46 protein-coding genes and 1 pseudogene (1 of these 47 running past the window's edge) are annotated in these 55,636 nt (G+C 39.4%); 29 read left to right on the forward strand and 18 right to left on the reverse strand.

The features are described from left to right. Both H514_RS0119035 and H514_RS0119040 read right to left on the reverse strand, forming a co-directional pair. Window positions 1-896: the 5' portion of a Gfo/Idh/MocA family protein gene (locus H514_RS0119035; protein ID WP_036841863.1), read on the reverse strand. The gene continues 61 nt to the left of window position 1, outside the view; only the first 896 of its 957 coding nucleotides appear in the window; the start codon lies at window positions 894-896; the stop codon falls past the left edge of the window. A gap of 125 nt (window positions 897-1,021) precedes the next feature. Next, window positions 1,022-2,755 carry a nitrilase-related carbon-nitrogen hydrolase gene (locus H514_RS0119040; protein WP_027448402.1) on the reverse strand — a complete coding sequence of 578 codons (1,734 nt, stop codon included), beginning with the start codon at window positions 2,753-2,755 and terminating at the stop codon, window positions 1,022-1,024. Between the two features lie 165 nt (window positions 2,756-2,920). Here H514_RS0119040 and H514_RS25455 point away from each other — a divergent pair. From H514_RS25455 to H514_RS24775, 5 genes and pseudogenes are all read left to right on the forward strand, one after another. Further along, window positions 2,921-3,978, forward strand: a pseudogene (locus tag H514_RS25455) (MFS transporter). A 108-nt stretch (window positions 3,979-4,086) separates the two neighbouring features. Then, window positions 4,087-5,835 (forward strand): sensor histidine kinase, encoded by a 1,749-nt coding sequence (locus H514_RS0119050; protein WP_027448403.1) that lies wholly within the window; start codon window positions 4,087-4,089, stop codon window positions 5,833-5,835. Next, complete coding sequence (locus H514_RS0119055) at window positions 5,828-6,559, forward strand: LytR/AlgR family response regulator transcription factor (protein WP_027448404.1); 732 nt, start codon at window positions 5,828-5,830, stop codon at window positions 6,557-6,559. The genes H514_RS0119050 and H514_RS0119055 overlap by 8 nt, the downstream gene beginning before the upstream one ends. Window positions 6,560-6,744: 185 nt before the next feature. Next, window positions 6,745-8,187, forward strand: coding sequence for a carbon starvation CstA family protein (locus H514_RS0119060; RefSeq protein ID WP_027448405.1), 1,443 nt, complete (start codon window positions 6,745-6,747; stop codon window positions 8,185-8,187). After that, window positions 8,169-8,327 (forward strand): hypothetical protein, encoded by a 159-nt coding sequence (locus tag H514_RS24775; RefSeq protein WP_154657417.1) that lies wholly within the window; start codon window positions 8,169-8,171, stop codon window positions 8,325-8,327. Before H514_RS0119060 ends, H514_RS24775 begins: the two co-directional genes overlap by 19 nt. Before the next feature lie 170 nt (window positions 8,328-8,497). Here the strand turns inward: H514_RS24775 and thiD are convergent, their stop codons facing one another. Further along, window positions 8,498-9,298, reverse strand: a complete 801-nt coding sequence (gene thiD, locus H514_RS0119075) for a bifunctional hydroxymethylpyrimidine kinase/phosphomethylpyrimidine kinase (RefSeq protein WP_027448406.1) — start codon at window positions 9,296-9,298, stop codon at window positions 8,498-8,500. A gap of 145 nt (window positions 9,299-9,443) precedes the next feature. On the opposite strand from thiD, the gene H514_RS0119080 reads away from it, so the two are divergent. Then, window positions 9,444-10,187 carry a Cof-type HAD-IIB family hydrolase gene (locus H514_RS0119080; RefSeq protein WP_027448407.1) on the forward strand — a complete coding sequence of 248 codons (744 nt, stop codon included), beginning with the start codon at window positions 9,444-9,446 and terminating at the stop codon, window positions 10,185-10,187. Between the two features lie 181 nt (window positions 10,188-10,368). On the opposite strand, the gene H514_RS0119085 is transcribed toward H514_RS0119080, so the two are convergent. Next, window positions 10,369-11,718: a dipeptidase gene (locus H514_RS0119085; RefSeq protein ID WP_027448408.1), complete on the reverse strand. Its 1,350-nt coding sequence runs from the start codon at window positions 11,716-11,718 to the stop codon at window positions 10,369-10,371. Between the two features lie 174 nt (window positions 11,719-11,892). Between H514_RS0119085 and H514_RS24095 the strand changes: the two genes are divergently transcribed. The 6 genes from H514_RS24095 to H514_RS0119115 all read left to right on the forward strand — a co-directional run bounded on the left by H514_RS24095 (window position 11,893) and on the right by H514_RS0119115 (window position 17,907). Continuing rightward, window positions 11,893-12,018: a DUF4023 family protein gene (locus H514_RS24095; protein WP_027448409.1), complete on the forward strand. Its 126-nt coding sequence runs from the start codon at window positions 11,893-11,895 to the stop codon at window positions 12,016-12,018. A gap of 250 nt (window positions 12,019-12,268) precedes the next feature. Further along, complete coding sequence (locus tag H514_RS23510) at window positions 12,269-13,144, forward strand: hypothetical protein (RefSeq protein WP_051255229.1); 876 nt, start codon at window positions 12,269-12,271, stop codon at window positions 13,142-13,144. 423 nt (window positions 13,145-13,567) lie between these two features. Further along, entirely contained in the window at window positions 13,568-14,494 is a 927-nt protein-coding gene (locus tag H514_RS0119100; RefSeq protein WP_027448410.1) for a polyprenyl synthetase family protein, read from the forward strand. Window positions 14,495-14,559: 65 nt separating this feature from the next. Beyond that, window positions 14,560-14,733: a competence pheromone ComX gene (comX, locus tag H514_RS24465; RefSeq protein WP_154657418.1), complete on the forward strand. Its 174-nt coding sequence runs from the start codon at window positions 14,560-14,562 to the stop codon at window positions 14,731-14,733. 152 nt (window positions 14,734-14,885) lie between these two features. Continuing rightward, window positions 14,886-17,222, forward strand: a complete 2,337-nt coding sequence (locus tag H514_RS0119110; RefSeq protein ID WP_027448411.1) for an ATP-binding protein — start codon at window positions 14,886-14,888, stop codon at window positions 17,220-17,222. A 16-nt stretch (window positions 17,223-17,238) separates the two neighbouring features. Further along, window positions 17,239-17,907, forward strand: coding sequence for a response regulator transcription factor (locus tag H514_RS0119115; RefSeq protein WP_027448412.1), 669 nt, complete (start codon window positions 17,239-17,241; stop codon window positions 17,905-17,907). Window positions 17,908-18,036: 129 nt separating this feature from the next. On the opposite strand, the gene H514_RS0119120 is transcribed toward H514_RS0119115, so the two are convergent. Beyond that, window positions 18,037-19,767 (reverse strand): glycoside hydrolase family 18 protein, encoded by a 1,731-nt coding sequence (locus tag H514_RS0119120; protein WP_027448413.1) that lies wholly within the window; start codon window positions 19,765-19,767, stop codon window positions 18,037-18,039. Window positions 19,768-20,197: 430 nt separating this feature from the next. Here H514_RS0119120 and H514_RS0119125 point away from each other — a divergent pair, with 430 nt between their 5' ends. The 10 genes from H514_RS0119125 to H514_RS0119170 all read left to right on the forward strand — a co-directional run bounded on the left by H514_RS0119125 (window position 20,198) and on the right by H514_RS0119170 (window position 33,114). After that, window positions 20,198-22,327 (forward strand): hypothetical protein, encoded by a 2,130-nt coding sequence (locus H514_RS0119125; protein WP_231566553.1) that lies wholly within the window; start codon window positions 20,198-20,200, stop codon window positions 22,325-22,327. A 10-nt stretch (window positions 22,328-22,337) separates the two neighbouring features. Continuing rightward, window positions 22,338-23,498, forward strand: coding sequence for a HEAT repeat domain-containing protein (locus H514_RS0119130; protein WP_027448415.1), 1,161 nt, complete (start codon window positions 22,338-22,340; stop codon window positions 23,496-23,498). A gap of 553 nt (window positions 23,499-24,051) precedes the next feature. Then, window positions 24,052-25,470, forward strand: coding sequence for a glycosyltransferase family 2 protein (locus tag H514_RS0119135; RefSeq protein ID WP_027448416.1), 1,419 nt, complete (start codon window positions 24,052-24,054; stop codon window positions 25,468-25,470). A gap of 48 nt (window positions 25,471-25,518) precedes the next feature. Next, window positions 25,519-25,983, forward strand: a complete 465-nt coding sequence (locus H514_RS0119140; protein ID WP_027448417.1) for a hypothetical protein — start codon at window positions 25,519-25,521, stop codon at window positions 25,981-25,983. A gap of 75 nt (window positions 25,984-26,058) precedes the next feature. Next, on the forward strand, window positions 26,059-27,411 hold the full coding sequence (locus tag H514_RS0119145; RefSeq protein WP_027448418.1) for a nucleotide sugar dehydrogenase: 1,353 nt from the start codon (window positions 26,059-26,061) through the stop codon (window positions 27,409-27,411). A 125-nt stretch (window positions 27,412-27,536) separates the two neighbouring features. Beyond that, on the forward strand, window positions 27,537-29,369 hold the full coding sequence (gene glmS, locus H514_RS0119150) for a glutamine--fructose-6-phosphate transaminase (isomerizing) (RefSeq protein ID WP_027448419.1): 1,833 nt from the start codon (window positions 27,537-27,539) through the stop codon (window positions 29,367-29,369). 99 nt (window positions 29,370-29,468) lie between these two features. Next, complete coding sequence (locus H514_RS24780; RefSeq protein ID WP_154657419.1) at window positions 29,469-29,621, forward strand: hypothetical protein; 153 nt, start codon at window positions 29,469-29,471, stop codon at window positions 29,619-29,621. Window positions 29,622-29,636: 15 nt separating this feature from the next. After that, window positions 29,637-30,617, forward strand: coding sequence for a bifunctional UDP-N-acetylglucosamine diphosphorylase/glucosamine-1-phosphate N-acetyltransferase GlmU (gene glmU / locus H514_RS23515; protein ID WP_051255232.1), 981 nt, complete (start codon window positions 29,637-29,639; stop codon window positions 30,615-30,617). A gap of 62 nt (window positions 30,618-30,679) precedes the next feature. Then, window positions 30,680-31,597: a hypothetical protein gene (locus tag H514_RS0119165; RefSeq protein WP_036841860.1), complete on the forward strand. Its 918-nt coding sequence runs from the start codon at window positions 30,680-30,682 to the stop codon at window positions 31,595-31,597. Window positions 31,598-31,908: 311 nt separating this feature from the next. Next, window positions 31,909-33,114 carry a S8 family peptidase gene (locus H514_RS0119170; RefSeq protein WP_027448421.1) on the forward strand — a complete coding sequence of 402 codons (1,206 nt, stop codon included), beginning with the start codon at window positions 31,909-31,911 and terminating at the stop codon, window positions 33,112-33,114. A 90-nt stretch (window positions 33,115-33,204) separates the two neighbouring features. On the opposite strand, the gene H514_RS23520 is transcribed toward H514_RS0119170, so the two are convergent. From H514_RS23520 to H514_RS0119185, 3 genes are all read right to left on the reverse strand, one after another. Then, window positions 33,205-34,599: an alkaline phosphatase gene (locus H514_RS23520; protein WP_036841857.1), complete on the reverse strand. Its 1,395-nt coding sequence runs from the start codon at window positions 34,597-34,599 to the stop codon at window positions 33,205-33,207. A 145-nt stretch (window positions 34,600-34,744) separates the two neighbouring features. Further along, the gene (locus H514_RS23525; RefSeq protein ID WP_051255233.1) at window positions 34,745-35,911 is read right to left on the reverse strand and encodes an iron-containing alcohol dehydrogenase; all 1,167 of its coding nucleotides are present in this window, start codon (window positions 35,909-35,911) and stop codon (window positions 34,745-34,747) included. Window positions 35,912-35,947: 36 nt separating this feature from the next. Next, a complete protein-coding gene (locus tag H514_RS0119185) occupies window positions 35,948-37,081 on the reverse strand; it encodes a mandelate racemase/muconate lactonizing enzyme family protein (RefSeq protein ID WP_027448422.1) in 1,134 nt (377 codons plus the stop codon). 159 nt (window positions 37,082-37,240) lie between these two features. Here H514_RS0119185 and H514_RS0119190 point away from each other — a divergent pair, with 159 nt between their 5' ends. Then, window positions 37,241-38,011 (forward strand): helix-turn-helix domain-containing protein, encoded by a 771-nt coding sequence (locus tag H514_RS0119190; RefSeq protein ID WP_027448423.1) that lies wholly within the window; start codon window positions 37,241-37,243, stop codon window positions 38,009-38,011. Window positions 38,012-38,240: 229 nt separating this feature from the next. On the opposite strand, the gene aldA is transcribed toward H514_RS0119190, so the two are convergent. After that, complete coding sequence (gene aldA / locus H514_RS0119200; protein WP_027448424.1) at window positions 38,241-39,680, reverse strand: aldehyde dehydrogenase; 1,440 nt, start codon at window positions 39,678-39,680, stop codon at window positions 38,241-38,243. A 334-nt stretch (window positions 39,681-40,014) separates the two neighbouring features. Between aldA and H514_RS23530 the strand changes: the two genes are divergently transcribed. Together H514_RS23530 and H514_RS0119210 are read left to right on the forward strand one after the other, a co-directional pair. Further along, window positions 40,015-40,332: a hypothetical protein gene (locus H514_RS23530; RefSeq protein ID WP_051255234.1), complete on the forward strand. Its 318-nt coding sequence runs from the start codon at window positions 40,015-40,017 to the stop codon at window positions 40,330-40,332. 182 nt (window positions 40,333-40,514) lie between these two features. Continuing rightward, window positions 40,515-41,501, forward strand: coding sequence for a Gfo/Idh/MocA family protein (locus tag H514_RS0119210; protein ID WP_027448425.1), 987 nt, complete (start codon window positions 40,515-40,517; stop codon window positions 41,499-41,501). Window positions 41,502-41,594: 93 nt separating this feature from the next. On the opposite strand, the gene H514_RS0119215 is transcribed toward H514_RS0119210, so the two are convergent. The 8 genes from H514_RS0119215 to H514_RS0119250 form a co-directional block, all read right to left on the reverse strand. After that, entirely contained in the window at window positions 41,595-42,878 is a 1,284-nt protein-coding gene (locus tag H514_RS0119215) for a GntP family permease (protein WP_027448426.1), read from the reverse strand. Window positions 42,879-42,924: 46 nt separating this feature from the next. Then, complete coding sequence (locus H514_RS0119220; protein ID WP_027448427.1) at window positions 42,925-44,103, reverse strand: thiolase family protein; 1,179 nt, start codon at window positions 44,101-44,103, stop codon at window positions 42,925-42,927. Window positions 44,104-44,121: 18 nt separating this feature from the next. Beyond that, the gene (locus tag H514_RS0119225) at window positions 44,122-44,898 is read right to left on the reverse strand and encodes a 3-hydroxybutyrate dehydrogenase (protein WP_027448428.1); all 777 of its coding nucleotides are present in this window, start codon (window positions 44,896-44,898) and stop codon (window positions 44,122-44,124) included. Window positions 44,899-44,917: 19 nt separating this feature from the next. Continuing rightward, entirely contained in the window at window positions 44,918-45,592 is a 675-nt protein-coding gene (locus tag H514_RS0119230; protein WP_027448429.1) for a 3-oxoacid CoA-transferase subunit B, read from the reverse strand. A gap of 15 nt (window positions 45,593-45,607) precedes the next feature. Then, window positions 45,608-46,303, reverse strand: a complete 696-nt coding sequence (locus tag H514_RS0119235) for a CoA transferase subunit A (RefSeq protein ID WP_027448430.1) — start codon at window positions 46,301-46,303, stop codon at window positions 45,608-45,610. Window positions 46,304-46,521: 218 nt separating this feature from the next. Beyond that, complete coding sequence (locus H514_RS0119240) at window positions 46,522-47,886, reverse strand: sigma-54 interaction domain-containing protein (protein WP_027448431.1); 1,365 nt, start codon at window positions 47,884-47,886, stop codon at window positions 46,522-46,524. Window positions 47,887-48,029: 143 nt separating this feature from the next. Beyond that, window positions 48,030-49,058, reverse strand: coding sequence for a PspC domain-containing protein (locus tag H514_RS0119245; protein ID WP_027448432.1), 1,029 nt, complete (start codon window positions 49,056-49,058; stop codon window positions 48,030-48,032). 124 nt (window positions 49,059-49,182) lie between these two features. Then, on the reverse strand, window positions 49,183-49,617 hold the full coding sequence (locus tag H514_RS0119250) for a universal stress protein (RefSeq protein ID WP_027448433.1): 435 nt from the start codon (window positions 49,615-49,617) through the stop codon (window positions 49,183-49,185). Between the two features lie 249 nt (window positions 49,618-49,866). Here H514_RS0119250 and H514_RS0119255 point away from each other — a divergent pair, with 249 nt between their 5' ends. The 3 genes from H514_RS0119255 to iadA all read left to right on the forward strand — a co-directional run bounded on the left by H514_RS0119255 (window position 49,867) and on the right by iadA (window position 53,276). Then, complete coding sequence (locus H514_RS0119255) at window positions 49,867-51,096, forward strand: molybdopterin-dependent oxidoreductase (RefSeq protein ID WP_036841854.1); 1,230 nt, start codon at window positions 49,867-49,869, stop codon at window positions 51,094-51,096. 84 nt (window positions 51,097-51,180) lie between these two features. Then, complete coding sequence (locus H514_RS0119260; RefSeq protein ID WP_027448435.1) at window positions 51,181-51,978, forward strand: LysM peptidoglycan-binding domain-containing protein; 798 nt, start codon at window positions 51,181-51,183, stop codon at window positions 51,976-51,978. Window positions 51,979-52,106: 128 nt separating this feature from the next. Continuing rightward, window positions 52,107-53,276: a beta-aspartyl-peptidase gene (iadA, locus tag H514_RS0119265; RefSeq protein WP_027448436.1), complete on the forward strand. Its 1,170-nt coding sequence runs from the start codon at window positions 52,107-52,109 to the stop codon at window positions 53,274-53,276. 47 nt (window positions 53,277-53,323) lie between these two features. On the opposite strand, the gene H514_RS0119270 is transcribed toward iadA, so the two are convergent. After that, on the reverse strand, window positions 53,324-54,403 hold the full coding sequence (locus H514_RS0119270; protein WP_027448437.1) for a lipocalin family protein: 1,080 nt from the start codon (window positions 54,401-54,403) through the stop codon (window positions 53,324-53,326). A gap of 241 nt (window positions 54,404-54,644) precedes the next feature. On the opposite strand from H514_RS0119270, the gene H514_RS24860 reads away from it, so the two are divergent. Then, a partial coding sequence (locus H514_RS24860) for a CsxC family protein (protein ID WP_051255235.1) occupies window positions 54,645-55,636 on the forward strand: 992 nt, incomplete at its 3' end.

The raw sequence follows: 55,636 nt of genomic DNA on the forward strand, positions 1-55,636 counted from the left end.
TTCAAGGATTCATTCTGCTTAATAGCTTTTGTAAAGGTCTCCACTTGGAGTTTGTACTGATCCCCTATGATTGTCTCTTCATAGCTACCATCTTGATTGCTCACTTTTATAACACCTTTATGGTCATTAGCGTCTGGACGATAAGCAAATGGAATCTGAATTGACCCTTTCGTTCCAAGCACCTCATATTGATGACGAAGTGGTGCATTAAAGCTACAATCTACTTGAGCCATTGTTCCGTTCTCCATTCTTAACGTAACAAGTGATGTAACGTCTACACCATACTCATCATCCAAAGAGGATTTTACGGTATGTTCAATGGGATCACTATCTAATAAATTAATGGCTGTATGAGTACCATAGCACCCTACATCCCACAGAGCTCCACCACCTTTTTCTTTATCAAGGCGAATATTGTATTTCGATCGATCAAAACTAAAGGAGAAGCTAGCACGCAAGTATTCCACTTCCCCTATTTCACCTTCAGCGATTAACTCTTTCACCCGATGATGTTGAGGGTGGAATTGATACATAAACGCTTCAAGAAACTGCACATGATTCTCATTACACACCTCAATCATCTCTATCACATCTTGATGTGTTAAGGATGCTGGTTTTTCGCATAAAATATGCTTGCCTGCTTTGGCTGCCTCAAATACCCATTTTTTATGTAGATGGTTTGGGAGAGGAATATACACCGCTTCAATTTCAGAATCTTGTAAGAGCTCTTCATATGATCCATATGCTTTTTCAATACCAAATTGTTGTTGGACTTCTTTCTCTTTTCCACTTGAACTTGCAATGGCTATAATCTCAGAGTCTTCTGTACGCTGAATTGCTGGGATGAGTGCTTTTCTGGCAATGTTTGCAGCCCCCAGGATTCCCCACTTGATCATATTAACACTCCTTTTTCTTCCATCATAGCAACGTAGCTTTCGGCTGTCGAACAATTAACAAGATAGGTTTGATATCTCATGTAATTAGAAAATAAAAAACTGCCGTTAGGCAGTTTTTAAGCGAGCTACAAAAACGGTGGTTCTCTTGTTACTAATGGTTTATAGTACGCTGTACGTCGTGTCAAAATCAGGTTCTCCTGATCCAGCCACCAGTCTGTTTTCATTGTTTGAAAGGCGTTAACAAGTACTTCTTCTTGATCACTTGAAGCAATTACTGTCTGATCATTTGTATAGTTTTGATCCAGATTGTATATAGCACTTCTTCCCTTGAACCCATACTTTGATCCAACAAAGTTAGATACGATGGTATAGGATTGTGCCCCTTTAGCTACTGCATCCCATGTAGAGACCGTACCTTTAGGATATGGCTTCGGGAATACATCCTGGTTCATCGACAGCTCAACCCCATAATCCCCCGTCCAGCTTGCAGGGATACAAATCATATCTGCGCGCTTAACAGCTAAGACTCCTGCCACTTCTGGAAATGTGGCGTCATAACCAATCATCATTCCAACACGGCCAAAGCCATTTACAGGGGTGACCATAATCCGCTTTCCCGGTGTAGCCCATCGTTCATCCCAATGATCCAAGTGAATTTTACGATGTTTCCCAATAACCTCACCTTCAGGGCTTATAAACAACGCACTATTATAGAAGTGAGGCAATTCCTTTTCAGCAAATCCAAATACGATATAAGCCCCTACCTCTCGTGCTAACTTTTTCATCTCCTGAACGGTAGGTCCATCATCTGTCTCAGCGTAGGGCTCTATATCTTGCTTTTTTTGTAACTCCATTGGACCAATCACAGATAGTTCAGGAAGAACAATAAGATTCACATCTTCCTCTACTTTTTCTCTTACAAGCTGCTTCACCTTTGCCAGATTCACTTCTTTAGAACCAATCTCAGGTTCATATTGAATCGAAGCTGCTTTTATATTTCGTGCGTGCGTGTTTTTTGTATAATCCCATGGACCTAAAAAGAGCATTAATTCTTTGTAAGACTCCATACGACGCTCTAACATTCGAGATTTTGCAGGGTTTTCAAACTGAGCTGGATCAATACTCCCTTCTAAAATATACGGGGCAGGATCTTTTTCATCAATTGTCATTGGCGCTTCGGCAAGCTTCTTCCCATAAGGTGACCATACAGAACTAAGACCCACCATATTAAAGTCTTCTTCTTTGTCAGAACGGTTCGCACTGACGATATAAAGACCATTCATTTCTGCCCAGTGCTGCAACATCGAGATGGAGGCACTAGATGAATTCGTTGGGAAACACAAAATATCAGCACCATTTACAGCTGCTAGTCGTGCGGATTCAAAGTAGGTAGAATCCTGACAAATAATCATTGCGATGTTCCCAATATCCGTTTCGTAAACTGGACAGCCGATGTCTCCCCAACAAGACCAGTAATTCTCAACGACCCACTGATGAATTTTGCGGTACTTTCCAATATATCCATTTGGACCTACAAGAGCTGATGAGTTATAATACAACCCTGTTTCAAGATCAACCTCTGCCATACCAATAACAATATATGTGTTGTATTCCTTTGCAATCTCGGCAAACTGGGCAGTTGTTAAACCCGGAATCGTATCTACATAGGAAGAAATGGCAGAACGGTCTAAGTAATGATAGCCTGTGGTGGCCATTTCAGGAGTAACGATGAGTTTAGCACCCTTTTCAGCAGCTTCACGAACATACTTTTTCAATTCACGTATATTCGCATTTCGTCGGTTTAGCTTCGGATTATATTGAATCGCTGCAACTGAAAAGGGGGTAGAGATATTGGACATCTAAGAGCCTCCTTTAACATAATTAAGTTCCTTTTAGCGTAACATACCACATTTCAAGGCTAGAAATATAACACGTTTTTACAAAAAATACATGTATATCATGAGTATGTCTCCTCCACCTTTTACTCAAAATAACAAAAAAGATCCATTATTGGAGGAACCGTTATGAAGGGTAAAAAATGGGATTTGTTTGCATTAGCAGCTATCCCTTTATTAATGACGTTAGGGAATTCCATGTTAATTCCTGTATTACCCATTATTGAACGCAAAATAGAAATTACCTCTTTTCAATCGAGTTTAATTATTACCATCTACTCTATTATCGCAATCCCTCTTATTCCTATTTCCGGATACCTCTCTGATAAGCTAGGTCGAAAAAAAGTCATCATTCCTAGTCTTATCATTGTTGGAATTGGAGGAGCCATTTCAGCTTATGCAGCTTGGCAAATGAAGAATCCTTTTACTGTTATCCTAATCGGACGATTTATCCAAGGTATAGGTGCATCAGGTGCATTTCCGGTTGTGATTCCAACCGTAGGAGATATGTTTAAGGATGAGGAAGAGGTAAGCAAAGGGTTGGGGATTATCGAAACTTCTAATACATTCGGGAAAGTTTTAAGTCCAATATTGGGTGCTCTATTAGCAGCAGCCCTCTGGTTTTTACCATTTATTTCTATACCTATTTTATCTGGGTTAGCCATTATCCTCGTTATGATCTTTGTAAAAGTACCAAAAGAAAACAAGCAAGAGCCATAGAGGATGACTTTACAATCTTAGGTTACAAAAAAGGCCTATTTTTAGCGGTTCCTTTACTTTTTTTATGTGCGGCATCTTATATTGCTGGTAACAAAATAGGTGAAAATAAATTTTTAATGAAATGGATAATTTTAATTGGAAGTGGGATTGCTGTCGTTTCGTTCTTTTTTGTACAAGATCAAGAGAGTCTGCTTAGTTATTTAATTTTTCTATCTGTTGCAGGTACTGGTATAGGCGTAGCTCTTCCGTGTCTAGATGCTTTTATTACAGAAGGAATCCCTAAAGAAGAACGTGGGACTATGACTGCAGTATATAGTTCTATGCGTTTTATAGGTGTAGCAGCTGGCCCACCTGTAGCTGCTCTTATGATGAAATCCTTTCCTTCCAGCCTGTACTATACCTTCGCTGGATTAGTGCTCATTAGCTTAGTTATAAGCTTTATAGGGATAAAGCCTTCCAAATCTTAAGAAAGATCATTATGCACCAAGCTGCTAAGCTTGGTGCTTTTTCACAGATATCCATAGGTCTATGTTGATGCTACAATAAAATCAAACTGCATGAGAGGAAGACAGACGATGCTTGAATTATTCCTTCCTATGCTTGAACGATTAGGAATTATTGTGACCGTAGCCTTTATTATTACAAGGTTTCGCTTTTTCCGTGAATTAATTGATCAGAAAACCCTTCACCCTCAACAACAATATATGGCCATTTTGTTCTTTGGGCTCTTTGGAGTGATTGGTACATACACAGGAATCACTTATGATACCTCTTCCTCCCTATTCGGTAATGTTGTCTATGATCTTGGAGAGTCGGAAGCCATAGCGAATTCCCGCGTAATTGGCATTGTAGCTGCCGGGTTATTTGGTGGTTATCGCATTGGGGTTGGGAGTGGTCTAATTGCAGGCTTACACCGCTTCTCACTTGGAGGCTTTACTGGATTTGCATGTGGTATTTCTGCCGTTGTAGCTGGTCTCATTTCTGGATTCTTTCATAAAAAGAATAAACAACTTAAGCTTAAAACTGCATTACTTGTTGGTGCATTAGCTGAAACCGTTCAAATGTTAATCATACTAGGTGTGGCTAAACCTTTTACGATGGCGTGGGAGCTTGTTCAAGAAATTGGCCTTCCGATGATTATCGCAAATGGAGTTGGATCAGCTCTATTTTTACTTATTATCCGAAATGTTTTAGCTGAAGAAGAAAAGGCCGGTGCCATCCAAGCTCAGAAGGCACTAAAACTGGCTGAATCGACAATCTCATATCTACGTACTGGACTGAACCCTACTTCTGCTCAAAACGTTTGCAAGATGATTTATGAAGAAGTCAATGTCAGTGCTATTGCCATGACAGATCGACAAACTATCTTAGCCCATGTTGGAAAGGCAAACGACCATCACCAATCAGGAGAACCTATCCAAACTGATGCCACTAAAGAGGTGCTCGATTCAGGTGAAATGCTAATTGCAAACCATGCTTCCATACAATGTAAAGTCCCTGATTGCCCATTAGGAGCTGCAGTTATTGCACCTTTGAAGCGTAAAAATGAAGTTGTAGGTACATTGAAGTTCTACGTTCGAACAGAAAAAGAAATCTCAAATGTTCTTATAGAATTAATTCAAGGTCTAAATGCTTTATTAGGACAACAGCTTGAGATCGCAGAAGCAGAAAAGTCTAAAGAACTAGCACGTGAAGCAGAAGTGAAGGCACTTCAAGCACAGATTAATCCTCATTTTTTGTTTAATTCGTTAAACGTGATCGTGTCTTTAACCCGTACAAAACCAGATCGCGCTCGCTCGCTACTTATTGCACTATCTAAGTTTTTTCGGAAAAACCTAAGCGCCACAACTAAGACTTGGACCTCTTTAGCTGAAGAGTTGAAGCATGTAAAATCTTATTTACTTATTGAAGAAACACGATTTGAGGATAAATTACAAGTTGAATATGAAGTAGACGAAAGTGTCATGAATGCGAAAATAGCGCCTTTAACACTCCAACCTCTTGTTGAGAATTGCATAAAACACGGGATTAAAAACAAGGATGGACTCGGAAAAATCTTAGTTCGGATTATGGATAAAGGAAACGATATCCTAGTGTCTGTTCAAGATAACGGAATCGGAATGAGTAAGAATGATCGTTCTAGACTAGGGGAGAAGAGGGTAGACTCTAGTCAAGGTACCGGGCTTGGAATCTATAACGTAAATAAACGCTTGGAGTATATGTATGGTCATGCTTCAACTCTTCAAATTTATAGTGAACCTGATAAAGGCACTACGATTTCATTTGTTATTCCAAAGGACTATCAGGAGGATCGATATGAATAAACCAATCACAGCCCTCGTTGTAGATGATGAACGATTTAGTAGAGAGGAACTCATTTACTTATTAGAACAACATGATTCCATTAAAGTCATTGGGGAGGCCGATTCAGGAGATACTGCCCTAATGAAAGCCATTCAAACTCAACCTGATGTCATGTTCCTAGATATAGACATGCCTAAAATGGATGGAATGGAAGTAGCAAAATCTGTCCAAGAGCTCAAGAAGGCCCCTCAAGTTGTCTTCGCTACTGCGTACCCTGAATATGCTGTAGAAGCTTTTCGTCACGAGGCTCTGGACTATTTATTAAAACCTTTTGATGATGAGCAGTTAGGTGAAACTGTTAAGCGTATCAAATCAAGATTCACCAACAAACGTACGCCCATAAAGACAACATCCCCTTTAAAACTCCCTATCGAGAGCGAGGATGGGATTGTGTACATATCTCCTAATGACATTTTATATGTAGGAAGAGAAGAAAGAGATACGCAAATTGTCACCCAAAACCGTGTGTACGAAACGAAGTTACCTTTAAAAGAGGTTGAAGAGCGCCTTCAAGATTTTACTTTTTTCCGAATCCATAAAAGCTACTTAGTAAATTTAAATCATATCAAACGACTAACGCCCTGGTTTAATGGAGCCTATCAACTAGAACTTCAAGGGGTAAATGAAAAGTTGTCCGTTAGCCGAAATTATATTAAAGAACTGCGTAAACAACTGGAGTTATAGGTAGGTAAACACTCAAATAAAAATCTCAAGATCCTAAGAAATTTTTCATAAAGATCCAATGCATCTTAATCACTCCTGCATGTATCTTAACCTCCTCTCATAACATCTTAAACAGAAACAGCACCGTTGTAAGCGGAATCATGATACCTTATGTGTAAGCGATTACAAAGAAGGAGGACGATGACATGGTAACTTTTCTAGTGAGTATTGCACTATTAATCATTGGTTATTTCACGTACGGTAAATATGTAGAAAAGACGTTTGGAGTAAACACTGGACGACCTACCCCAGCCTATTCCAACCAAGATAATGTGGATTATCTACCCATGGGACAAAAGAAAAACGCACTTATTCAGTTATTAAATATTGCAGGTGTTGGTCCGATTTTTGGTCCAATATTAGGTGCACTATATGGACCAGTTGCTTTTCTATGGATCGTATTAGGGGCAATCTTTGCAGGAGCTGTTCATGACTATCTAACAGGTATGATCTCGATTCGTAATAGAGGCGCGCACTTACCCGAGTTAGCTGGGAAGTTTCTTGGGAAGGTTATGAAACACGTCGTTAATGCTTTTTCTATTCTACTATTAGTATTAGTTGGTACGGTGTTCGTAACTGCACCAGCTGATTTGCTTCATAGTATGACAAGCAGTTGGTTAACGCTACCGGTTATTTTAGCTGCGATCTTTGTCTATTATTTAGTTGCTACGTTACTTCCTATTGATAAAATTATTGGACGTTTCTATCCAGCTTTCGGCGCATTACTATTAATCAGTGCCCTTGGTGTAGGTGCTGGACTGGTGTTTACAGGAGCACCAATCCCAGAGTTGTCATTTACAAATATGCACCCTGATAATGCACCAATCTTTCCACTACTCTTCTTAACGATTTCTTGTGGAGCACTATCTGGATTCCATGCAACACAAACACCAATCATTTCACGTACAACCCAACAAGAAAAACAAGGGCGTCGTATTTTTTACGGCATGATGATTGCTGAAGGTGTTATTGCAATGATTTGGGCTGCAGCAGCTATGAGTCTATTTAACGGATCAGCTGGTCTAAATGAAGTATTAGCAAGCGGAGGGCCTGCTGCAGTTGTAAGTGAAGTATCGAAATCCATGCTTGGAGCAGTAGGTGGAACGTTAGCTGTTCTTGGCGTTATTGTCCTGCCAATCACATCTGGTGATACTGCATTCCGAAGTGCACGTATGATTATTGCGGACTATATTAACGTAACACAGAAAAAAGTAGCGAACCGTCTATGGATTGCAGTACCGATGTTTGTTATTTCATTCATGCTTACAAAAATTGATTTCACTCTATTATGGCGCTACTTCTCTTGGGCAAACCAGTCAACGGCTGTCATAGCCCTTTGGGTTGGAGCAACGTACTTGTTCCTTTCTCGCAAAAATTACTGGATTGCTGCAGTTCCAGCTACGTTCATGACAATGGCAACATTCTCTTATATATTAAATGCTGATATTGGGTTCAATCTCCCAATGAATGTTTCTTATATCATTGCTGCATTGATTACTGTTGGAATAGTAGCTGCATTCTTCAATCACGCTCGCCGTTCTTTACAACGAAATATCCCACTTGAGGAAGAATGGAGAGACATTGCGTAATGGGATGTTGTTCACCAAATTATACAGAACACGTTAAAGAACAAGAGACATCAGTTAATAATGCAGGGCGTGAAGCCATGCCATTCTGGTTCAAAGTACTAAGCGCTTTATCCATTATTAGTGTCTTTTATATCATGTAAAGAAAACTTGCCGAGTGGCAAGCCTTTTAAGGCGCAGACAGAGGCTTAGCCTTGGCTTATACTTCATACTTTCAAAATTTTCACTACGTCGAATTTCTCCATTGCTAAAATTTTATCTTTCTTAACGTGTAAAAAGGAAAACCACCAGTTCAGTTTTGAAGCTGGTGGTTTCATTTATTATATTTTCTCATTGCTCCATGATGCGTAGATCCGATACCTCTATTAAATGAAAGTGAATGCTGAATCGCATACGTTATAAATTGTTTTGCTATTTGAACCGCTTCTTCTACTGTTTTCCCTTTGGCAAGCTCTGAGGCAATTGCTGCTGAGTATGTACAACCTGCCCCGCTAGTATGAATCGTTTCTATTTTGTGGGACTCGATTTCATAAAACTTCTCCCCATCGTATAAAATATCTGTAGCATTCTCCGTTAATGGTCCACCCTTTACTAACACATAGGCTGGTCCAATATCTTTTATCTGTATAGCAGCTTCCTTCATATCTTGGATGGTATCGATACTTTCCACACTAGTTAAGCGAGCTGCTTCCATTCTGTTCGGTGTAATTACCTTAGCAAGAGGAAGCATATGTTCTTTAAAAGATTCGATGGCATCATCTTTTAACAATTGAGAACCCATCTTCCCGATCATTACAGGATCAACCACTATGTTAGGAATGGATAACTCCTTTATAAGTTCAGAGACCCGAACAATAATGTCTTCTGTAAAAAGCATGCCTGTTTTCGCAGCATCAAGACCTACATGCTCATGAGCAGCATACACTTGTGCTTCGATTGTATCGATTGGATGAGTAAAAATCCCCTGTTCTGTTTTGGCATTGTTGGCCACTATAGCAGTAATCGCACTCATTCCGTAAACATCTCTTTCTTGGAATGTTTTTAAATCAGCCTGTATCCCAGCACTCCCTTGAGCTGCAGACCCTGCTATCGTTAATACACGTGGTAACGTCATGTTTCTACTCCTTTTTTCATATTCATTATTCCTATTGTACGGCAGTTTCCTTATGTAATGCGAATAGACTGATTGCATAATCTCTGTTAGCCTCCACCATTTTGTATTAAAATAAGGGGGGTTGATAAAGGAGGACATACGTAACATGGATAAAGACATTAAACTCATAGCTTTAGATATGGATGGAACATTATTAAATAACGAGCACGAGATCTCCCCAGAAAACCAAGCTGCAATCAAAAAAGCAAAGGCTCAAGGCTTTCATGTGGTGATTAGCACTGGGCGCTCTCTTTCTACGTGCAAAGAGATTATTGAACCTTTAGGTGAATCCGCTTATCTCGTTACAATTAATGGCGGCGAAATTTATGATCAAAACTTTGAGCTTATAGAACGAAATTCTTTTGATCCAAAAGATGTTCGTAAGCTATGGGACCTTACCCAAAAGCATCAAGCCTTTTTCTGGTCCTCAACCGTTCAAGGTCGCTTTAACTCTGATGATCCTTTCGAAAAGGAAGTTGAAGATTATGAATGGATTAAATATGGCTTTAACTTTGAGGATGAAGAATTACGTGACACCGTTTTAGAAGAGCTAAAAAATCACGATACTTTTGAGGTTACGAACTCAAGCCCGCTTAATCTTGAAATTAATCCAGTTGGTATCAATAAAGCTACAGCCTTACGAAAAGTAAGCAAGTGGCTGAACCTTACAATGGATAACGTTATGGCTGTTGGGGATAGTTTAAATGACATCGCTATGATCCACGAAGCAGGCCTTGGCGTTGCTATGGGAAATGCGCAGGATGTTGTGAAAAAGGAATCTAATTGGGTAACTGGCACAAACCAGGAACATGGCGTAGCTCAGGCTATTGAGCGTGTTTTGGAAAAATAACATCAGTAGAATTTTTTAGTAGTTCAGTTTTGGAGGATAACTTCTTAATTGGACTACTTTTTTATGATGGAATGATTTAAGTTGTTCAGGATAATGGCAGGATTATTGAATAAAAAAGAACCAGTTGTATATACAACCGGCCCTTCTTCACTTTATTCTTTTGTTAGATTTTAAAACTCTTCTATAAGGAATACAGATATTCACAAACCGTCTCAATTCCTTTAGTAAAGTTATCGAGATGGAAATGTTCGTTCGGTGCATGTAGGTTTTCAGATGGTAAACCGAAGCCCATCAATACTACAGGTGCATTCAATACACGAGCGAAAACTTCTACAATGGGGATAGATCCACCTTCTTTCGGAAAGAGTGGACGAATCCCGTACACATCCTCATATGCATCTGCAGCTTTTTGAATCATTGGGTCTTGGGAATCCAAGGATACTGGATCAGCTTTTATAAGTTGTTTAATATCTACTTGAGCTCCAACCGGCTTATGTTTCTCAACGTGTTTTTGAATATACTCATACACTTTCACCGGTGATTGTTCTCCTACTAAACGGCAGCTAATTTTAGCTACAGCTTCTTTCGGCACTATGGTTTTCATTCCCTCTTCTGCAAAACCTCCAGCAACACCGTTAATTTCTAGAGTTGGTCGAATTCCCGTTCTTTCTTGGAATGTAAAGCCTTCTTCTCCAAACAATTCGCTCATATCGAGTTCTTTCTTTGTTTTTTCTGGATCAAAAGGAATTTGAGCTACCTCTTCTCTTAGCTCAGCTGTTGGAGTCGGTACACCCTCGTAAAAACCATCAATAGCTACCTTGCCGTTTTCATGGTGCATAGAGTCGAGTAACTGAACAATGCTATGAACAGCGTTTGGAACTCCTCCGCCGTATTGACCTGAATGTAAGTCGGTATTGGCTGTCTTTACATTCATTTCTAACGCTAAAGCACCTCGAAGTGATGTACATATCGCAGGTTGGTTTTCATCAATAAACGATGTATCTGAAACCAACACTGCATCTGCAGCGAGCTTTTCTTGGTTTTGATCAATGAATGGAGGAAGATTTCGACTTGCAATTTCCTCTTCTCCTTCAATACAGAATTTCACATTAACCGGAAGCTTTCCATCCTTCTCCATAATGGCTTCTAATGCCTTAATATGAATAAACACTTGTCCTTTATCATCAGTGGCACCACGTGCATAGATTTTGTTTGCTCGAACAACGGGTTCAAAAGGTGGGGTTTCCCATAGATCTAGTGGTTCTGCTGGCTGGACGTCATAATGGCCATAAATAAGGACTGTAGGCTTCCCTTCTGCATGTAACCAGTCTGCATAAACAATGGGATGTCCTTCTGTTTGAATGATTTCGATATTTTCCATACCGATTTTCTTCAAAGCACCTTCAAGCCATTTAGCTCCCTTTTGTACCTCTTCTTTATAGTCGTTTACTGAAGAAATACTAGGGATACGTAAAAAGTCTTTTAATTCTTCGATGTATTGATCTTTATGTAATTGAATGGTTTCCTTCATATAAAACCCTCCTCGACAAGTTATAGTCCATATTATATCAATTCGTAAGTACTCATGTCGCCTATATCAATTGGTTGGTTTTATGATTTGCTAAATTACGGTTCCTTATCAAAAAACACCCCAACATTATTTCTCCTAAAACGGGTCAAAGTAAGAAAATAAGGAGGGGTAAGTATGGATAACACGCAAGATTTCGTACAACAGTTAAATGAAAAGAAAAGAAAAGATGAACATAATAAAGAGCGTGAAGGCAAACACCGTAAACCGTCCAAGCGTTTACCGAGTAAAAACCACAAGTAAAGTTGAAAAAGTGTAGCTCGATTAAGGGCTACACTTTTCTAATGGCGGAATTAGTACGAAATAACCACCACGGCGATTATGGTATTTATTTCAAATATAACGGGTTCATTTTCTCATTTTTAAATTTAACTGAAATAATCATTAAAAATTTTTAATAAAACACGATAAAAGAATTAAGTCTTTTGATACAACACGATCAAACAAAAAGATCACAATATCATAAATAACAAGACCAGAAAGGAAATGCGGTTTGAAATTATTAGGATTATTTACTTTTCTTCTGTTTGGACATTTTTCAACTAGCGATGCCGTTATGGCAGATGAAACAAAGTGGGATCAAGCAACATGGTTATGGCATACCTCTAACATTGTGGAGGCTCCAGATGAAGTCCTGCAGTTTCTTAATCAAAAAGATGTAGACAGTGTTTATTTACAAATCAACCGTGACATTGAGCCTACTTCATACATGTCTTTCATAAAAGAGGCAACGAATGATGGGATTTCTGTATATGCTTTAGACGGATCAAAAAATTGGATTTCGAATCGTGAAGGCTTTGATCTTTTCTTAAATTGGGTGGAGAAGTATCAAAACTTTGCTGCGGATGGAGAGAAGTTTTCTGGAATCCATTTAGATGTAGAGCCCTACTTACACGAGATGTGGGATAATGACTATCAGAATGCAATCCTTCAGTATCAAAACATAATATCAGAAGCTGCTCAAAAAGCTGAACAATGGGACATGCTTTTTGCAGCAGACATCCCTTTCTGGTATGACACGAAGTATTTTGATAATGAAACATATGGGAAAGGACTTTTGCATAAATGGGTTATTGATACATCAGATGAAGTTGGAATTATGGCTTACCGTAATTTCGCTGAGGGGAGTAACGGGATCATTGAAATCTCTAAAAATGAAATCCAATATGCGAAAGAAGTTGGAAAAAAAGTAACGGTAGGCGTAGAAACAAAAGAAATTACAAGCTATGATTACATTTCTTTTTATGGCTTGGGAGAAGAAAAAATGAATGAAGAAGTAACGAAGGTTTATGATCAGTTTGGAAGCATTACAAGTTTTAATGGATTTGCCATTCATAGCTATAAATATTGGAAAGCGTTAGGGAAATAAAAAAATAATTAGATCGACCTACAAATTCAACATATAGGCATTTAAACGTATGGGGCTTCATCAGAAGTCCGATGCGTTTTTTATTATTTCGTTAGTCTAATTGCATTATTTGATTTCTCCCCTCGAATTCATAAGAAAATCCTCTCCCCCCATACACTCAGCGCTTTCCCTTATACTTGTGCACCCCCTAACCTTAAGACCAACGACCCCCACCAAAAGTACTCATTTAAAACAACTGTAAAACCACCTTGTATACGCATACATATTTTGGTGTGCCTAACATAAGCAACTTTTTCATCCATGCTTTTTAGGCCCTTCCATGTAACTTTGTTCTCGCTACTTTCCTACCTATTCAGTTTCCGAACGATTATGGTAGGCTTATGTTTAATTGAAAGACAATTTAGAAATTAAGAATGGTGAGATATGTCTAACCAAGATGAACAAATCGCTCAGTTCATGCTTTCAGCTGTTGAAAGACAATTTAGTTTACATGACCTGAAGCAGCATACATTTAGTTTTATTCAGTACAAGAAAAAGGAAGGCTTCTCGTTCGCCAATCTTACGAAGATTCATTATGAGATGTTTGGTGGTGAAGAACACTCAGACATTTATCAAGCTTGTGCTGCTGTAGAAATCATGATTTTAGCTCTTGATATTTTTGATGACTTACAAGATCAAGATGCACTAGACAAACCATGGTGTGACACTCAGCAAGCTATCTCGATGAATATTGCTACGGGTCTTCTAATGTTAAGCATGGAGATGCTTTCAAACACGACCTTTGAAGAAAGTCGAAAACGAGATGCTATCCAATATATGAACCAGCAAGTTTTAAAAGCTGTACAAGGACAACATCAAGATTTACAGCAACAAATAAAGACTGAAGATGATTATCTACAAATGGTTCAAAACAAGTCAGGTTCATTAATGGCTTGCGCGTGCCTTGTGGGTGTCTCTTTAGTAACACCTGATAACCATGAGCAAGTTATAGAATATGCCACAAACTTTGGTATCGCGGCTCAGATACAGAATGACCTTCAAGATGTCTTGCGAGGAGATACAAAAAACGATCTACTCTATAAGAAATTAACACTTCCTGTGCTGAAGCTTTTGGAAGAGAATAACGATCACGCTCAATGGATTCGAGATTACTACAATGACCTTGTAGAAAAGCAATTTATTTATGAAAACAAGGTAGAATTACTTGATTGGATTAGGAACTCATCATCAATCATGTATGTTCAAGTTTTAAAGCGGGTGTACCAGCGAAAAACGATCCAACAGATAAAGGAAATAGATACCAATTCAAAAATGCGACATAAACTTATGCAATTAATCGAACAAATATAGTTCACCTAATCAATTGCATGATAGACAAGGGGGCAATTGGTACATTTCAAAGGAGGAAATTCGTTATGTTACAAACCGTTGTTGAAAAACTAGTTGAAAGTCCAGATCTTTTGAAACAAGTCCGCGAAGGAAATGCTAGCTTAGCTGGCATATCAGAAACTGAAAAGGCTGCCATCCTTGATGTATTTGATGAAAATAGCCAAGAGAATACTGTACTTGGAATCTGCTATTGGAAATAGAAATGAAAAAGGTAGGCATCTGGTTAGAAGCCTCAAAAGACACGCCTCATAAGAAAATCATAGAGCAAGTGAACATAGCCAGATACTACTCTGGCTATTTTTGTTCTACATTTACTCCACCCTTAAAGCTGTAAAAGAAAGGTATTGAAATCATGAAGCTGTTCCACAGAAAATTCTATACAGCCGGACTAACCGGGTTGATTCTACTAATGGCTTTGTATTTAGTTTACGTTACGATGACCCAAACATATATAGGCATTAATTTAAACCAAAACCAAGAAGGACAATGGGAAGTTAGTGCTGTTGACCCTATTGGCTGGGCAGGCCACCATGACATTCAAACAGGTGAAGTATTAGTAGAAGTCAATCACATGCAACCTGATGAGCACCGTTCAATACGACGGTATGGTGTCATTGGAGATATCGAACAACTAAAAACAAGAAAACAAGGTGTAGAATCTGAATTTACTACCTTCCCGTCTACGAATTCGGATACGCTCTTATATCACACGATCATTCCATCGATTGTTTTTATGATTCTATTTGCTCTATCAAGCTTTATCTATACTCGCAAAAAAGAAGATCGAACAGCGCTTATACTTAGTCTGTTTTTCCTTAATGTCGGGTTAGGATACCTTAGTGCAGGGGCTTCGGCGCGAGCGGATATTATTGCACGTTTTATTGCTGGACTCTCATTTATGATGACACCTACACTTTTCTTACACTTTCTTGTGACGTACTTTTTACGCTATCGCATTTATTTTATACGTTTCCGTACGCTCATTATTCTGTATGGGGTTAATTTATTGATTGTCTTAATTGATACGTTTTCCTTCTTTTTCAATATTGGTGGATTATATTCCATCATTCGAAATACTCATTTGATCCTATTTTCATTTGAAATCTTTTGGTGTTTAGCCGTTCTTGTATCTTATTACGTTAAGTACAGAAAAACGATCCATAAGCCCGTTTTCCAAAACATGATTTTCGGTATAGTTGTATCCTTTTTCCCGTTTATCTTCTTAACGGCATTACCTAGCTCTTTCTTTGGAGTGGATATCATCCCTCCACCTGTATCTGCCGTATTCATTATATTTTTACCTATTTTCTTCCTGTACTTGGTGTTAACGAACCGCTTATTTGATATTGATTTTATTAATAGCAGATTACGCTATTACTCTTTTATATCCGTTATACTAACCGTCTTAATTATAGGACCACTGACTATGGTCGTTACGAATATTACAATTATTGGTTGGATTCGTTTAACGCTTTCAATCTATGCAGCTTGTATTCTATTTTTCTATTTAGAAGAACGTTTCGATTTTAAACCGCGTTTTATGTCCAAGAAACATAATTTCCAGGATCGTTTAGACCAGTTCACAAAGGATATTTCGAACATTTTAAAACGTGAGGACTTAGATTCTCGGTTGATAAGAGAGGTAAAAGAAGTACTGCCTGTCGCCTCTGTTTCTTTAGTCCAATTTCACAAAGCAGATGCATCTTTCAAGTTGATTGAGGGAGATAAAGGCTTCCCTGAGCATGGTTTTCGTTATCAATATAAAGAAAATAATGATGTAAATGAAGCAGGGGATCTCGTCCGCCTAGCAAAAGGAAAATGTTTTATTATCAGTGAAAGACATGAGTCATTACATATTCTTTGGGTGGATAACAAATTGAATCATACACCATTTAATCAAGACGAAATTAGCTGGCTTAAGACAATGGCGCACTACACTGGAATTGTGTATCAAAACTTCCAATTAATCGAAGGGGTTACAGAAGAGCTGAAGCAATCGATGTACCAAAACAACGAAGCCCCTTCCTGGTTGTTACGTTTGTTATTCAATCTTTCTGAAAAAGAACGTGCAAGGCTAGCTTATGACCTTCATGATTCTGCGCTTCAAGAACAATTGGTATGGTACCGAAAGGTCGAGGAGCTGTTAGAAGAAGAGAAGCTCTCCCCTCCAACAGAACGCACGCTAAGCCAAGTAAAAGATGGGCTATTAGATGTCGTTCAACAGATTCGGGATACATGCACGTTTTTACGTCCGCCGTTCTTAAAAGAAACAGGAATCGTACAAGCATTGCAGCACTTAATGGATTATTACCGCTTGCACGCAAACTTTTTTATAACATTCGAAGGTAGCCAGTTCACAAAGCAGCTAGATCATGAGCATTCCTTAGCGATATACCGAATTGTTCAGGAGCTTTTAAATAATGCACTGAAACACTCCAAAGCTCAACTTGTTCAATTTGACCTAAAAAGCGAAGGAGATATGGTGGTTTTAAACTACAAAGATGATGGTGTCGGTCTACCTCTACAGGAATTGAATAATGATTCACAAAGTATGGGCTTAGCAGGAATTCGCCAAAGAGTTCGTAGTTTACAAGGGGATGTAGAATTCTTTTCTTCAAGTGAAGGTGGGTTCGAGCTTGCTATGTTTCTACAGATCAAAAACCAAAACCCATATAAAACCTTAAAATAGGATGGTGACTGAAATCATGATACGCATTATATTAGTCGATGATCACCCTTCCGTCGGAGAAGGAACTAAATTAATGATCGAACGTGAAGAGGACATGGTGGTTACCATTGTGGAATCAGCGGGAGAAGCACTCGAAATCATAGAAAAGCAAGATTTTGATCTTATGCTTTTTGACTTACGTATGCCTGGAATGAATGGTATTGAATTAATAAAAGAAGTAAGAACGATGGGGAAAAACGCACCCATCGTCATCTATTCCGGACATGATATTGGACCTTACTTTAATACGCTTGTTGAAGCTGGTGTATCAGGGTTTGTTAGTAAAACTGAACCTCGTCATCAGCTACTGACATGCATTCGTTGTGCATTAGAAGGAAAAGTGATTTTACCACAATCCCTTTTCAATCAATTACGCCGTGTTGAAGTGCAAGCTCCTGAAGCCGAGGCCCAAGAACAAGAGGAAATGAAGGATGTTTCCATTAATTCAAAAGAACAAAAAATCTTGAAAGAGGTCGCCAAAGGCAAAAGTAATAAAGAAATTGCTCAAGACTTTTACCAAAGTCAACGTACGATTGAGTACAACCTGACGGAGATCTTCAAAAAGCTGAACGTGAAATCGAGAGCCGAAGCTGTACTGAAGTCTAAGCAGTGGGGAATTATAGCCGATGATGTAGAAGAAGAATAAAGAAGGCTATCGTAACGATATCTGTATAATTAGTCTTTTGTATGTACCAACTTTGATTGCATTTATTATTATCTTTTTGTACCACAAAAAGAAGGTGCTGCTTCCAATCTAGGAGCAGCACCTTCTTTTCTATTCTTTTGCTTCTTTCCAATATTCATAGGAGTGGATCATGTATCCTTTATAAGAAGCATCATCTTGCAGGCTGTTTTCCAAGACATCAATCTGCTCTCTCATCTTCGCCTTCCCTTCTTCTGCAAATGTGATCTTATTGATAAGGCTTGGTCGCATTTCTAGCGAAAGTAAAACGGGTTTACCAAGATTATTGGCGTGGTTAACTTCCTCTTCTGTCATATATAAAATTCCGCCCGGCCCTTCTGCATAATCACGGAATGCCATAACTGAAGTGTGATCCATTTGCTTCATCACCCATTTATTAAATGGAAGATCTGGATTGCCTGGTGTCTTTCGGTCATCCCACCACATGGCAAGGTCCATACTCACTTCTAAATTTGTATCTTCTTTTGACTCTTTTACAAAGAGCTTAATGTTATCCATCCACTCTTTTAGCTTTTCATCATTGTGACGATTCCATCCATTTACCGTATAAGGCTCAACATCAATATGGATTCCATCAAATTTCTGTGCGCTAGTTGCTTCACCATTATATTTTTTCACGTAGTTTACAAGTTTCATAATGCGTGGTTGAAGTTGTTCAAGTGCCCATTTCGGATGTCCACCCATAGCATGAACTTCAATTCCTTCCTCATGAGCTTTTTCCACAAAGTCTTGGTATTTTGAGAATGGCTGCCTTAAATCCAAGCGTGTATATAACATGTTGAGATCCTTCTCTTTAGCGAATTGAATAATTTGATCAGGCTCTGAAATTAAGTTGCTTGCGTGCCATATATAAGTTCCTCTCTTTTGTTCGGCTTGAGGAGATTCTGTTGACTCTTCTTCATCTTCTTTAGGCGAAGTTTCACTCTTCTCCTCAGGTAGTGGGCTTAATTGTAGCCAACTCTGAAAATCATCAATAACCGTTCCAATATAAGAAGATTGCGTAACATGTTTATCTAAAACATCCAGGTGCATATATAGATCATCTACACCCTCTTCATGGAAGGAAACCACGTCACTGCCTGAGTTTTCTAAGCTAACTCCGATCATAATGTCTTTATTGTATTCACTAGCAGCTTTTAACTCATTCTCAGTAAGTTCAACAACCCCATTCGGTCCTTCCATCGTATCTCGATAAGCTAAGATGGCAGTTTCATCAAATTGGCGAATCAGCCATGTACTGAATGACATATCTGCTTGTCCGGGTGTATCGATATTATCAAGCCAAAATGGTATTGCTACACTTACTTTCAATGAACTATTTAACTTGGCTTCTTCATAAGCTGCCTGCATAATGTTTTTCCATTGCTTCAATATTGCGGTCTGATCTTCGGACCATTGCGGGAGTTTATATGGTAAAACTTTAAACATAACTCCTGTCATTTTCGCGTTCTCAGCTACTGAATTGTTATAGTCCTTTACCCAGTAGGCAAAACTTAAACTTTCGTAATTATTTTTCTCCAATCCCCATGAAGGCTTACCTCCATAGGCATACACATCAATTCCTGCTTCATTCGCTTTTCGTAAAAACGTTTCATAATATCCATATGTTTTTTGTCTATTAATCTTTAAGTATATCTGATTAAGGTCTTGTTTTTTACTAAGTTTCAATATGTCCTCAGTTTCGGTGTTTAAATCAGCTTGCTTCACCCATAACGCATGTTGTTTATTGCCTGGATGAGAAAATCCCATTAAAAGCATTAGAATACTGCATACAATCCCAAAGGTTAGTGTTTTTTTATACATACGTTCCTCCATCTTTTCCATTTTTAGAGTAAGCTAACCAAGCTAGACTCATCCATCAAACCCACCACCGAAACAAGCCACATTCCGTATAAACAGTAGACTTGTAGGCGAAAGATTCCAACTATCCCCTAATCATCCGAAGGGGATACCGAAAAAGGAATTCGCTGTTCCGAAGTATGGTTTTCGATGTAAAGCCATCAGTACCGTGTTAACTTTATAAACGTACTCAACACATAACCCATCTTCAAATTAACCGTTTCTTTTATGAAATTCAAGGAGAAATTTTCAAAAAAGTTAGAAATTTGAAGAAGAGTACATTCGTCATTGAAACCGACATTCTATATGTCTGAGAAAGGAGGCACCAATTATTAAATACAAGGGACTGTTCCTTTTTACCTTGTTTTTAATCGCCTTGGGGATCTTTAGTTATATGCGTGATGCAGCTTCCCCTGATATTGAAACGTTAAAGCTAAAAGATGGAACACAGATGAAATTTCGAACAAAAGATGAAAAAATCCAAGTCTATCAAAACCAATCCTGGTCCCCCTTCTTTTCACAAGGCGTAAATGTAGGTGCCTCTCTTCCTGGACATTATCCTGGAGAGCTACCTATTAAGAAAGAAGATTACATGAGGTGGTTCAAACAGATTCACGAAATGGGGGCTAATACCATTCGGATCTACACCATTCACGATCCTGCCTTTTACGAAGCACTTGTCGAATTCAACCGAGATCATGGAGAAGATCCACTTTATTTCATGCAGGGGGTTTGGTCTCCAGTAAACAAACTTGAAGAAACGCAGGATGCACATTCGCCAAAAGTAACTAAAGCTTTTAAGAAGGAGATAAAGGATGCAGTGGGTGCTATATACGGAGACATCACGCTCCCTGAATCCCATGGAGAAGCAAGTGGGGAATATACCGCAAATGCTGCTCCTTACTTACTTGCATGGCATATAGGAACAGAATGGGATCCAAAAATGGTGAAAAAAACAAACGAAAAAAATAATGGCACTCCCTTTAAAGGAGACCATTTTCAATCTAAATCAAAAGCTTCTTCTTTTGAAAATTGGTTAGCAGAACTCATGAATTATACAGCATCTTTAGAGAAGAAGCGTGGTTGGGAACACCCAATGACCTTTACAAACTGGGTAACTACCGATCCTCTGAAACATCCGAAAGAACCATTTCCAATGGAAGATTCAGTGGAAGTGGATGCAACTAAGATAACGACGAACCAATGGGATGCAGGTTATTTCGCTTCCTATCATGTTTATCCGTATTACCCTGATTTTCTACGTTATTCGGATCAGTATAAGCAAGCGAAAGGTCCAATCGGAAAATCGAACAACTATCGAGGCTACCTCCGAGATTTGCAGGAATACCATAATAACCTCCCTGTTATGGTAACTGAATTCGGAGTTCCTTCCTCTCTTGGTTCCGCACATATTGGAGAAAATGAGTGGAACCAAGGAGGACATACAGAACAACAGCAAGGTGAAATCAATAGGGAGTTATTCAAAAATATCTATCAGGAAGATTATGCAGGAGCGATTTTATTTTCCTGGCAAGATGAATGGTTCAAACGCACTTGGAACACAATGAACTACGATAATCCCGATCGAAGAGCATATTGGTACAACGCTTTATCAAGTGAACAATCATTTGGAGTTTTAGGGATGTACCCAAGTAAAACGGACGACATCCAAATTGATGGAAACACAGATGATTGGAAACAACTTGAGGATAAAGAAAAGCTTGATATGAACCCAGAAGGCTGGGAAGAAATTTGGGTTACGCATGATGAAGGTTACTTATACATTCATGGGACCCTGTCTAAATCATTCCAACCAGAGAAACAATCACTTTACCTTGGAATCGATTCCTTGCCTGGTGGAAACCGACATGGCGGACCTTTAGGAGAAAGAAGGTTAGATGAAGGGTTAGAAAACATCATTCAGTTAAGTACTGAAGAAAAAAGCTCTATTAAAATTGCTTCTAATTACGACCTTCACCAACGTCTTTATGGAGAAAGCTACGGTATCAAGGAAGTTAAACAGAAACACACGAAGGAAAATTCAGGTGTTTTTAGACCATGGAAGCTTGCGCTCAGTTTAAAAACTGACCCGCCTCATTCCAAGTTCTCTGTCCCTTTTGATGACGTTACAATTGGTCAATTAAAGAAAGGTAGTACGGATTCAGAGAACAAAACATTTAATTCTCATATCCTTTGGCAAGCCAAGGATAAAACAATCGAATTGAAAATCCCTTGGGCTATGCTCGGTTTTTCAGACCCTAGTACACGAGAAGCCGTGAGTTATGAGAATGGTGATAGCGATAAAAGTAAATTTAACACAGAAAAATCTAAAGGAATACGAATCCTACCTTGGATCGTTAACCAAAACAAAGAATCTATAAATAGTTTAGGAAAACAAAGTCCTGTTCCCGTTTCAGAGTTACCAATCTATCAATGGGAAACCTGGCACGAAGTAGATTACTACGAACATCTCAAGAGCAGTTATTACACCATGAAACAAGCATTTCAATCTACAAAAAAATAGGAGGGATTCAATGTTTGTCAATTTAGATATGGCCTACTGGGTCATATATGGACTTCTCGCTATCTTAGGATTAAATGTTTTTATCATACTAGCTATGAAGATCCAAAAAAAACAAACCCAAAAGAAAACACAAAAGTGTGTACAGCAGTTTCAGGAGTATTTGGATACACTTCAGTCTGATCTTAAGCAAAAGGATCAACTCCCTTTACCAGACAAACCTTTAAACAAGTTCGAAAAGCAAGTACTGCAGCAGGTTTTATTTGATTGGATACACCATTATTCAGGTGAGGAACAAACTAAAATCGAAGTATTATGCAAAGACCTTGGGTTAGTTGAGTTGAACTTAAAACGACTGAAAAGCCTATCCCATAAAACACAGATAGATGCAGCTTACAACCTAGGAGTTATGAGAGCGCCAGAAGCTACTGATCCTTTATTTCAGTTACTTTACCGAAACAAGAGAGACTCTACCATGTTTATCATAGCTCGCTCTATTGCCCAAACATCCGATCAACCAGTAAAAGTTAAAGACATGATTATTCATCTGTCTGAGGATAACCACAACAATTACGCATTAATCACTGATATTTCACAAGAATCATCACTAGATTTAAGAGTTATCTATACACAGTTGTTAAAAGAATCACGACCTGTATTAACGAAAGTTGCCCTACTCGGTTTGATGGAAGAATCCACACCTGATTTACACAGCCAGGTCCTCCCTTTCATTACTTCAGAGGATAAAGAAGTCCGTGAGTTAACAGTTCAATTATTAATCTATTCTGGTGCTTGCTCAGCCAGTGAAATACAAAAATTCATACGCTTTAAAGATTGGGAGATTCGCTCCTTTATCGCTGAATGGATAGGAGATGCGAACAAGACCGAATACACGAACCTTCTTGAAGAAGGACTTAAAGATAAAAATTGGACAGTAGCTCGTTCAAGTGCACGAAGCCTACTGAAACTAGGTGAATCAGGATTCGAGATGCTATGTGAAGTAGCGCAAATGAATAAAGCTGGTGCTGACGTCGCATTGGAATGTCTCCATGAAGAGCTTAGCATCCAAGCCTCTAAAGCTGAACAAATGAAACAAAGTTCCGATTACGATCACAAGTTGCATATCTTTAAACAACACTTTGGTGACGATCAAAAACTTAATCCGGCTATGTAAGACCAAAAGCGCAAGCGCCCGTTTAGCAACGAAGGGACTGGACTGAGCCCGTAGTACGATTAACCAAACTTGCTGATTGGCAAGCCGACAGGCGCAGACAGAAGCTTAGTTGCCGTGGTACTTTTACCTAGAAATTTTAACTACGTCGATTTTCTTCCTTGTTAAAATTTCATGTCATAAACGTGTAAAGGAAACACGATGAACAAAGTGAATCGATGTTGACTTATCGTACGGATAAAGTGATAAGGAAGATCGGCTAAGTTCGTCACGTCCTGTGACAACGCCGATCTGACCCACGTCGTGTGGGCCCAAGTTCGTCACGTCCTGTGACAACACCGATCTGACCTACATCCTGTAGGCCCAAGTTCGTCACGTCCTGTGACAACACCGATCTGACCTACATCCTGTAGGCCCAAGTTCGTCACTTCCTGTGACAACGTCGATCTGACCCACGTCGTGTGGGCCCAAGTCCATTCGTTGCTGGGCGCTGGAGCTGGATGTGGCCGCAAAAACAAACACTACACTTTGGTAAACAAAAGGAAAGGAGTCCGATATGAGGGAAATATTACTAGGATATGGCTTATTCGCCATGTTCTATGTCTTCACGATTAACTCAATTTACTTAACGATCATGCTGTTTTCCTTTAAACGCATATTCAGCATTATCAAACGTAAATCCTATACCGATATTGAAAAATTATCAGATTCCAAGAATGTCCCACCTATCTCTATCTTGGTACCTGCTTACAATGAAGAACTAACTATTGAAGAAAGCTTGAAATCATTACTCGCTCTAAATTATCCAACCTATGAGGTCATTGTCGTTAACGATGGATCTAGCGATGACACGATAAACGTTCTTCGAAAACAATTTAATTTACAATACTTGCCCCCTTCTAAAAAAGAAGGTGTTATTCAAACAGGTAATGTAAAAGGCATTTATTATAATCCGGTATATCCAAACCTTTACATTATTGATAAAGAAAATGGTGGTAAAGCAGATTCCTTAAACGCTGGAATCAACCATTCTAACTATCCATTAATCTCTTCAATTGATGCTGATTCCTTATTAGAAAAAGATGCACTCATTCGAATCGCAAGCATGTATATGGAAAGCCCAGAAGAAACGGTAGGTATTGGCGGAAACGTTCGTATCGCCAATGGTTGCAGAATTGAAAACGGAGTTGTGAAGAACGTTCGTTTACCGAAGAAGCTACTACCGATGATGCAAACCGTAGAGTATCTAAGAGCCTTTATCGGCGGAAGAATCGGTTGGAGCCAAATGAATGGTCTCATTATTGTATCCGGTGCATTTGGTGTATTTCGAAAAGATAAAATTATAGAAGTCGGCGGCTACCGCGGTGGTTATCCAGGAGAAGATATGAATATTATCATTAAACTCCACCGTCATATGTTACAGAATAAACTTCCTTATCGAATTGACTTCTGTCCAGACGCCGTTTGTTGGACACAAGCTCCAGATTCATTCAAGATCCTCGGCAGCCAGCGAAAGCGTTGGGGGCGTGGGAACCTGAAGAACATGATTGAAGAAGGGATTTATATGTTTATGAATCCTAAATATAAAATTATGGGTTGGCTAACACTCCCATACAACATTCTTTTTGAAACACTAAGTCCTTTCTTCAAGATCACAGGACTCCTATCCATTATCGGTTACACATTCTTAGATATGACAGGCTGGTCCATCATAGCCACATTCATGCTCATGAATGTCCTTTACGGAACATTACTTGGTGCTGGTTCATTACTCTTAGAAGAAATGGCCTTCAACCGTTATCCAAGAATTCGCGATTTCTTCAAAATGCTCTTGTACACCTTTCTTATGTTCTTTGGATACCGTCAACTTGGTATTCTTTGGAGATTCCTTGGACAAATTGATTTCTTCCGTAAGAACAACACATGGGGCACGATGACAAGAACAAGCTTTAACGAAGACAGCAAATCCGCTTAAAACAAACTTATGAAAAATACCAAAATCACGATAAGGAGGGCATGAAATATGGATATGACCTACAGTGTTGGATCTCGCATTCTCAAGACATTTCAACAGTTTCTTCAATATTATGAAGCTAGTAGTCTAGCTTGCGGCGTTCTTATTGTAAAAGCCGATTTGGGAGACGAGCAATTGAAGCTACTCAGGAACCATATGTACAAACAAAAACCTGAAGTTGGCGCACAGTTTAGCTATGATGCATCAGAAGGACTGTTAGGAATTCTTTTAGATGATTGTCACCTTGATTCCACACATGACTATTCTTTCTATGTGAAAGAGTTTCTGGAACAAAATGATCAATTAACAGGCCCTCTACTAATCGGGAGCTTCCCGGAAAATGGGCATCACGCTGAACAAATGATGTTCTCAATGATATGGATCCAAATGATCAACGGAAGTAAAGCTAAGGATATCAACATTTACAATCACCGAACAAACACTGAAGTAAATGCATTCCATCCTTATCGTTGATGGTAATAATAGAAAGACTCGAGAGTTTCAAATGGAACTATAAAACCTTAATTCTTAAAAAAGAGAGGGATTTAAATGAAATATTTTAATCAACTGGCTCAAAAAATTAAAACGAAGCAAGCAAATGTTGGTGTTGTCGGCATGGGATACGTTGGCCTACCTCTAGCTGTAGAAATGGCTAAAACAGGTTTCAACGTTTGCGGTATTGATTTATCAGAAGACAAGATCGAGCAACTAAAGCAAGGTCAATCTTATATTTCAGATATTAGCAATGAAGATGTACAAGGTGTACTAGACTCTTCTAACTTCTATCCAACTACTGATTACAGTGTTGTAAGTGAACTTGATGCAATCAGCATCTGCGTTCCTACACCATTAAGCGAAAACCAAGACCCAGACACGTCTTATATCACAAGCGTTATGGAGAAAATGAAGCCTCATTTGAAAAAAGGTGTGGTTATTACGCTTGAAAGTACCACTTACCCTGGTACAACAGAAGAGCTAATTCTTCGTGAATTGAATCGCGCAGACTACCAGGTAGGCGAAGACTTCTTCCTTTGCTACTCACCTGAACGCGTTGACCCAGGTAACGGACAATACAACACACACAACATGCCTAAAGTAATGGGCGGAGCTACAGAAGCCTGCACGGACTTAGGTGTAATGCTATACAGCAACTATATCGAGCAGGTAGTTCCTGTTTCTTCCCCTAAAGTAGCAGAAATGTCTAAGCTACTAGAAAACACATTCCGTAGCATTAACATTGCTTTCATTAACGAAATCGCTATGATGTGTGAGCGTATGGATATTGATGTTTGGGAAGTTATTGATGCAGCAGCAACAAAACCATTTGGATTCATGAAATTTCAACCAGGACCTGGTATCGGAGGGCACTGCATTCCGCTTGATCCAATGTATCTTTCTTGGAAAGCAAAAGGCTTCCGCTTCTACAGTAAATTTATCGATCTAGCTCAATCAATCAACAATAACATGCCAGACGTTATCGTAAATAAGTCTGCTCAAGTCTTAAACATTTACGGTCGTTCTATCAATAGTTCTAAGATATTAATCTTAGGAATGGCTTATAAGCCTAATATCAGTGACCTTCGTGAATCTCCTGGTCTTTATCTATACGAGCTATTTAAAGAAAGCGGAGCAAATGTTGATTACTGCGATCCACACGCTGATAGCTTTATCGATGAGGACGGCAACACTGTTTATTCTGTACCTTACAACAAGGACATTTTAAAGCAGTATGATTGCATGGTGCTTGTAACGAACCACGCAGCATTTGATTATAATGAAATCGCTAATCTTGGTGTACCAATCGTTGATACACGTAATGCATTTAAAGATTACGATTATCCTCATATTCACAAATTTGGTACAACAGCGAAAATCGCTCGAGAAAACTCTATTGCACTATAAATAAAATTAAACCCAGAAGGCGGGAGCTCTCGCCTTCCTGGGTTTACCTTTAACTGAACTTATCATTCTTATATTATCTGAACATACAAAAACCATTACATCGAATGAAAAAGGAGTATGACATTATGTGCGGAATCATGGGATATATCGGAACACAAGAATCTCAAAACATCATTATGAACGGACTTAAAAAGCTAGAATATCGTGGGTACGATTCGGTTGGCGTTGCAGTAAACAATGGTGACTCCATCCAAACGAACAAAGCTGAAGGTCGCTTTGAAAACCTACAGAACTTATTAAATGAATCACCACTTCAAGGTACGGTTGGAATCGGTCACACACGGTGGGCTACTCACGGACGACCTTCCGATGAAAACTCTCACCCTCACACAGATACGAAGAAAGATTTTGCTATCGTACACAATGGCATCATCGAAAACTATCTAGAAGTAAAAAAAGAATTAGAAGATCAAGGTGTTGTTTTCCAATCTGAAACGGACTCAGAAGTGGTTGCTCACCTACTTTCTTCTCTATACGACGGTGATGTAGTTTCTACAATTAAAAAAGCTGTTCAAAGATTAGAAGGCGCTTATGCTCTAGGAATCGTAACAGAACATGACCCTAACAAACTTTTCGCTATTCGTCATGATAGCCCATTAATCGTAGGAAAAGGTGAATGCGAAAACCTTATCAGCTCAGACATCCCGGCTGTATTAGAGCACACACGTGATGTGTACATCCTTGAAGACGGAGAATTAGCTATTCTTACTGAAGATGAAGTTAAGCTCTTAGATATTCAAACAGATGAACCAGTAAATCGTGAAATTTTCCGTGTCGATTGGGATATGGAACAAGCAGAGAAGAATGGCTATGACCACTTCATGCTTAAAGAAATCCATGAACAACCTAAAGCTCTACAAACGACTATGGCTGGCCGTGTCGATGCTGAGAACCATCAAGTTCAATTTGAAGAGCTTAACTGGACTCCTGAACAATTAAACAAATGGAATAAAATCTATATTGTCGCTTGCGGTACTGCTTACCATGCTGGATTAATTGGTAAAGGCGTTATTGAAGAGCTTACACGCACACCAGTTGAAGTAGAAATCGCTTCTGAATTCCGTTACCGTCGCCCAATTGTTGATGAAAACACGCTTGTTATGGTTGTAAGTCAATCTGGCGAAACCGCTGATACTTTAGCTGCATTACGCGAAAGCCAAAAGAAAGGCGCTAACGTCCTAGCTATTACAAACGTTGTAGGAAGCTCTATTGCTCGTGAGGCTGATCAAGTTATTTTAACAATGGCAGGGCCAGAAATTGCTGTTGCCTCAACGAAAGCTTATACAACCCAAGTTCTATCTTTCTATATGGTTGGTATCTATATGGCTCAAATCAAAGAAACAATCTCTTCTCAAGAGCAGAAAACCCTTATTGATACATTGGTACAAACACCAGATCAGATGGAAGGTATTTTAGAGCACGTAAAAGGGCTTCAGTGGTATGCAGAATCCATTCAGAATTCTGACCACGTATTCTTTATTGGTCGTGGCATGGATTACGCAGTATCCCTAGAAGGTTCTCTAAAGCTAAAAGAAATCTCTTACATCCACTCTGAAGCATATGCCGCTGGTGAGCTAAAGCACGGTACCCTTGCTCTTATTGAAGAAGGTACACCAGTCATTGCACTGAATACACAAGAAGAGCTTTATGACAAAATGCTAGGAAATATCAAAGAGCTCAAAGCACGCGGAGCACAAGTGTTAGGGCTTGCGATGGAAGGAAACTTAAACATTTGGCAGTATGTAGATGAAACGTGCTACATCCCAGCAACACAGTCCTTATTCACGCCACTTCTATCAGTGGTTCCATTGCAGCTTATCTCTTACTACACAGCCCTTGGACTAGGCAATGATGTCGACAAGCCAAGAAACTTAGCTAAAAGTGTAACAGTTGAATAAACGTTAAGCGGAGTATTCTTCATAAGCAATATCTAGAGCGATATTGCTTATGTTGTAATCCCTAGACAAAACTATAAATCTATTAAGGTGGTGCGGATCATGAAGCAAACAAAACTAGATGAACGAGGGCTTCAAACAATCTTACAGCAGATCAATGATAAAGTGAGCGGGAACAATATCATCGAAGAGGACCAAATCATCACAGAAATGATCCAAAGCTTACAACCTTTTTATCAGCAAAATACGAACTAATAAAGGAGGATTCCTATGCGCTCCACATATGCAGTTGTACTAGCAGCTGGTAAAGGAACTCGAATGAAGTCAGATTTACCGAAAGTTCTGCACCCTGTATGCGGAAAACCAATGGTTGAGCATATTACAGATCATTTAAAGAACTTAAACACAAACGAGATTGTAACGGTTGTTGGTCATAAAAAAGAAATGATTCAAGAACAACTTGGCCATTCAGTTCAATATGCGGTACAAGAAGAACAATTAGGAACAGCCCATGCGGTTAAAATGAGCGAAGAACTTCTTGGAGATAAAGAAGGTACGACTCTAATTATTACAGGCGATACACCACTTATCACAGAAAAAACGCTAGATTATTTATTAGAACACCATCACCAAACAAATGCAGCGGGTACGATTTTAACGATGCTCCCTGAAGATCCTTCTGGTTACGGACGTATTGTTCGAAATGCTTCAGGAAATGTGAAACGCATTGTCGAACAAAAAGATGCAACCGAAGAGGAAAAAGAAATCCAAGAAGTGAATACTGGGATTTTCTGCTTTGATAATCAGCTACTTTTCTCTGCCCTACAAGAAGTAGACTCAAATAATAATCAAAGCGAATACTACCTTCCTGATGTAATCGAGATCCTTCAGAAGAAACAACATACCATCTCTGCATCCGTTATGGAAAATGTTGAAGAAGGACTTGGTATCAATGATCGTATTCAGTTATCCAAAGCTGAACACATTATGCAACAACGTATTCTAGAAACGCATATGAAAAATGGCGTCACGATTGTAGATCCAAAGACTACCTTCATTGAAGCAGATGTCGTAATTGGAAGAGACACTACGATTGAACCACGAACTCATCTACGTGGCCAAACTCGTATTGGGGAGCATTGTGTGATTGGACCTGATGTTGACTTACTTGATTATGATGTAAAAGATCAGATGAAGATTCACAATTTTTCTATGACTAATGACGTTTGCAGCATCCCACTGGGGTCATAAGAAAGGCTCCTAATGAGCTGGCTAGACGCTAAAACTTTCTTATTCATAAAAGGGAGATCAGTATGAATTCCATCAAGAAAATCATCAAAAGACCAAGCATTTTAGTAATTGTCGTTGTTGTTTATATGTTGATTGGGGCGATTAGTATCCTTCAAAAAAATCCAGATCAGACAACTGATCAAGTAAAAGCAACTTGGGTTTGGGATGAGAAAAAGATAGCAAAACAACCTGAAGAAATCGTTTCGTTTGCTAATGAACAAGACGTGAACTTAATTTACGTTCATGTCAGCTCGAAACATTTTTCCGTCCAGGATTATCGTTCCTTTATTCAAAAAGCTAGTCAAAAAGAAATCCAAGTCTTCGCTCTTGGTGGAGACCCCCGTTGGGCACTCACATCTAACCAAAAGGATTTAACAAGCTTTGCTTCAAAGGTGAAAAACTATAATCAAATGGTTGAACCAAACGAACAATTCCAAGGGATTCACGTAGACATTGAACCTTACCTCCTCCCTTCTTGGAAGGAAGATAAAGAATCGGTTATGCAACAATGGATGATGAATTCTGTACACCTTATCGAAGAAGCAAAACAAAATACAAACCTTACAGTAAGTGGTGATTTTCCTTTTTGGATTCACAAGTTGAATGTTCCTGGCAAGTCCATGAGTCTAAGTCAGTGGATGCTAAATCATTATGATTCAATGACCCTTATGGCTTACCGCAATTACGCAGATGGAAATAATGGAATCAGCCAAATTGCAACCCCTATTGTGAAAGAGGCCGATAAACAAGACAAATCTGTGGTGATTGGGGTAAACATCATTGATACAGATGAAGGACGGCATACCACTTTTTATAATAGCGAGCCTGGACATATGAGTCAGGAGATTAAACAACTAAAACATTCCTTTAGAAATAACAGAGCCTTTTCAGGAATTGCGGTTCATGATTATGCTCATTGGAAGAAAAAACAGTCTAGTTAAGAATATGAAAGAAGCTCAGAAAATACTCTGAGCTTTTTTTTATACTAAAAACCATAGGGAAAATGAATACAGAAATCTTACTCAGAACTAACATGCATATGCTGAGTACTTAGATACCTAGTCTATATATCCTATGTTTTCTTTAAAATCTACCATTTAGGTACTCTAGTTTGATCTTTTTTCACAAAGCAAGGTAGATCATACATATTTATCTATCCTGAAAACGCTCTGTTTTCCCAAACAAAAGAGGTAGGAAAATCCTTGGATTTAGCCTAATATGACATTAAATCTATTAAAGGAGGAATATTTTTATGAAGTTTAAGAAGTTTGCTAGTTTATCTTTAGCTGTTTCCATGATGGTCTCCCCAGTATTTGCAGATGCTGCATCTAATGATGACGTCAAAGAACCGAAGAAGATTGGTGATATTAACGTTCAGCAAGAAAAAGGTGCATTTGTAAAAGGTGAAGTCCTTGTTAAATTTAAGGACGATGTGAAATCAAAGGCCAAAGAAAAGGTACTTGAAAATGTAGGTGCAAACCTGATCCCTGATAACGATGCAGTTAAATCTAGCTTTGACGTTTTAAAAGTTGGAAATGTTGAAGCAGTTGTAAAAGCACTGAGTAAAAACCCTTTAGTTGATTATGCTGAACCGAACTATATTTTTGATGTAGCTTGGACTCCTAATGATACTTACTATCAAGGCTATCAATATGGCCCACAAAACACATATACAAACTATGCTTGGGATATTACACGAGGAAGCAGTTCACAAGAAATTGCTGTCATTGATACCGGTGTTGACTATTACCACCCAGATTTAGACGGGAAAACGCTTAGAGGCTACGATTTCGTGGATAATGATTATTATCCAATGGACTTAAATAATCATGGTACGCATGTTGCGGGTATTGCCGCTGCAGAAACAAACAACTCCACAGGAATTGCGGGTATGGCTCCAAACACAGAAATTATTGCTGTGCGAGCACTAGATCAAAATGGTAGTGGATCACTAGATGATATCGCTGATGCCATTACGTATTCTGCGGATGTTGGTGCTGAGGTCATTAACCTTTCACTAGGATGTGACTGTAGTACAACAACTTTACAGAATGCTGTAAACTATGCATGGAATAGCGGTTCTACACTTGTAGCAGCTGCTGGAAATGATGGTGTATCTACAACATTTGAACCTGCTTCTTATAGCAATGTTATTGCAGTAGGTGCTGTTGATCAGAACGATCAGGTAGCTTCTTTCTCTAACTATGGTACATGGGTAGATGTGACTGCCCCTGGTGTAGATATTGCTTCTACAGTACCGAACAATGGTTATGCGTACATGTCTGGAACATCTATGGCTTCTCCTCATGTAGCTGGACTAGCAGGTCTTTTAGCTGCACAAGGTCGTAGTAACTCTGAAATCAGACAGGCTATTGAACAGACTGCAGATGAGATCTCCGGTACTGGCTCTTATTTCGAACACGGCAGAATCAATTCTTATGATGCTGTTCAATACTAACCCTAATTTCAAAAAAGACTGTCCTCTAGGGCAGTCTTTTTTTGAAATTAAAAGACCCCAGTTTAATAATACCGAGGTCTATCAAATTAATTATTTGTTTTTCTCTTTTGTACTTTTTCCTTTTTCAAGAATATTAAAGATACTTTTCGCCTGATCTGTATTATCTGTAAGCCCAGTAAACATCTCTTTTCCTGGTCCATAAGCAAATACTTGAACATCTACACCTGTGTGACCACCTGTTGTCCAACCTGCACGAGCACGTACATTAAACACTTCTGCAATAGCATCAGTTAGAGCGTATTTATCTTCAGATAGCTTCTCTTTAGCCTTTTCAACTTGTTGAACTTCTTCTTCTGTGATTTCAAACTCTGTGTACTTATTTAATACTTCCTTAACTTCGCCGCCTTCTTCGATTTCAGAAGCCATAAACTCCGGAGTTCTTTTCACATCATTAATCGCTTGTGGGTTAAATTTGTAAGGCCCATCACGCCCTATGCTTAAACCACCTGTTGAGTGATCAGCTGTAGCTACAACAAGCGTGTGCTTGTCTTTTTTAGCAAATTCAATGGCTGTATTGAATGCTTTTTCAAAATCTTTCATTTCACTCATAGCACCAACGACATCATTTCCATGACCAGCCCAGTCAATTTGGCTACCTTCTACCATTAGGAAGAAGCCATCCTTATCTTTATTCAAACGTTCAAGTGCACTGTTCGTCATTTCTTCAAGAGAAGGTATTTCTTTCGTACGATCAATCATTTTTGGAAGACCTTTTTTAGCGAATAGACCAAGAACTTGTTCGTTATCATCATTCACAAGCTCTTCTTTATTGGTAACGTAACTATAACCATCCTCTTGGAACTCTTTCGTTAAATCGCGGTCTTCACGATCAAAATACTTCGTTCCTCCGCCAAGAATGACATCGATCTGATGTTCTCCACCCACTTTAAGGTCGAAATAATCATCTGCGATTTCATTATAGTTATGACGATCTTCATTATGTGAGCCAAAAGCAGCAGGAGTGGCGTGGTTAACTTGAGACGTTGCAACTAAACCTGTTGCTTTTCCGTTTTCTTTCGCTTGCTCTAAAACCGTTTTAACTTTGGATTTATCATTGTCTACTGCAATAGCACCATTATAGGTTTTAATACCTGCAGACATTGAGGTTCCTGCAGCAGCGGAGTCTGTTATGTTTTCTTCAGGATCCTCGGGGTTTGTTTTTTGCATCCCCACAAGGTATGGATCAAAGCCTGTCGCCTCCATCTTAGGAGTGGATGGATCATCCTTGAGATAACGATAAGCTGTTGTATATGCTGGACCCATTCCATCTCCAATTAAGAAAATAACATTCTTAATTTCTCTATTATTCTCTTTTAGCTTATCCGCTTTTTCAGCAGAAGTGTTCAATCCTGCAAAACTTCCTATTGCAATAGAAGCAGCTGTAGCAATTGATAGAACTTTTAACGACGCTTTTTTGCTAAACATTATAAATCCTCCTTATTTATCTAATACAACTTCATCATAAAGTTCGATTATTGATAGAGTTTTAGAGAAGGGTTAATAAATATTAATGAAATATTAAAAAAAAGAAAAGCAATGGTGGCCTGCTTTTCCTTTTTATCTCTACCTATTAACTTGTTAATTTCATGACCAACTGTTCCATTTCAACATCAGTCGGAATTCTACAATTGTTCTTCCTCATTGGACTGTTTTCAGAAGAGAGTGTACTTATAAGTACTTCAGTATGATAACGATCTCGCTCTACCCCATCAAGTTTTAAAGCTAATGGCGAAGAATCCACTAATGCACGATATAACCGTGCACCTTCTCGAGCAAGCTCATTTTCATTTACTAAAGTATCTTTTGCCCCTAATGCTCTGGCTATATCAGCAAAAACTGTTTCATAATCTGAATCAAGATTATAATCATAGATATGATAAAGTGCAATAGCTACTGCACGCCCGTGATGGAGTCCGTCCACTGTACTAAGGGCGTGGCCAATGTTATGAGCAAGCCCTGTACCTCCATGTTCAATGGCAACACCAGCAAGAGCTGCTCCAACTAATAGATTTTCACGAGCTTGGAGATTTTCAGGCTTTTCTAATGCAATAGGTAAATCATTTGATAGTAAGCGAATCGCCTGCATGGCCATACCCTGAATAAATGGGTTTGTATTTTGACTCGTTGCTGCCTCAATTGCATGCACAATAGCATCCAACCCTGTTGCTGCAGTTAAATGTGGAGGAAGTTTAACCGTTAAGGATGGATCAAGAATAGCGATTTCTGGTGCCATTAAAGCATCCCACCCCCATAACTTACGATGCTTTTCATCTGAAAATATGACCGTACTGGTTACTTCAGCTCCTGTACCAGCTGTCGTTGGAATACCAACCACATTTACCTTTTTCTCTGGAAAAGGATTTGCCCCTAGGGCGTAATTCGAAACAGAATCCTCTCCACCAGCAACCATGGCTGCTGTTTTGGCAACATCTAGAGGTGATCCTCCTCCAACACCAAGTACAACATCACTATTGGTATCACGAATCATTTGAGCCACTTCATCGATTTCTGCCATAGTTGGATTGCTTTGCACATTATCAAAGATATGAACCTCATAACCTTTATCTATTAGGCTTTTTTCAATAGGTTGTGTTAATCCCGATTTAACTAGAAAGGCATCGCTTACGATAATGGCTTTTTTTGCTGTTGTACGTGAAGCTACAATTTCTCCTACTTCTGCTGATTTATTAGCTCCAACGTGTACAGCTGTGCGCAGTTGAAATTGATAAGGAATCATCACGTCTCCTCCTCTCTTTTTCAATACTTTGATTGGTTATTGTTTTTCACCTACATAGGCACTGTTAATTTCGTATTTCTTCAATGCTTCTTCGTCAAGTTCAATTCCTAAACCAGGCTTTTGTGGTACGTGAACAAATCCATCAGCATCTACAGATAGCTTTTCTTTCTGGATATAGTCACGACGGTCAATTGTCCATGTTGGAGGATCGTATGGGAACTCTAAGTAAGGACAATCACTGACACCAGCGGCTAGATGTAGGTTCGCTAATACGCCTATTCCGTTACTCCACGTGTGAGGGCTGAACCAAGCTCCGTTTGCTTGGACATATTCAGCGATTTTCTTAACACCTGTAATACCACCTGAAAGAGCAACGTCTGGCTGATAGACATCAAGAGATCCACGGTTGGCCATTTCACGAAAATCATGCCATCTGCGGTTCATTTCTCCACCTGCAATACGAATTCCAGACATTTCACGAAGACGTTTCATTTCATCAAACTGCTCATGCGGTAAAGGTTCTTCTAACCAGAAAACATTAAGCTGTTCAAGCTCTTTAGAAACTTGATATGCTTTCTTTAGATCCCATGTACGCTCAACATCCCACGGCATCTTCCATCCTTGGTTCGCATCAACCATGATCTCAATTTTGTTTCCAACAGCTTTACGAACTTCTTCAATTACTTTTATGTCATCTCGTACATCGTCGTGATGGAAACGGATTTTCATTGCTTTATAGCCTTCTTCAATAAAACGTTGAGCACGCTCTGCACGTACTTCAGGAGATACAATCTCACCATTAGAAGCGTAAGCATAAAGTTTCTTTTGCTTACCCCCGACAAGTTCAGCTACAGGTTTACCCGTTGCCTTACCCATAAGGTCCCATAATGCTAAATCAAGTGGCCAACAACGTCCGTAGTGGAAATCAATATTATCTAACACCTTATTGTGGCGCTCGATATCAAATGGATCCTGGCCAATAAAGAGATGCTCATGTCCTTGGAAGCCAAACATTAAGTCCCCTGAACCTACACCTGTAATGCCTTCATCTGTATGAACAAAAACAAGTGTTGTCGCGAATTTTTTTCGAGGGGCCGGGTCCCATGCCGCTTTAAATGGTGGGTCTAGCGGCATTGCATATTGTTTGATTTCAATCGATGTAATTTTCATCATCTCAACCCTTTCAGTTTGTGTTATTTATCTAAAACAATCATTAATGGATATCCGTTTTTTTGTCGTTTATAATGGTATGTTAAAAGAACTATGAAGGAAAAAACATGCACGAACCTCACATAAATATATACTTTTTTTCAGAAAGAAGGATTTGGTTTGCATTCACAATCGATAACGATTCATCAACATACATATTGGAACCCTTTAGAATACTTTTCTTTATCACAAGATATTTATGAGGAATGGTCTGTTTTTTGTATAGAGGAAGGAACCCTCCATTACCAATTAGGAGATGAAAAAGGGACTGCTTCTTTTGGGGATATATTAATTTGTCCCCCAAATATACCAATGAACAGGTACACGGAGGGATCACTCAAGTTTCACTTCATACGTTTTACTCCACCTGATTCATTTCAGATGTTACCTGGTATTATCCCAATTAAGAATAAAGATAGGTTAAGAACAACGTATGAGTATCTTCAACGTTTTGCGTTTTTAGAAACTTCTCATATCAATGAATTTAAGGCTGACTTATTACTAGATATGTTCTGGATGTATGATATTGAACACCATAAACCAGAGATTAGTGAGATCGATACCGTACATGATCCATTGATTGTAGAGGCTTTGAAGATGATGCAAGAGAGATCAGATGAACCCATTTCTATTAAGGAGATTACACCCGAGCTTGGATTAAGTGATGTCCAATTTTCTCGACGCTTCTATAAAGCAATAGGGGTAAAGCCGATGGATTACTTAACTTCTCTACGCATGCGAAAAGCTCGCAAGTATTTGCTGGAGACAGATAAAACTATGGAGGATATTGCTGAGAGCATTGGGTATCAGAATGGATTTTATTTTAGTCGAATCTTTAAGAAAAAGGTTGGGGTCACGCCTTCTGAATTTCGGAAGAAGCATCGAAAATGATTCATGCTAAGGTTATGAGCGGTTTGGGGTGATTTGCGGGCGGGCGAGCACTGTTTTCGGGCTGCTGTGATGAATTTACGAGCGGGTCAGCTTCACTTGCGGGCGATTTGCAGCTTTTTCGAGCGCAAAGGCTTCATTTACGATCGGTTTTCCTGCTTTTATGAGCGATACACAAGTCATGTAAAAAATCCCCTGTCACGCCAACAAGGCATAACAAGGGATTCCGTGTTTAATAACTCAAATAAACAGTTTTCTTTTGCAAGAATGCTTCAAACCCATATTTCCCATCATCTCCACCAATACCAGATTGCTTCCAACCTGTGTGATAGCCTTGGAATGCTTCTCCTTGCTGACGGTTTACATACACCTCACCAGATTCAATTTCGCTTGTAAAACGCATGACAGATGGATAATGGTTTGTATAAACGTTAGATGTTAAGCCATAAATCGTATCATTTGCCATCTCAATTGCTTCATCGATTGTTTCAAAAGTGACAATTGGTAGGACAGGACCAAATACTTCTTCACGTACAACATCCATATCTTGCGTACAGTTATCGAGTAGTGTTGGTGGATAGAAGCTTTGAGGCATGCCCTTGATGAAATCTCCACCTGTTAACACCTTAGCGCCTTGGTCTAGAGATTTTTGAACAATCTTATGAACACGGCGACCATCATTTTCTGTCACAAGAGGCCCCATGGTAATGTCAGGGTTCTCAAGTCCATCTCCTACTTCAAATGATTCAAATGCTTTTTTCAATTTTTCGGTCAGCTTATCTTTAACAGAGTTGTGTACATAAACACGCTCTGTATTATTACAAATCTGGCCACTATTTGCTAAGCGACCACTTGCAATCGCTTCTACAGCTAAATCAAGGTCTGCATCATCCATCACGATCGCTGGCGCTTTCCCACCTAACTCTAGGGAAGTTCGTGCAACATGACTTGCTGCTTGGGCTGCAACTCGTTTTCCTACAGCTGTACTCCCAGTAAAGGTAACCATGCTTACGCCTTCCGATCCTGTTAACTCATCGCCTATTTCTTCATCTTCACCGGTAATAACGTTTACGACTCCTTTAGGAAATCCAGCTTTCTCGAATAGTTTCGCATATTCTAGAGCAGATGTTGGAGATTTCACACTTGGTTTAATGACTACTGTGTTACCTGCTAATAGAGCAGGCACTAGTTTACGTGTTAGAACATAAATTGGGAAGTTCCAAGGAACAATGCAAAGCACTGTACCAATTGGTTCTTTCGTAATTAAGATCTTTTCATTACTCGTATCTGGATCAACAACGTCCCCTTCTATGCGACGCGCCCACTGACGTTGGTAATCTGCAATAGCTGCTGCAGCTCCAACCTCACCTTTTGCGCTATTCAATGGTTTCCCCATTTCACTCGCAATAGCATGCCCAATGAGGGATTGGTTTTCTTCATCATTCAATAGTTCTACTAAGTTATTAATATAAGAAGCCCGTTCTATAGAAGGGAGCTTCTTCCAAGACTTAAATGCTTCATTAGCACTTTGAACAACATGCTCTACATCTTCTTTTGTACCAGCAGGAACCTGTGCAACAACATCACCGTTTGCTGGAGATGTAACGTCCATCATTTCCTGGTTTGAGCTTTTTGTAAATTCACCGTTTTTATATAGTTGATAGGTTTTCATGTGTACCCACCTCTTTGATTTGCTTTTTATATTGCCGTATCTGTTTAAATCTAATTGTAAAGAGTTCTTCTATAATGTTACATAACCTTTTCCTTCAACTATTTATACATTATTTCAGTAGCAGCTTTATTCATTTTTCTTATTTAATGGCTTCCTTACCCTAACTTTATACACTACATATATGCTATATATCTTCCTACGCTTATCGCATCTCCCCCTAAAATATTAAAAATTACTAATACCCCTAAAGGTTCACAAAACGTTTAAAGAATAGGTGAAGAAGCATCTTAAAAAAGGTTTATAATAAAGGTAGAAAGAGAAAGGAGTTGAGAGTATGAAAAAACGAATTGCTAGCTTATTTACAGCCGTATTAGTAGTAGGTATTGCAACTTCAGCTTTTGCACATGGTAGTGAAAATGAAGGTAATACAGCAGATTTCAACTTCTTACATCCATTTAACTTTGAAGAAATGCTCCCCATTATGAAGGACATGCATCCGAATTTTGAAGATGAAGATTTTGAACAAATGTTCAGGGATTGTCATGGGGATGGTGGACAACGCCAACCTGAACACAACGAGGATTATTTTGATCAAATGCCACATAACTATGGACAGGACCAACAAACTAGAAATGGAATGATGGGCTGGTAACTTAATAAAATCAACAAACCCGGGCTGTAAACATTACAGCCCGGGTTTGTTTGCAGTTAATAAACGTGAGGCAAAGATCTACTAAAAGATAAGGTGAACCGGCTTGGTTCCCTACTCTCCTCTTATTTGTGAATTCTGTTAAAATAATGGCGTAAATAATACTAGAACTTGGAGTGAATAATGTGGTTCGATTTGGAATTATCGGAACTAATAGCATAACCGAAGAAATGTTACATGCAGCTAAACATGTAGAAGGTTTTGAGCTTCGTGCTGTATATTCTCGAACGGAAGAAAAGGCAAAATCTTTCGCAAAACAATACGACATTCATCTAACATACACAAGTATAGAAGAACTAGCCAAAAGCGAAGAAATTGATGCAGTCTATATTGCAAGTCCAAATTCGTTTCACGTGGAACAATCTGTACTCTTGATGGATCATGGTAAGCATGTGTTGTGCGAAAAACCTATTGCTTCTAACTCATCAGAAGTTCAAACAATGATTGATGCCGCTAAACGCAATGGCGTTACCTTAATGGAAGCCATGAAAACGACCTTTTTACCAAACTTCCAGCAAATCCAACAATACATGAAGCGTATTGGCACCATTCGACGTTACGCTGTACAGTTTTCAAAATACTCCTCTCGATATGACGCTTATCGCCGCGGGGAAGTCTTGAATGCCTTTAATCCTAAGTTTTCAAACGGATCCCTTATGGATTTAGGCATATATGGGTTGTATCCAATGATAACGTTGTTTGGAAAACCTAACACTGTGAAGGCAAATGCAGTAATGCTATCTTCAGGTGTGGATGGTGAAGGAACCGTTCTTGCATCTTATTCAGAAATGGAAGCTGTCGTATCTCATTCTAAAATTAGTACGTCATATGTGCCATGTGAAATTCAAGGAGAAGATGGCACGATTGTATTTAATCATATGGGAGAACCAACTGAAGTTAAGGTACATTGGAAAGATGGCTCTACTGAAGACATTTCAGTTGAAACCTCCCTTCCCCCAATGGCTTATGAAGTTCATGAGCTTGTTAGCTTGGTACAAAACGGTGAGCAAGAGTCTAGCGTGAACACATGGGAGCGCTCCCTACAAACCAGCCTTGTTATGGAAGAGGCTAGGAAACAGTTTGGGCTAGTATATGAAGCTGATCGTAAATAATCGTTTAAAGTGTGAGGGATGACCCTCACACTTTTTTGTGGTTATGTAATAAAAACCAGATCACCTATAACTGGTAACCTGGTTCATTTCAACTTATATAATCCCAATAGCGGTAAGCAAAATCACAAACGCAAGAGCGATAATTGGAATAAGCACACCAACTACAAATATATCTTTATAGCTGTCTTTGTGCGTCATACCTGTGATTGCAAATAAAGTAAGAACTGCTCCGTTGTGAGGCAGTACATCCAGTCCACCTGAAGATAAGGATGCAACACGGTGGAAGGCTTCTGGACTCACACCTGTATTCATAGCAATTTCATAGTACTTATCACCAAGAGCTTCTAGTGCGATTCCCATACCACCTGATGCAGAGCCTGTCGCTCCGGCAAGAATGTTAACTGAGATCGCTTCTGAAATTAATGGGTGACCTTTTACGCCCATTAATAGTTCTGTTAATTTTTCGAAACCTGGAACAGCACGTACAACTGTACCGAACCCAACTGCGGCACTTGTATTAATAATCGCAATAACGGAACCACTCGCACCACTATTAATCGCAGTAACAAAGCGTTTGAATTTTGAGATATTTAACACCATGATAAGTAAAATTCCTAAGATAAGCGCAGTAATGACATCTAATTCAAACACATTTAATGTAATGAGCACTGTTAAAAGTGGTAAGAAAGATAATAGCCAGTGCGGCACCTTGTCGTCCACTTTCAAATTTGAAGTATCTTTTGGCTCTGTAAACACTTCACCATTTGCTTTCAATTTCTTCTCTTGCCAACGTAGATATAGATAGCCGCCAACAGCCATGATGATCGCAGCGATTATTCCCATTGCTGGTGCTGCTGTTGGAGTTGTTTTGAAATACTCCATCGGAATCAGGTTTTGAATCTGAGGCGTACCTGGCAGCGCTGTCATTGTAAACGTAAACGCACCTAGTGCTACGGTTGCTGGGATAAGCTTACGACTTATGTTTGCTTCACGGAAAAGAGAAATGGCTAATGGATAAACCGCGAATACCACAACGAATAAACTAACTCCTCCATATGTTAAAACGGCTGCGGAAGCAAGTACTCCCAGAATAGCACGCTGTGTTCCAATAACTTTTGTCATAGCCACGGCTACTGATCGAGCCATGCCTGTGTCTTCCATTAACTTACCAAAAATGGCACCAAGCATGAATACTGGGAACCATGACTTTGCGAATGAAACAAATCCACCCATATACGTATCTTTATAAGCTTCTAATAAATCCAATCCACCTGTAAGAGCAACGACCCCTGCTGAGATCGGTGCAATCCAGATAATGGACCAGCCTAAATAAGCTAGTACCATTAGGACAACAAGTCCTAGTAATATACCAAACATGTTTTTTCCCCCTGTATTTATGTTCGTTCAAGATGATTTTTAGAACTTACTGTACTTCTACAACCATGGCGATTCCCTGACCACCTCCGATACAAAGTGAAGCTACACCGTAACGCTCACCTCTACGTTTCAACTCTTTAACGAGCGTGTAGAGAACGCGTGTACCACTCGCCCCTACTGGGTGACCAAGCGCAATCGCACCTCCGTTCATATTCACTTTATCTCGATCTAGACCTAATTCTTTTTCTACTGATAGATATTGAGAAGCAAATGCCTCATTCACTTCAATAAGATCCATATCGTCTAATGATAGATTTGCTTTAGCTAGAGCCGTTTTAATCGCTGGCACAGGGCCAATGCCCATAATGGATGGGTCAACCCCTGCTACACCCCAGGAAACAATTTTAGCTAGAGGGTTTAGACCTTTTTCTTGAACAAAGTCTTCATCAGCTAAAACAACAGCCCCAGCGCCATCGTTGATCCCACTAGCATTTCCACCCGTTACAGTTCCATCTTTTTTGAAAGCAGGCTTCAGATTCGCTAATGTTTCAGGAGTTGTATCTTCACGAATATGCTCATCTGTATCGATTACTTTTGTACCTTTTCGAGACTTCACTTCAACAGGAGCAATCTCTTCGGCAAACTTTCCACTCTCTCTTGCAGTTGCAGCCCTTTGATGGCTCTGTGCAGCGTATGCGTCTTGGTCTTCACGAGAAACCTCATATTTGTCAGCTAGATTTTCTCCCGTAACCCCCATACCTTCACCAATATACTCATCTGTTAATGCTGCCCAGAGCATATCATCCACTTGTGGTGTACCGAGTTTTGTGCCAAATCGACTACCTCGTAATGCGTAAGGAGCTAGACTCATACTATCTACTCCACCAGCTAGTGCTGCCTTACCTTCTCCAAGCATGATCGATTGAGCTGCTGATACGACCGATTGGAGTCCCGAACCGCATAGGCGATTGACGGCAAGCGCTGGGCTCTCAATATCAAGTCCAGACTGCAATGCCACGTGTCGCGCCAAGTAAGGAGCATTCTTCGTTGAATGAATGACATTACCTAGTACAGAAAAGTCAAGATCTGATGCATTCACCCCGCTTCGTTGAATCGCTTCTTTACTTGCTGTTACGCCTAGCTGAGTTGGATCAACATCTTTTAAAGCACCACCAAAACTACCAAAAGGTGTGCGAGCTCCTTCTAAAATATAAACGTTCGTCATGTTGAGTTTCCCCTTTCTTTATTGAGCTGTGTAACCGCCATCCAAGACGACCGCCTGACCTGTAACGCCTTTTGCACTATCACTTGATATGAAGGCTGTATAATCCGCGATCTCTTTCACGGATAATAAACGTCTTTGTGGAACTAACGGATAGATGACATCTTCAAGCACTTTCTCTAAAGAAACGTCACGGTTCTTCGCTAAATCCTCAAGTTGATTACGTACAAGTGGTGTATCTACATAACCAGGGCAGATCGCATTGACTGTAATGCCATGCTCCGCACCTTCTAGCGCAGAAACTTTAGTAAGACCAATCACACCGTGCTTTGAACTGTTATAAGCTGCTTTTCCTGCAAAACCAATCAACCCATTGATCGATGCCATATTAATGATTCGTCCAAAGCCTTGCTTTTTCATGATTGGAAAAGCGAGCTTTGTAGCGATAAATGGTGCAGTAAGCATTATTTTGGTCATGAACTCAAATTTCTCCGTGGGAAAGTCTTCAATCGCAGAAACGTGCTGCAATCCTGCGTTATTAATCAAGACATCTAGACGCCCATAGTGCTCTACTGTTTTATCAATTGCGTGTTGAATGTCTTCTTCCTTCGTAACATCACATTTTAAGCCGATACAGTCATAGCCCATATTTTTCAGGCGATCTGTAACTTCCTGTACTTTGTCCTCTTGAATATCACTAAACGCAACTTTCGCGCCTTTCTCAGCAAACTCCACACCAATTTCATAACCAATCCCGCTTGCGGAACCGGTTATGAATACAACTTTGTTTTCAACCATTCTCATATCCCCCTAAACGTTATTGCTTAGTTTCGTAAAGATCCTCATGTACCTTTAATCCCGCTCCCGTGCAATCTTTAATTTCATCAATCGTCCAACCTTCTCCAACTTCTACTAACTCAAGTCCGCCCTCTTTCACGTCAATCACAGCACGATCTGTGATAATGCGATTAACAACACCCTTACCTGTTAACGGTAGCGAACATTCTTTTAAGATTTTTGGTTCACCATATTTGTTTACATGGTCCATGATGATGACAACTTTTTTAGAACCATGAACAATATCCATGGCGCCCCCCATCCCTTTAATCATTTTTCCTGGGATCATCCAGTTAGCTAGATTACCAGTTTCAGAGACTTCCATTCCGCCTAAAATGGCTAGATCTAAGTGCTCGCCGCGAATCATGCCAAATGATTCAGCACTATCACAATAAGATGCTCCAACAGAAGCCGTTACGGTTTCTTTACCGGCATTTATAAGGTCTGGATCAACTTCATCCTCATATGGAGAACGTCCAATCCCTAGCAAACCATTCTCAGATTGAAGCACCACTTGCTTATCTGGCTGAATGTAGTTCGCTACCATCGTCGGCATTCCAATCCCAAGGTTTACATAGAAACCGCTTTCAATTTCTTGTTCAGCTCGTCTTGCAATCTTTTCACGAACTGTTGCTTTATCTAAATTAACTGCCATGTTGATCTCCTCCTATTAAGCTTGTTTCGCTAGCGTTAAACGCTCGATACGTTTTTCTTGTTGACCCTCGATTAAACTCTGTACATAAATCCCTGGTGTATGAATGTGATCCGGGTCCAATGTCCCTGGCTCTACTAACTTTTCAACCTCTGCAATGGTCGTTGCACCTGCAGCTGCCATCATTGGGTTAAAATTACGTGCTGTTTTGTTATAAATAAGGTTTCCGTGTTTGTCACCTTTAGCTGCTCTTACAAGGCTGTAGTCAGCTGTTAAGCCTGTTTGAAGAAGGTATTCTTTCCCATCAAATGTTCGAACTTCTTTTCCTTCTGCGATTGGAGTACCAACGCCAGCTGGAGTATAAAAGGCAGGGATACCAGCGCCTCCCGCTCGAATACGTTCTGCTAGTGTTCCTTGAGGTACAAGTTCTACTTCAAGTTCACCTTCAATCACCTGACGTTCAAATTCTTTATTTTCACCTACATAAGATCCGATCATTTTATCAATCTGTTTATTTTGGAGTAGTAACCCAAGTCCCCAGTCATCTACGCCACAGTTATTTGAAATTACCGTTAAATGTTTCGCATTTGATTCAACTAAAGCAAGAATTAAATTTTCCGGAATTCCTACTAGTCCAAATCCTCCCACCATAATTGTGGAATAATCCTCTATATCTCTTACTGCTTCTTGAAATGATGTATAAATGTCTTTCATCCATCTTCCACTCCCTTCACCTTGTCACTTGCAAAAATCATGCCAACTAAGAAAACGCTTTCTTGGTGGTATTTTGATTAAGCGAAACAGATTAATCTATTCCGAAACTCCGGAAATAACGATATATACTAATATTTTAGCGATGTAAACCCTTACATATAGAGGCAAAAAAGAACCATTCCAGAATGTCGGAATGGTTTTCCGATTTTCCGGAATGGCTATAATCCATACTTTTTCACTTTGTCATAAAGACTTGTTTTCCCTATTCCTAATTGTGCTGCAGCCTTAGTCTTATCTCCATCTGCTTTCTTAATAGCTCGTTCTATGGCTTGCTTTTCTGTCCGCTCTATAATTTCTTTTAGACTCTCATCTGCCCCCCCTAAATAAGGGTTCGGTTGAATGTGATCAGGGAGGTCTTCTATGCTAATGAACTCTGTACTTGTCAAATGGACGGCAGATTCAATCACATTTTCCAATTCCCGTATATTACCAGGCCAGTGGTACAGCTTCAGGCTCTCATACACATCTTTATCAAAGTCAGTTACGCGTTTACCGATTCGTTCCGTCACTTTGTGAAGTAAAGATTTTGATAATAGAGGAATATCTTCTTTACGCTCACGAAGAGAAGGGATTCGGAATTGAACAACATTAATTCGATAAAACAAATCCTCTCGAAAGTGTTGTGTTTGAATCAATTCTTCTAATGGCTGGTGTGTGGAAGCAATGATTCGGACATCAACCTTTTGTGGTTTTGTTGCTCCTACAGCTTCGACTTCCCCTTCTTGTAAAACACGGAGAATTTTTACCTGAGCATTCAGTGGCATATCACCAATCTCATCTAAAAACAATGTGCCCCCATCTGCCAATTGAAATTTCCCAGGTTTCCCACCTTTTTTCGCACCTGTAAAAGCACCTTCCTGATAGCCGAAAAGCTCTGATTCTAAAAGGTGTTCAGGAATGGCAGCACAATTCACTTTAACAAAAGGCTTGGTACTACGTTCACTGAGATGATGAATACTATGTGCGAATAACTCTTTTCCTGTGCCACTTTCCCCTCTAAGAAGTACCGACACATCACCTGGTGCAATTTTTTTCACTTTATTCTTTAATCGCTCCAATTCTGGTGATCGGCTTATTATATGATGAAGGGAGTAAGTAGCACCGTTGGGTTGATCAAGTTGGGATCGATAAGCTTTCAATTCTAGCAGGAGATCCCGAATGTGACTATTCATCTTCAACCATTCTTCAGTATCACGAAAGAGCACCATCCCAAGTGCTCCTACGATCTTCCCTTCTGAACGGAGAGGGACACGGTTCGCAATCATATAGCTACCACGAATGTATTGAAGATCTGCAATTTCTTCTTCTCCAGTTTGCGTGACGATATGCATACGGGAGTTCTCAATCACGTCAGACACGTGCTTTCCAATAACGTTTGATTTTTCAACATTTAAGAATCTACAATAACTTTCATTCATATACGAAATAAAACCAACCTGATCCACGATAACAATGCAAAAGTTCCCACTCTCAAAAAAGGTGTCAAATAAGTCATGTCTGTGGTTTTCAATAATCTCTCGCATGAGGGCACGCTCCTATGGTAACGATTTCATTATTCTAAATTGAAGTCTATCATGAGTTGTAAGATGTGTCATATAGAGTTTAGAAATTATAGTCATTAAAAAACTCCCTTTTAAAGGGAGTTTTACACTTAAATAAATTCTTTTTATTGATTTAAATACCTATTCAATTCGTTATTTCGAAGGCCATCCCCGTCATTATCTGCTGGGATAATATCATCCGAAATTCCATCCTGATCTGAATCTACAGAAGGATCCAGTTCACCATCACGCAACCCATCACCATCTGCATCGACACCATATTCACGGTCATCGAGCCCATCTCCATCATAGTCTAACTTCTGATCCGTAACTCCTTCTCTCATGCCATCCCCATCTACATCTGGTGGGATGATGGAATCATCCATGCCATCTTGGTCTAGGTCAGATTGATAGGGCTGTTCAGACGAGGCAAGATCACTTTCTCCATTTTCAGCAAACATCTGGTTAATCCAATCCTGTTGATCATTTTCTTGTAATACAGTATGAATCGTTTCTTGTTCTACTATTGGTTGTTCCTCTTGAGAACTGAATACATCCTCTGTTAATGAGCTTTGCTCGATCGGACTTTCAGCTTCTAATTCTTGAAAACCTTCAGTAAGGAGTTCATCGTCTTCTACGACTGTTGCCGCTGCTTCAGAAGCAACATCTCCCCCTAACTCCTCTGCAACACCTCTACCTATATCAGCAAGACCCGCAGCTGCTGTCACAATCAATGCATACTTTGCTGGGGTAAACATAATTAATGGAAATGCCCCGATAATCCAAATAGCAGCTATAATCATAGAAAGAGCGGTAAAATGAGATAAACTACTGACTAACGAAACACCTATGCCAACATAAATAAAGGCTATAGTAAGCCCAAGAGCAATCCTCACAATAAGCCTTCCCAACACTTTTAAAATAACTTCCAAACTTTTATTCATCTTACCAGGGTTTGATGCATGAGGAATTAATAGTATTAATAATATGTATAAGTACAAACTAGCCCCACCGAACAGAAGGCAAAATAAGAAGAATCCTCTTAAATAAGTTAAATCAAGCCATTTATACCTTCTAGATAATCCTGCGCAAATTCCAAAAAGCCAGGCTCCTTCTAATTCATTGGAACGTACTAATGGTTCTTTATATCCCACTTTACACCTCCACTTAATATTTTCCCTACGTCTAAACTCATACTATTATACAATATTTTAGTAAAAACTCTATTAAAAAAGGTGTTCCCCCTATTTAGAGGAACACCTTGATTCGACTTATAAACTATTTAATAACTAGAACTGGACATTTCGCATGTTGCACAACATTGTTGCTGACACTACCAAGGAAAAGCTTTTTCACATTTCCAAGTCCACGGCTTCCGACGATAATTAGATCCATGTCATGTTCTTCAGCATAATTTGTAATGCTTATTGCAGGGTTTTGTTCTGGCTCTCCTACAATAACATCCGTTGTGACAATAACCCCATCTGCCTCAATCTCTTTTTTAATCCTTGCCATATCTTCTTCATATTGTTTCTTCAGTTCATCACCAATTTGACGGGTCACATTAGCATTTGTGACGGGTCCAGTTGGCTTCACCACAGAAATTACATGAACGGCGGTTTCTGCTGATTCAAGAACATGTCTTTCCGCTTCTTTCACAGCTTTTTTACTTAAATCACTACCATCATAAGCTACGAGGATCTTCTTTTTCATGATGATCCCTCCATTCTTGAATAGTGACATCCTTTTCTATGATTCTATTTTATCATAGATTAGAGATTTTTTAGAGGGGTGTAATCGAACAGATTTTGACAATCCTTCATAGATTGAGAGATTCCATACCCTCTATTTCTTCATATACCTTTATATGATTACACATTTATAAGCTAAATAAATATCACCATCATGGGGGTTCATGATATTGTGAAACTAAGTTCACCCAGCAATAAAGGAGTGACTCGGATGGATAAAAGTATTTTTTTTAAGCGCCAAAAAAAGCTAATGCTTAAGCTAAAACAAATTCACCACTGGAATGCTATTTTATTTACCTTCCTTGCTCTAACCGGTTTAATTCTTGTTTCTCCCGAATTCCGACAGTGGCTTCCCCAAGTCCGTATTTGGGTGAAAGATTGGCATATTTGGATTGGCTTTGTAAGCATCCTTCCTATCCTATTATACGGCCCTAAGTTGGTACGCCACTTACAATCATTACGTAAGCGAAAAGCCAATCGATTAAATTTATATTTTGTTCTATTTGTTCTAATCGCTCTTATACTTTCCGGATTACTACTCACCTACCACCGAAGCTTTAGTCCTAGAGTCAGTTCGGCTGCTCTTATTGTTCATGATGTCATGACATGGATTGGAGTTCCTTACCTAATCTACCACAGCATAACTCGTAGTCAGTGGTTTAAAGCTAAAGAAAAACGTCGTCGCCAAAAACTCCAGGAAGAACGACCTGTAATCGAAAAATGGAATCCAATCATGAACCGTCGGGCATTTTTACGAAGAGGAACGGGAGCAGCCATTACGGTGGTTTTCACCCCATTTATTTACCAATGGGCAAAACCATACTTGAGTACACCAACGGCCTCTCGAACACCTTCACCATTACCAATGACTGAGCTATTTACACCAATGCCAAAACCATCACCTCACTCTACCCCTCCAATTGGTGGAGGGAGAAGTGGAACATTTCGTTATTATTCAGTCACATCTATGCCTGAAGTGAATGATGAAAATTTCTCATTTAAAATAGATGGCTTCGTTCATAATCCTCAATCATGGAACTGGAAAGAGTTCTTGGACCTTAAGCGAAATGTGCAAGTATCAGACTTTCATTGTGTAACGGGCTGGAGTGTCTACGATGTAACTTGGGAAGGTATGAAGTTAAAAGACTTATTAGATCAAGCAGAGATTAAAAGTGATGCGAAATATGTGAAGTTGTATTCTCAGGATGGCGTTTATACAGATACTCTAACGATCGACCAAGCTATGAGGGAAGATGTCATGGTAGCCATGCTTATGGATGGAGAGCTTATTGAGAACCGTAATGGTGGACCAGTTAGGCTTATTGTTCCAAAAATGTATGCCTATAAATCAGTCAAATGGTTGAACAGAATTGAATTGATTGATCATGAGCATACCGGCTATTGGGAGCAAAGAGGCTATGAGAAGGATGCTTGGGTGTAGGGGGGATGACGATTCACTTTCACCACTTTAATCCTCCACGAATACTTTAATAAGAGTCGATATTAAAGGTTAGGAGTGGTGAAAATGACTATCGTGGATAGTACGCACCTGATATATTCAGTGGAATCGGGTGATACACTCTATTCCATTGCTAGTAGAACAGGAGGCAACATACAGGATATCGTACAGTCAAATGCGATCTATCCTCCTATCACAGATCCAGGGCTCATATTTCCTGGTCAGGTTTTAATTTTGACAAAACCCGGAAAAAACCAAGTACAACAAATCGTAAGCCAAGGAGATAGACTTTATCAATATGCCTATCGTTATGATACAAGTGTTGATTTACTACAAGGCATAAACCCGCAAGTTGATGACCCTAATATGATTTATCCATCTCAGCAATTATTGGTTCCAGCATTTATTTACGAGGTGGAGCAAGGAGATACTCTTTATAAAATTGCACAGAGGTTTGGTCTATCTCTCAGCACTTTGATGGAAGCCAACCGTGCTCGTCCTGGCCTTTCTCCAGACGTAATTTATCCTGGTTACCGCTTAATTATTCCATTACCATCATCGGTTAACATCGTGGTATTCCGTCCATTCCCCGGAACCTCCATTCAGTCAGGGCAACTGCTTAAGGGGTATGCACGTGCTTTTGAAGGAACGATTCTTTACCGAATTGTGGATGATGCAAATCAAGTTGTGAAAAACGAAGCTCCAATACAGACTTCAGCAGGTGCTCCTTCATATGGCTCTTTTTCAATGGCTATTGAATTTGATGATTCTCCTACTACAAAAACTGGAGAATTGTGGGTTTACACAAGAAGTGCAAAGGATGGAAGTATTCAAGACTTAGTACAGATTCCTGTATTTTTCTAAAAATCCCTTTAATCAGGGATTTTTTAGTTACGAAATATATACAAGTCAAAACCAAAAGTAGATCATCTTCATCATATATGATTGTTATGATAATCTATAAAACAAGATAAAAATAGGAGGCTTCCACCATGATAACGCTTATTAAAAACACCGAGGTTTACACTCCAGATTACATAGGAAAAAAAGATGTCCTCATAACAGACCGTCGTATTGCTAAAGTAGCTGATCAGATTAACCTTCAAGAATTGGAATGGATTCAATACATCGATGGAACAGGAAAGGTTCTTACACCTGGTTTTATAGATGGCCATGTACATATTACAGGAGGTGGAGGCGAAGGCAGTTTTCGCTCAAGAACGCCGGAGCTCATGTTGAGTGATGCAACAACAAGTGGCGTTACTACTGTTGTGGGAGTTATCGGAACGGATGGTACAACGAGGACAATGACAAATTTAGTTGCCAAAGCTCGAGCTCTGAGAGAAGAAGGCATCACAACTTATATCCATACAGGCTCCTATCAAGTTCCGGTTAGAACACTAACCGGGAAAATTGAAGATGATATTATGCTAATTGATCTAATCATTGGCGCAGGTGAAATTGCCATAGCTGACCATCGATCATCGCAGCCAACTGTAGACGAACTTGCTCGAATTGCCTCACAAGCTAGAGTTGGAGGAATGCTCTCTGGTAAAAGCGGGATCGTAAATGTTCATGTTGGTGACAGTCCAGACAAACTTCAATTAATTGACCAAGTCATTGAGCAGACTGATATTCCAATCACCCAATTCTACCCTACTCATATCAACCGAAATCGTAAGCTATTTGAAAAAGGGATCGAATATGCAAAACGCGGAGGCTATGTTGACTTCACAACAAGCACCATTCCAACTTTTATAGAAGAGGGAGAAGTAAAAAGTGCTAAGGCATTACGTCTTATGTTAGAAGCAGGAGTGCCTATTGAACAAATCACCTTTACATCTGATGCGCAAGGAAGCCTTCCTGATTTTGATCATAACGGGCGATTAATCGGTCTAAAAGTCGGCCGTGTTCGTTCTCTATATGAAGCATTTATAGAAGCTATTCATGAAGAAGAAATTGATATTACGGATGCTTTAAAAACAATCACACGTAACCCTGCTTCCATTCTTGGTTTAAACAATAAAGGTGAAATAAAAGAAGGATATGACGCTGATCTTATCTTATTAGATCAACAAGACCTTTCTATTCACACAGTTATTTCATCTGGCCAAATGATGGTCAAGGATGGAGAAGCGATTGTAAATGGTACATTCGAGTAAATCCATTCTCATATACTAGGCACCTTCTCTTTGAAGGTACCTAGTTTTTAAGCATATCCTACCAATTCCATAAACCCTCTCCCCTGTATCTCTTTATTGCCTTCATTTGATGTAACCTCTGTCCCTGAAACTTCACAAACCCCTTCCCAAATTGCTTGAAGTGGTCCAATAATAGGCATTTCCTGTTTTGGAAAGTGTGCCATAACATGGAGGTCCATTGAAAACTCAGGTATCTTGATCTTCCACTCTATTGGATAACGAGCGTTTGTTTGGAAGCTTCTCCAAAAGTTTATTTCGATAAAAGAAATGTTTCTTGTAAAACGGACTGAACCATCCTTTTCAATTATGTTAGCCATGGGGGAAAAAGTTTCTTTCCCAGAGCGCATCTGATTTAAAAGGAGTTCCCGACCATCCTCAAGCTGCAGACCAAACCAGTCCCAACCTGCACCTTTTATCAGTCCATAGTCTCGCCCCCACTGATGATCAAACCAACCTACACCTTCCACATTTTCTATTCCACTATGTGTTTGAATTTGTCCTTCGACATGGTTCCTAGTAAAAGAATAGTAATATAAATCATCTGGTTTTCCATCTCCCCCAATTAAAGAGATAGGTTTCAAAGATCTAAAATTTAGATCAATCTCAAAGTCCTTATCTGTTAAATGCATTTTAAAACGATCTTCATTTTCCCCCATAAACGTTAATTCATTGTCCCCATATATCAATTTAGTAGGATTTTGTTGTATGGATGCTTTATCCATTTGAGAATGAGGGGGTGGAACCTGACCTAGTAGAAGGTCTTTATATAGATCCCATATTTGCACATCTTTTGGGTTTAATAATAAGTAAAACGGTAGATACATAGCGATCATGTTATGCTTTAGCTTTGAATCTATTATAGAATAGTTCTGCTTTGTTTTATTGTTCAAATCAATTAATGTGAAAATGAGATAGTGACCTTTACTACATTCCGTTTCTCCCACTCTAAAAAAAGAAGCCATTACAGCATATTGGCCACCCTGATCTCCAGTAAGATACGCGTAATTATACCACCACTCAATATTTGACTTTCGGTGAGGTCCTGTATCTTTCGGAAGTGATATCTTCTCAAAAAAATTTTCATTCATTTTTGAACACACCTTACAGTTTTATAGCAAGGTATGCATAAACAATCCAAAATGGGAATGAACGGGGTGAAGATGAGTCATAATTCCCTTATATTTTATTGAGCTATTATTTATCTTACTCTCCAGTCAAATACTTACCTCATAACGAATTTCCGCACTAGTCTTCTATTATACGTCCAATCCCCCTTTCATTGCGGAGCATAGGATATCGTGTTCTCAAAAAATGAAAGGGAGTGATGTGATGAGTAACGAAGAGAACAAGCCATGTCAACAACCAGCCTCTCTTAGCAATTGTCGCAATAGACCTATAACACCAGATGTAAATCCAGATGCACAAATTGCTAAAATACCTGTTGTCTTAGCAGAGGTTGAAGTATGTACGGACCTAGAAGCCAAAGTAACCTTTCCAGAAGATGTCTTAGAAATCAAAGATGTAAAGAAACAAATCGAACTTGTGCAATGTCGTTTACTTGTACCTAGTAATCAGCTATATATTAAAGGGTATGTAAGAAAAAACATTCAATATGTTACACCGGTTGGTAGGGGGCTTTCTAACAAATGCGTTGATTCAGATTATCGTTCATTCACCGTGGATGTCCCGTTTACGTGTGTAACTGAGATAAAAGACTTTATAACACGTCCTTTAGACATTCATTTTGATGAACGTAAAGAGTTCAACTTTAGAGTCTCTCAATCTTTGCCTAAAGGTTATCCTGAAAAAGATCATTATCAATCTCAAGATATCTCTCAATTCAACCAAGGTAGTCAACAATTCTATAATGAAATTCCTTATTGTGATCTTCTATCGAGTAACATTATTGAAATGGATGCTTCTACAGATAGAAGGCCTATACAAGGTGGACCAGAATTTGAAGGAGTTTTCAGAAACGTTGTAGAAAAGATGAGTGTATGTTTTACGCTTAAGTTACTTCAAAAGCAGCAAGTTCCACTTGGAGGAATTACAGGGCCGACTGGACCTACTGGACCTGGAGCTGGAGTGACTGGGCCGACTGGACCTACTGGGCCAACTGGACCTACGGGACCTACCGGGCCGACTGGACCTACTGGAGCCACTGGACCTACTGGGCCTACCGGACCTACTGGAGCCACTGGACCTACTGGGCCGACCGGACCTACTGGAGCCACTGGACCTACTGGAGCCACTGGACCTACTGGGCCGACTGGACCTACCGGACCTACGGGACCTACCGGACCGACTGGACCTACTGGACC

Source organism: Pontibacillus marinus BH030004 = DSM 16465, from assembly GCF_000425225.1.
Classification (GTDB): Bacteria; Bacillota; Bacilli; order Bacillales; family BH030062; genus Pontibacillus; species Pontibacillus marinus.

Bases quoted from the DNA above. Each gene is read 5' to 3' on its own strand.
- H514_RS0119165 (WP_036841860.1), top strand. From the start codon at position 30,680: ATGAATTCCATCAAGAAAATCATCAAAAGACCAAGCATTTTAGTAATT.
- glmS (WP_027448419.1), top strand. From the start codon at position 27,537: ATGTGCGGAATCATGGGATATATCGGAACACAAGAATCTCAAAACATC.
- H514_RS0119235 (WP_027448430.1), bottom strand. From the start codon at position 46,303: ATGAAAGACATTTATACATCATTTCAAGAAGCAGTAAGAGATATAGAG.
- H514_RS0119085 (WP_027448408.1), bottom strand. From the start codon at position 11,718: ATGAAGGAAACCATTCAATTACATAAAGATCAATACATCGAAGAATTA.
- comX (WP_154657418.1), top strand. From the start codon at position 14,560: ATGTTACAAACCGTTGTTGAAAAACTAGTTGAAAGTCCAGATCTTTTG.
- H514_RS0119260 (WP_027448435.1), top strand. From the start codon at position 51,181: ATGACTATCGTGGATAGTACGCACCTGATATATTCAGTGGAATCGGGT.
- H514_RS0119050 (WP_027448403.1), top strand. From the start codon at position 4,087: ATGCTTGAATTATTCCTTCCTATGCTTGAACGATTAGGAATTATTGTG.
- H514_RS0119120 (WP_027448413.1), bottom strand. From the start codon at position 19,767: ATGTATAAAAAAACACTAACCTTTGGGATTGTATGCAGTATTCTAATG.
- aldA (WP_027448424.1), bottom strand. From the start codon at position 39,680: ATGAAAACCTATCAACTATATAAAAACGGTGAATTTACAAAAAGCTCA.
- H514_RS0119060 (WP_027448405.1), top strand. From the start codon at position 6,745: ATGGTAACTTTTCTAGTGAGTATTGCACTATTAATCATTGGTTATTTC.
- H514_RS0119225 (WP_027448428.1), bottom strand. From the start codon at position 44,898: ATGGTTGAAAACAAAGTTGTATTCATAACCGGTTCCGCAAGCGGGATT.
- H514_RS0119270 (WP_027448437.1), bottom strand. From the start codon at position 54,403: ATGAATGAAAATTTTTTTGAGAAGATATCACTTCCGAAAGATACAGGA.
- H514_RS23525 (WP_051255233.1), bottom strand. From the start codon at position 35,911: ATGATTCCTTATCAATTTCAACTGCGCACAGCTGTACACGTTGGAGCT.
- H514_RS0119255 (WP_036841854.1), top strand. From the start codon at position 49,867: ATGGATAAAAGTATTTTTTTTAAGCGCCAAAAAAAGCTAATGCTTAAG.
- H514_RS0119240 (WP_027448431.1), bottom strand. From the start codon at position 47,886: ATGCGAGAGATTATTGAAAACCACAGACATGACTTATTTGACACCTTT.
- H514_RS24095 (WP_027448409.1), top strand. From the start codon at position 11,893: ATGGATAACACGCAAGATTTCGTACAACAGTTAAATGAAAAGAAAAGA.
- thiD (WP_027448406.1), bottom strand. From the start codon at position 9,298: ATGACGTTACCACGTGTATTAACGATAGCAGGGTCTGCAGCTCAAGGG.
- H514_RS0119125 (WP_231566553.1), top strand. From the start codon at position 20,198: ATGCGTGATGCAGCTTCCCCTGATATTGAAACGTTAAAGCTAAAAGAT.
- H514_RS24775 (WP_154657417.1), top strand. From the start codon at position 8,169: ATGGAGAGACATTGCGTAATGGGATGTTGTTCACCAAATTATACAGAA.
- H514_RS0119135 (WP_027448416.1), top strand. From the start codon at position 24,052: ATGAGGGAAATATTACTAGGATATGGCTTATTCGCCATGTTCTATGTC.
- H514_RS0119080 (WP_027448407.1), top strand. From the start codon at position 9,444: ATGGATAAAGACATTAAACTCATAGCTTTAGATATGGATGGAACATTA.
- H514_RS23520 (WP_036841857.1), bottom strand. From the start codon at position 34,599: ATGTTTAGCAAAAAAGCGTCGTTAAAAGTTCTATCAATTGCTACAGCT.
- H514_RS0119220 (WP_027448427.1), bottom strand. From the start codon at position 44,103: ATGACGAACGTTTATATTTTAGAAGGAGCTCGCACACCTTTTGGTAGT.
- H514_RS0119110 (WP_027448411.1), top strand. From the start codon at position 14,886: ATGAAGCTGTTCCACAGAAAATTCTATACAGCCGGACTAACCGGGTTG.
- H514_RS0119115 (WP_027448412.1), top strand. From the start codon at position 17,239: ATGATACGCATTATATTAGTCGATGATCACCCTTCCGTCGGAGAAGGA.
- H514_RS0119145 (WP_027448418.1), top strand. From the start codon at position 26,059: ATGAAATATTTTAATCAACTGGCTCAAAAAATTAAAACGAAGCAAGCA.
- H514_RS0119185 (WP_027448422.1), bottom strand. From the start codon at position 37,081: ATGAAAATTACATCGATTGAAATCAAACAATATGCAATGCCGCTAGAC.
- iadA (WP_027448436.1), top strand. From the start codon at position 52,107: ATGATAACGCTTATTAAAAACACCGAGGTTTACACTCCAGATTACATA.
- H514_RS23530 (WP_051255234.1), top strand. From the start codon at position 40,015: ATGAAAAAACGAATTGCTAGCTTATTTACAGCCGTATTAGTAGTAGGT.
- H514_RS24780 (WP_154657419.1), top strand. From the start codon at position 29,469: ATGAAGCAAACAAAACTAGATGAACGAGGGCTTCAAACAATCTTACAG.
- H514_RS0119100 (WP_027448410.1), top strand. From the start codon at position 13,568: ATGTCTAACCAAGATGAACAAATCGCTCAGTTCATGCTTTCAGCTGTT.
- H514_RS0119040 (WP_027448402.1), bottom strand. From the start codon at position 2,755: ATGTCCAATATCTCTACCCCCTTTTCAGTTGCAGCGATTCAATATAAT.
- H514_RS0119130 (WP_027448415.1), top strand. From the start codon at position 22,338: ATGTTTGTCAATTTAGATATGGCCTACTGGGTCATATATGGACTTCTC.
- H514_RS0119230 (WP_027448429.1), bottom strand. From the start codon at position 45,592: ATGGCAGTTAATTTAGATAAAGCAACAGTTCGTGAAAAGATTGCAAGA.
- H514_RS0119250 (WP_027448433.1), bottom strand. From the start codon at position 49,617: ATGAAAAAGAAGATCCTCGTAGCTTATGATGGTAGTGATTTAAGTAAA.
- glmU (WP_051255232.1), top strand. From the start codon at position 29,637: ATGCGCTCCACATATGCAGTTGTACTAGCAGCTGGTAAAGGAACTCGA.
- H514_RS0119215 (WP_027448426.1), bottom strand. From the start codon at position 42,878: ATGTTTGGTATATTACTAGGACTTGTTGTCCTAATGGTACTAGCTTAT.
- H514_RS0119140 (WP_027448417.1), top strand. From the start codon at position 25,519: ATGGATATGACCTACAGTGTTGGATCTCGCATTCTCAAGACATTTCAA.
- H514_RS0119170 (WP_027448421.1), top strand. From the start codon at position 31,909: ATGAAGTTTAAGAAGTTTGCTAGTTTATCTTTAGCTGTTTCCATGATG.
- H514_RS0119055 (WP_027448404.1), top strand. From the start codon at position 5,828: ATGAATAAACCAATCACAGCCCTCGTTGTAGATGATGAACGATTTAGT.